We start from the raw sequence: 56,254 nt of genomic DNA, 5'->3' as shown, positions 1-56,254 counted from the left end.
GCACTGGCTGGGCGTGCAGTTCGACCCGGAGCTGCGCGGCTACTGGGGCGCGGACGACTTCGCCGGAGCGGCACGCACCGTCCTCAACCTGATCGAGACGCACCGGGACCGGGTGCACGGCATCAAACTGTCGGTGCTGTCCGCCCCGGACGAGGAGTGGCTGCGGGACCGCCTGCCCGCCGGGGTACGCCTGTTCACCGGCGACGACTACAACTACGTGCGCCTCATCCGCGGCTCCGACGGGCGGGGCAGCGACGCGCTCCTCGGCGTGTTCGACCCGCTCGCCGTCGTGGCCCGCCGCGCGTTCGAGCGGCTCGACGCCGGGGACGAGGACGGCTTCACCCGGCTGCTTGAGCCGACCGTGCCGCTCGCCCGGCACGTGTTCGGCCCGCCCACCTTCGACTACAAGACCGGGGTGGTGTTCCTCGCCTGGCTGAGCGGGCACCAGCCGGGCTTTCGCATGCTGGGCGGCATGGAGGCGGCCCGGTCCGTGCCGCACCTGGCGGAGGCGTTCCGCCTCGCCGACCGGTGCGGCGCGTTCCCCGACCCCGACCTCGCCGCGCACCGGATGCGCCTGTTCCTCCAGGTCGCGGGGGTGCCACAGTGACCGCCACCGAGCCCGCCGAGGGCCAGGTCCTGCTGGTACGGCGGGGCCCGGTCGCCGACCTGATCCTAAACCGCCCGGCCAAGCGCAACGCCCTCACCGAACCGATGCTTGAGCGGCTCGCCGACCTGCTGCGGATGCTCGCCGACGATGACGACGTCCGCGTGGTGACGCTGCACGGGGCCGGCGACCGGGCGTTCAGCGCCGGCGCGGACCTGCGGGCGTTCGGCGAGATGCGCCCCCCGCGGCTGTGGCGGCGGTGGACCCGGCTGGGGCAGGAGACGTTCGCCGCGCTCGCCCACCTGCCGCAGGTGACGGTGGCGGTGCTGAACGGCGCCGCGATCGGAGGCGGCCTGGAACTCGCCGCGCACTGCGACCTGCGGGTGGCGGGCAGCGCCGTACGGGTGGGTTTGCCGGAGGTCACGCTGGGCACGCTGCCGGGCTGGTCGGGACTCGCCCGCATCGCCGAGCTGACCGGCCCGTCCCGGGCCCGGCTGCTCGCGCTCACCGGACGGCTGATCACCGCCGAACAGGCCGCGTCGTGGGGCCTGGTCGACGTGGTCGCCGACCCGGTGACCGAGGCCGCGAACGCGCTCGTCGGGGACCTGCTGCGCGGGGGCCCGGTGGCCCAGCGGCTGCTGAAGGCCCGGCTCGCCGGGCCGTGGCGGGCCTGGTCCGACCCACAGGCGCTGCTCGACTCGCTGGGCGGCGCGGTCGCCGCCGCCGAGGGCGAGTCCGCCGAGGGGGTGGCCGCGCTGCTCGGCCGCCGCCCGGCCGCCTGGTCACCGCCGGACGCCGGCCCGGCCCTCTGACGACCGCCCATCCGCGCTGCTGAGAAGGAGACAGAACCCATGTCCATCACTCCGGCGATCTCCGGCGGCACCGTGCTCATCGCGGGCTCGTCCCGCGGCATCGGCGCGGCGGCGGCAAGACTCGCCGCCGAGGCCGGGGCAAAGGTGATCCTGCACGGCAGGTCCGAAACCCCGGCCCTCACCTCGCTCGCCGCCGACCTGGGCGCGCCGTACATCGCCTGCGACGGCACCGACGAGACGGCGGTATCACAGGCGGTGGCCCGACTCCGCACCGACGGCCACGTGATCGACCGGCTGATCTGCACGCTCGGCGCGGTGTCGCCCACCTCGGCGCTCGACGGCGACACCGGCCCCTGGCTCGACGAGTTCCGGTGGAACGTGCTCGCCCCGGCCCACTTCATCCGCGCGGTCGCCCCGGACATGCTGGCCCGGGGCTTCGGCCGCATCGTCACCGTCTCCTCGATCCGCGGCCGAGACAACCTCGCCAACGAGGAGGTGACCGCCTACGGCGCGGCGAAGGCGGCACTGGAGAACCTCACCGCCGTCTACGCCAAACGACTCGCCCCCGCGGTGACGGTGAACTGCGTCGCCCCCGGCTTCGTGCTCACCGACATGTCCGCGGTCTGGTCCGAGGACGTCCGCGCCGAGGTACGGCGCAGCCTGCTCGGCCGGGCCGCCGAGCCGGAGGAGATCGCCCGGGTCCTGCTGTTCCTGGTGAGCGACGGCGCGTCATTCATCACCGGCCAGACACTGCTCGCCGACGGCGGCCTCGACGCCCGCCTCACCTGAGCGAACGTCACCGGGCCGCCGGGGCCGTACGGTCTCATTCCCTGACGGCGGTCTTGGCGAGGAGAGCGCAGGCCTCGGTCGCCATGATGGCGCTGAGCTGGGTTGACAAGTGCACGGGGCCCTCCGGGGGACGGCGCCAGTCGTTGCCGGCGAGCAGGGAGTCCGGGCGGAGGCAGTCCGTCCACAGCCGGTCGGCGCAGCTCAGCAGGAACCGGGACAGCTCGGCGTCGTCCTTCGTGCAGCGGCTCGCCGATCTGCTCGGGTCGTCGAGTTCCCGCTCTCGCCCCTGCCGGGTTCTGACTCCCGATCGCACGGATCCGAGCAAGGCCCGGATGCCTGTCCCGAAAATTTCCCGCCCAACCCCAAACCAATTTGCTCCGCTGGTGCCTATCTACGGGTGTAAATCTTCTGCTTTCGATCCCTCCGAAAAAGGAGTCCCACCGTGGATCCGATCGACCCACCCTGGGCGCTTGGCCTGCTCGGCGGTGCCATCAGCGCGGTAACGCTGTCGGTCCGCCAAATCCTGCGTGCCCGGGCCGCCGTGGCGGCCGAACGCGAACGCCAAGCCACGATCCGGCACATCGTCGGCGAAGCCGCCCGATGCGCCCCGGCGGGCGGGCTGCTGGTCGTCTACTCCGCGCCGCTCAGCGGCGGCGGCTCCCAGGAGGCTGGCAGCGGGGAGCTGGAGACGAGCAGGTGACCGGACAACCGCAGCCCCATCTCACTTCACAGCTGATGCCAGCCGGACCGCTTCCCACCAAGGCCTACGACTTCATCCGCAGCCTGTACCCCCGCTTGCGCAACTACTTGGCCGCCACCGGTTCGCCCTACGAGGACGCCGAGGAGATCGCCAACGACGGCTCCTTGATCGTGCTTGACCGGTGGGACCGGCTGCGGGCAGACCCCCGCTACGACGGGTGTCCCCCGCGGGCGTACTTGTTCAAGGTCGCCACGCGTCTGCGGTCCAGGCGGGCCCGGACATCAAAGTTCGACTGGAGGCCGCTGGACCCCGATGACCTGGAATTCACCTCGGCTGCGCTGGCCATCCTCAGCCTCGAGGAACTCGAGGAACCGGCCGTGGACCGGCTGACCGCCGCAGCCGTGGTCCGCCAGACCTTGACGAAGATGCGGCTACCCGACCGGGAGGTGCTGTGGATACGGCTGGCAGAGGATTTCAGCACCGCCGACACCGCCACCATCCTCCGGATCCCGCCAAACACCGTCAGGACCCGGCTGCGCGTCGCCACCATGCGCTTTAAAGACCTGGTCACCGCATCGGGAGCACTCGCGGGAACACGATGGGATGTGACGCGATGAACATCGAGGAACTGTTCCGCCTCGCCGCGAAGCCGACCCCTGCCGACATCGACGCCGCCGACCACGACCTGGGCCGGGCGATGACGAGCTGGAACGCCGATCCGCGCGAAAGGCACCGCATCAGCGACCTGGCCGACCTGCTCGACGCCGAGGACGTGCTGTATGAGCAGGCGGTAGCGGCGATGGAGCGCGGCGATCTGGCCACCGCTGAAACCTTGCTGCGCCAGTGCGTCCGGCTGGGTATCCCTGCCGCCGAGGATCTCCTGGAGGATGTCGGCCAGCAGCGCGAATCTGAGGTTCACAACGAGGCCGATCAGCCCGCCGCCGCGTCGGTGCACGCGGCTCATCTTGGCGTTGACGAGCCGCACCAGGTCACGGACGGGGAGCTGCACCAGGATTCACTTCTGGTTTCGGTCGATCTCACGAAGATCGATATTAGGGTCCCGAGCGTCGATCGGGTCGCCGCCACGCAGCATCTTCTCGTGGCGCATGGTCCCAGCTCCTCTGAAGGGTGGTTGCGGTCCATGTACCCGCGTCGTTCCGGGACATCGCTATTTGCTCTACTTCAACGGAGACGTTGTGCAGATCTCGTCATGGAGACGGACGCAGGGATTGTCTTCGCTGATTGCAAGCGCTACGGCGATATCCACGACAATCCATACCAGATATTCTTCGCGGTGCCCATGATGTGTCAGGGCAAGACAGAGGCAGCTCTGCGCGTGGCCAGGTACTTCAGCTGCACCTCCCGTATGGTCGGTCCACTTGAGTGGAATCTTTTGCGGGATGTGGTCACCCATACGCGTCACTTCGCGAGCGCGCAGCGATCGGCGGCTCCTGCACGCGTGGCCGGCGATGTCCTGCTGCCCTACGACATCCCCGCCCTGGCTCCAGCCGACCGGGTCGGCGACGCCATTGAGCAGATGGCGGCGGCCCACGAGCAGGCCCTTCCGGTATACGACGATGGTGTGGTCGTCGGAATCCTCACGCTCATCGATGGGCTCGACGAAGCCCTCCACGATCGCGCCCTGGTGTCCGACATCATGCACCGGCCGGTCTACGTTTCCATAGACGACCCGATTGACCTGGTCCGTGACCGTCTCATCGCCTCCTCAACCGGCCTGCTGGTGGCCCTTAAGGAAGGCGTCGTGGCCGGCTACATCACGCCGATCACCGCCCTGGCGGGCCACGCCGAAGCCCGGCAGCCGTTCTCCCCGGTGAGCCCGCTCATTGATCCCTGTGATCTTCCTGGTGTGCCTGCGCGAGGATGACCGGAGCCCGTCTCACGGTTCGTCGGCCGCGGGACGGGCAAGGGCTCCCATCGCTTGGTGGGTCGTGGCGGGCCCCGGGTGCCGGTCGGTGAGCAGGGCGGTCATGCGGGCGAGCTGGGCGCGGTTGCGGTCCAGTTCGGCCTGGAGCCGGTCGTGTTCGGCCTGCAGCCGCAGGATCGCGCCGGCTTTGCGGGTCAGGCACTGGTGTCGGCGGATGGTGTGGCGAGCGGCGGCCAGGCGCAGATCGTCCAGGTCCGGCCGGTCCAGCCAGTACACCGGGAGCGCGGCCAGCACGGCGGCGACGTGCCGGGCGGTCCGGGCCGGGACCGGGACCGCGTGCCGGTCGCCGCGGGGGTCGATGCGCCGCATCATCACGTCCAGCGCGTGCGGGGTACAGGCACCGTCACGCGCGTGCAGGGCGTCCAGGATGCTGTAGTCGGTCAGCGCGACGGTCCGGTTGACCACCGGCCGGTCCGGCCGCTCACGGGCGGATACGGCGCCCGGCGGCAGCGGGCCGCCCTAATGGACGATCAGCCGGGTGCAGCCGACCTTGACATCGTCGACGTTGAAGGCTGGCCCCAGGGTGAAGGTCCCGGCGAGCCTGACGCCGCTCACCTGGCACGTCAGCGCGCCGGTGACCGGATCGGGGACTGCCACCACGTGCAGTTGGCCGTAGGGGCCGGCGTCGAGTGTGACCTTGTGGGCGGCGGAGCATAGGCGGTTTCGATCATCTGGGTTTCCTTTGATGCGGCAGGGCCGCCTGCCCGCGGATGCGGGGCAGGCGGCCCTGGAAGGTGGACAGCGAGCTGGTTGGCAGGGACCCGTGGCCCCTTTTTCTGGTGGGCTCAAGGGCTGCTCATGCCGCCGGATGTTCCGGACCGGGTCCTTGAGACGGAGGCGACGGTCCCAGGCGGTCGCCGCGGCGCGGGTGCAGCGCCCTGCCGTCCAAAAGCATCCGCAGACGCTGCTCGGCGTGGTCGTCGCGGGTGTGGGCCTCGATCAGGACCGCGCAGCCGGTGGGGGCCTGGTGGATGAAGACGACGACCTGCCCGGCGTTGACGTCGATGTGGGCGACCGGGCGGCCACCGGCGTCCTCGAACCGGTCCACGCTGATGACCGTCGGGCTCGCCGACAGCGGGTGCTGCTGGTGGTGGTGGGTGGACATGCGGGCCTCCCCGAAATGGTTCAGGCGTGACGCAGGGCGTCGATGGCGGCCTGGCCGATCGCCTGGGCGGCGGTGGCCGGGTCGGAGGCGTCGACCGGGCGGGCGTGGGGCAGGACGCGGGCGGCGCTATCCAGGCACAGCTGCAGCACGGTGCATCCGGCGCGGTCCAGCCGGGCCAGCAGGTCGCGTACGGCGTCGTGCTGGTCGTGGTCGTTGAGGTGGCCGTCGGAGGCGATCACCAGCAGGCGCGCCCCGTGCCCGGCAGCCAGCTCAAGCGCGCCGTCCAGGACGCGGATGGCCTCGGGTAGCACGGCGGTGCCCTGATCGGTGGTCAGCAGCGGCACCTGATCGGGGGGCTCGCAGGGCCGGGTCAGCGCGGTCAGCCGGTCACCCCAGGCGATGGTGGCCGACTGGCCGTGGATCTGCCGTACGGCGTGCGCCATCACCCATGCCAGGACGGACATGTCATGGTTTACGGATTATCAAAATAGCCCAAGCGCTCACTGTTTTGCGAAACGAAATGTCACTCTCGGCAGGAGTATGGGCTGTGGGTGCTCATGTGACATTGGCTAGAGAGGCTTAATGGCTGGGGTTACGGCGGGTGGAAGTCCAGGCTGTCCTGGTGGTGAAGCCGATGATGAGGCCTGGCCGGTACTGCATCCGTTTGAGCTGGTTCTTCACCACCGCGGTCAACTGGTCCGCGGTACGCATGGCCAGGTTGGCCAGGCTCTTCTTTATGTGCGCCCACACGCCCCCGAGCGGGTTGAGTTCCGGGGCGTAGGCGGGCAGGTGGAAGGCCGTCAGCCACGGCCGCGTCGCGATCAGTGCCTTCATCGTGGTCGAGGTATGGGTGTTTAGGTTGTCCCACACCACCACCATCGGGCCGCCGAGCCGCTGATGAGCGGCGTCGAGCAAGGCGGCGTAATCGGCCTCGCCGAACCCCTTGCGCTCGCCTTTGCGGCCCCGGTGATACCGGATCCGGTAGATCAGCCGGGACCGGCAGCCCGGCTTGGTGGCGACCCCGCTCCTTTGGACGCTGGCGCCTCACGCCCGCCGGCCTGCAGAGCTCGCCGCCACCGGTTCGCCGACATCCGCGACACCCGGAACTCCTTGGCCACCTGCGCGTCGGTGGCGCCCTCGGCGAACCTGTCGGCCGCTCGCATCCGCACCCGCTCACGGCGTAGCCGTTGCTCGGCGGTCAGTCCACCGCCGTCGGGATACCTCATGAACCGGGTCGTAGCACCAGGCCTGCTCCATGCCACCTCGCGTCCAGGTGAGGACACATAACCCTCGCCTTTAAAACTCTCTAATAGCCGACGGCCGGAAGATCACGAATTAGTGCCAGAGCCAGTTTCCCGTGGCCGCTTACAAGACGCTCCGGATGCATGATCCTCCAGTGAACAGCCGGTGCGATCAAGCCCGTGCTCGCCGGGCACGGCTGTACCATCCGGGCTGGCCGCCACAATAGGTCAGATATCAAATACATAACGAAGTAGGAGATGGTGCCCTCTCCGGGCTGTGCACTGCCATGCACCAGGATGCACACCGGTGCATATGAGTGCACCCAGGTGCAGAAGGATCTCGCTCTGCCTCTCGTGAAGGTCCGATAGGTTATGCCCGTACCTTGATTTCCCCGGTCGCTGGCCGCTCAACGGACGGCGTCAGCTGGCCGCCCGAGGGGCGCCCTGCCACGCGCTTCCGCCCGCTCGCGCGGAGGAGCCGGGCAGTCGGATCGGGGGAGAAAGGGATGGTGTGCGGCGATGGCCAAGCACCGGCGCAAGTCCGGAGGAAAGAGCGGCACGTGGCGGCGGCTCATCGGCAAGGCGGGGGGCGACGTCCTGCGCCTGCTGGTGTGGGAGCTAATCCGCTGGCTGCTCTCCGGAGGTGCCAACGGCCCTGGCGCGCTCCCGCTTCAAGCGGGTAGCGCGGCCAGGACCGCCCAACAGGGGGGAACCCCGTCAGGGGCCCGAGTCCTCCGCCAGGACGGTATCGGGCACCCGGGGTTCCTCCCATCCAATTCCGTGCCGGAAACCGGCACCCTCAAGGTATCAAAGGTGCCGGTGGGCAGTCATGATCGCGTGGGCCGGCAAGAACGACGGTTCGCCACCAGATTCGGCCCTTCCCAGGTCAGCTCAACGACCGAATCGTGGGATAGCTACGTGGCTAAGTAGGAATGCTCGTTCTTTGAGGCTGTTCCGAGCGTGGCGCAGGTGGGAACGGGCCGTGGTCGGCTTCTGCCAGGTCATCGATCTCGGGGTGCGGACCCGGGGCATGAAAGCCGGTGAAGATCTTGCTGATTGCGGTGGTCCCGTTCCTGCCGGGGGAGCAGGGCGGGACCACCGCGTGGCCAGGGCCTAGGCCGAGCGCGGGGGAGTCTCGGGAGGCCTGGCCGGTGGGGGGTGGTCTAGACGTAGGTCACGCTGGCTTGCGGACGGCGAACCAGACGCGCATCCCCTGGCCGTCGAGGTTCGGAGCGGCGCCCCAGCTGTGCGTGAGCGCCGCGACGATTCCCAGCCCGCGGCCGCTTTCGCTGTCCACATCGGCCACTTCGGGGGATGCGGCGGGTATCCAGCCGGGGCCGTGGTCGGTGATCTCGCCGCTCAGGTAGGCGCCGTTGACCGCGAGGGTCAGTTTGACGCGTGACCTCGCGTGGATCACCGCGTTGGCCATGAGTTCGCTGACGATGAGGGTGACCTCATCGGCGAGGGCGATCAGTCCCCAGTCCGCGAGCGTCTTTCGTACGATTTCGCGGGCCTCGCCCACGCATTGCGCGCGTGGAGGCTCCTGGTTCCAGCGCCAGCAGCGCGTCTCTTGGGCGTTCATGGCGCCACTGCCGGGGTGGGGGCGGGCGGGTGCGGCATGAGGCGCCGACTGTGGTCGAGGCTTTCAGTCTTGACCGTGTCGCGCGGTTGAGCCGGGGCGGGTCGTGGGTGAGCGGTCGATGCTCGCGGTCGAATGCGAAACCGCTGCCTGTTTTTGTGCATTGCATCCCCTTGCTGCTGGGGGCCGTCTGGGGCAGATGTTCACAGCTTGACCTCGACGAACTTCAAACGCAAGTGCATTGGGAATGCATTGAAATTGCGTTCGCCGGAATAGGAGGGATTTAGGCACAAAAGTGATTGGCGAACGTACCGTTCAAGAGCGGTCGCATCCTGGGCGCAGCCTGCGGCAGACTGATCCGCGAACCAAGGGAGGGGCAACAGGTGACTGCCGGGCCGAGCCCAACGATGCGCCGCCGCCAGCTCGGCATGGAGCTGCGCCGCCTGCGCGAAGCCGCCGACAAGACGATCGAAGAAGTCGCCAGGCACATCGGCCGCGCCTCGTCCACGGTCAGCCGCATCGAGACCGGCAAGGGCGGCGCCCGCCCGGCCCATGTACGCGCCATGCTCGACCTGTACGGCGTGCCGGAAGGACCCGAGCGCGAGGCCCTGCTGGCCCTGGCCAAGGACGGCCAACGCAAAGGCTGGTGGAGCGAGTTCGACGACGTCCTCAGCGTCGACTTCGATCGCTACCTCGGCTACGAGGGCGGAGCGGCCGGCCTCCGCGTGTACGAGAACCGCCTGGTCCACGGCCTGCTCCAGACCGCCGACTACGCACGAGCCGCGTTGCGAGCCGTACGCATGTACGAGAGCCCCGACGACATCGAGCGCCGCGTCGAACTACGACTCAGACGCCAGGAAATCCTCCGGCCACCCGCCTCTCTGAGGCTATGGACGATTCTGGACGAATCCGTGCTCCGCCGCGGCATCGGCGGGCCAGAGACGATGATCGCCCAGCTTGAGCACCTACTGCGGATGGGACAACAGCCCAACATCACCATCCAGGTGCTGCCTTTCACGCGGGGCCCGCATGCGGGGCTCGACGGGCCATTCGCCCTCATCGAGTTCCCCGGGACCGATCCTGATGTCGTCTATGTCGAAGGACCGGCAGGAAACATCTACCTGGAAAAACCGAAAGATCTCCGGCGGAACCTGGGTGTGTTCAACCATCTGGCATCCGAGAGCCTGACCCGCGAAGAATCGATGTCGTACATCCAGGCCATCGTCGAGGAGATCACGTGACCAGGGAAGAAGAGCACACGAAGAAGGCCATCTCGGCCTGCGCGCGTTGGCGCGTCAGTGGCCGGAGCGACGGCTCCACCACCTGCGTCGAGGCTGCTACCGATGGCGTGACCGTCGCTCTGGGGAACTCCAGCGAACGCCATCCCCACAGACCGGTGCTCCACGTTGCGGTACAGGAGTGGCTCGATTTCCTGGATCAGGTTCGGGCCGGGCACGTCGACCGTAGCATGATTCTCAGCCCAAAGATCGCGGGTCCCTTCGTCGTCCACACCACCGACAGCGGCCTAATCGAGGTGCAATGCACTGAGGAGCCTGACGGTCCACGTCTTCGATACACGCCTGAGGAATGGGATGTCTTCGTTTCAGGGGTGACCCAGAACGGCGAATTCGATATCGATTGGCTCCTCTCTGAAACGAGGGCCATGTCGACACTGGGATGAAGGCGGTCCGGGAGAGGAACGCTCACGTCTGTGAGAGACCCTTGTCGCGCTGGCTGCCGACGGGCAGCGGCTGGCCAAGGCCCGCCTGCCCGAGGGCATGGCGGGCATGACCCGGCTGCACGCCATGATCGGCGAGCAGTTCGGGGATACCGACCCTGACGAGGCCGAGGTGATCATCGGGATCGAGACCGATCGAGGCCCGTGGGTACGGGCCTTGGTCGCCGCCGCCGACACGGTGTACGCGGTCAACCCGCTGGACGCCGCCGACACCCTAGAGTTGTCGGCCAAGGTGCCCGATCCGGCGTCGGCGGCCAAGCTGACCACCACGCAGATCAGTGCGGCGCTCAAGCGGGCTCGCCGTCGCGATATCGGTGAGAGGGCAGCCCGATCGCCGTCGGTACGGCGCATCGCGCCGAGGCCGGTCGGCAGGCGGCGCGCCGGGCATCAGGCGCGCCGGGCGGCCCAGATGGTGCGCTCGGTGCGTACGACGAGATCCTCGCGGCGCAGCAGGCTGGTCGGGTTGTCCGGGTCGAGGATTTCGTCGAGCGCGGCGAGGTCCTCGGGGCTGAGTGTGCCTGCGGCGACGCCGCGAATGCGTTGCAGGGTGACATGGGCGTAGCGGGCGATCGCTTCGTCGCGATCCCCGTCCGTGTTGCCGTCCATGTCGACGGTGATGGTGCGCTGGTCCTCGACGGTGAAGCCGGCGGCTACAAGTAGCCGGCCCCAGTCGGCGCCGCGGTGCGGAACGTGCTCGGCGTACAGGGCGTCGGCCGCGGCATGGACGCGTTCTTCGAGGCCAGGCCGGTTCTCGGGGGCATGAGCGGGCAGGAAGCGGGGGAATCCGGCGAGCTCGACGACGGCGAACAGGCCGCCGGGGGCGAGAAGTTCGCGGACCTTCCGGAGGGTGCGGCCGGGGTCGGCCATGTGGTGCATCGAGGCCGAGGCCCACACCAGGTCCGGCGTGCCCAGGTCGGGCCAGCGGTCGGCGTCGAGGTCGGCCTGTACGGTCCACACCCGTTCCTCGACACCGCGTGCGCATGCCTTCTCGCGCAGCGCCTTCAGGTACCCGACCGCAGCATCGACGGCGGTGACGTGCGCGTAGGGGAAGCGTTCGAGAAGCGCGAAAGTGCCCGCGCCGGTGCCGTAGCCCAGGTCTACGATCCGCCGTGGCTCGCTCGTCAGCGGCAGCCACGCGGTGATGGACGCGATGTGCTCGGCGAGCACCTCGGCGTCCAGGTCGAGGATCTCCGCCTGGCCGTCATCGCCGTGGTCGTGCGGGTCGTCATGGTCGTGGCCGGGGTGAGTGTGCTGGTGCAGTGGAGTCACGACGGCAACGGTAAGCCCGTCATGCGCGTACCGCATGATCACTTGCGCGAGAGGCAAGAAGATGGCTTGTTATGCTGCCCGCCACGCGATAGCGCCCGCCGCGCCGTGGCCTCCGGCGCGGCCGTGGCCCGCTATTCGCCAGGGGCCTGGGCGCCTGCGCGGTCGGCTGCGGAGGCGTCGGCGTCCTTCTGGTGGCCGCGGCGGGCGTCGCGGTCGAAGATGCCGAGGATCTCGCACGGCCCGCCCTCGGCGCCGATGGCGTGCGGCATCATGGTGGGGAACTCCGCGGCCTGGTTGGTCTCGATGCGAAAGCGCCGGTGACCAAGCATGAGGACGGCGGTGCCGGACAGCACCACCAGCCATTCGTGGCCGGGGTGGGCGCGCATGCGGGCCGGATTGTCGGGCGGGGGGTCGATCAGCCGCTGACGCATCACGGCCATGCCCGGGTCGCTCTTGACGGGCCAGCGCAGGCCGTGGACGCGGTCGATCACCGGGCTGATGACGACGTCGTCGGTTGCGCTCTCGACGAGCTGGTCCAAGGTGGTGTTGAGGGCTCGGGCCAGGGTGACCAGTTGATCCAGGACGAGGCGGCGCCGGCCGTTCTCGATGCGGCTCAGCGACGACTGGCTGAGGTTGGCGCGCCTGGCCAGTTCCTCGAGCGACCAGCCCTGTGCGACGCGCAGGGCACGGATCCGTTTGCGTACGAGGCTTTCCAATTGCCCATCTTCTTGCGTCATAGGCAATATGGTATGCCTTTGGTGCAAATCGAGTTTAACGTCGCAGACAGTCGGCCCGGAAGAGGGCCCTTTGCACGACGAAAGGGCGTGACATGTCTGCGCAAACCTTCCACTACGAGAGCGATCCCCTGCCCGCCGAGACCGTGGATGTGGCGGTGATCGGCGGCGGCCCCGCGGGCCTGAACGGCGCGCTGATGCTGGCCCGCTCGCGTCGCTCGGTCGTCGTGATCGACGGCGGCGCCCCGCGCAATGCCCCCGCCACCGCCATGCACGGCTTCATCGTCCTGGACGGCACCCCGCCCGCCGAGATCCTCCAGCGCGGACGTCGGCAGGTCCGTGAGTACGGCGGCCGGGTCGTCTTCGGGGCGGCGGCCGCGGCCGAGCCCGCCGCCCCTGCGGCCGACGGCGACCTGCGGTTCGGCCTCACCCTGGCCGACGGCCGTACGCTGACCGCCCGCCGTGTGCTGGTCGCCACCGGCCTGCGCGACGTCCTGCCCGAGGTGCCGGGCCTGGCCGAGCACTGGGGCCACAGCGTGGTGCACTGCCCCTACTGCCACGGCTGGGAGGTCCGCGACGAGCCGATCGGCATCCTCGCCATCGGCCCCGCCTCCGTGCACCACGCCTGGCTGTTCCGCCAGCTCACGGATGACCTCATTTACTTCAGCCGGGGCGCCGACCTGGATCCCGAGACCCGCGCCCGCTTCGCCGCCCGCGACATCCGCGTCGTCGAGACCGACGTCAAGGAGGTCGTTAACGACGACCGGGGCGCTCTCGCCGGAGTACGCCTGACCGACGGCACCGTCGTGGAGCGGCGCGTTCTCGCGGTCGCCACACGGCTGGAAGCCCGTACCGAAGGGCTGGAGGGCCTCAAGCTTCCGACGGAGGACCTGCCCGACGGCATGGGCCGCTGCTTCGCCTCCGGCATGGCCGGCGCCACCGAGATCCCGGGCGTGTGGGTGGCCGGCAACGCCACCGACCTCATGGCCCAGGTAGGCGCCGCGGCCGCGGCCGGCGCGCTGGCCGGCGCTCACATCAACGCCGCCCTCGCCACCGCGGACGCCGACGCCGCGCTCGCCACGGTGCGGAAGGCCGCCGACTGACGGCAAGACCGCCGCTTCGGGCGCTCCGCGTCAAGGGCATCACGGGAGGCGGCACGGACGACGCCCTCGACAACCACTATCTCCAGATCCTGCCGTCACCCGTCGCGGATCCCGCTGTCGTCACGTGCACGACGCAAGGATTCCAGTACCTCCTCGCAAGGTACGAGCGGAGCCATGCTCCCGTCCGGCGTCGCCTGTCCCGGTATCATTTTCGGATGAATGTTCGAGTCGATCGGGCGGTACGCGTCGTCGCCGCCTCGCCGCCACGGGTGTACCAGGCGTTCGTCACTGCCGATGAGTACCTCGCGTGGCTGCCACCGGACGGCATGACGGGCCGGATGATCCGTTTCGACGCACGGCCCGGCGGCGGTTACCGCATGGAGCTGCGCTACCGCGATCCGCAAGGCGCGCCGGGGAAGACCACCGCCGACGCCGATGTCGTGGACGTTCGGTTCATCGAACTCCGGCCTCCGTCGAGGATCGTCCAGGAGGTCGACTTCGACTCGGACGATCCCGCGTTCGCCGGTTCGATGCGGATGACGTGGACGTTCGTGCCGGTCGAGGGCGGCACGAAGGTCGAGGTGCGCTGCGAGAACGTGCCGCCGGGCATCCGGCCGGAGGACCACGCCGCCGGGCTGACGGCGAGCCTGGCCAATCTCGCGGCCTTCGTCGAGAACCCCTGATCGCCGGCGGCCCCTCCGCCAGGTCCGGTGCCGACGTGGGTCCGGCCGTACCGTCACGATCATCAAGGGGCCGATGGCACGATCCGCTTCGCGTAGCCCCTGAAGGGTGTCGACCGCTTCGGCGTTGAGCTCGCCGACGCGGGCGCGCAGTTCGGCGCCGTGGGCCTGGGCGCGGCGGCGCAGCCAGGCGGGGACGAGGGTGAGCGCCCATCCTCAACCTGGTCGGCGTGACAATCAGGTGACGGTTCCACGGCGTGAGTGTCCTGCCGACGGGCCGGCCCCATGCCCAGCCGCCGCTGCCGCGCGGCGTTGCGCCGATCAACGGCCGTGTTCAGCACCAGCGTCGGCTAAATCCTCCCGGTTCACGTTCACAAAGCACTTGTTGACCTTGTTGAGAATATCGTCATACGATCTGACGAGATGTTGGTAATACCGGTGGCGCCGGGGGAGCGTCCGCCTGGTGATCGTGCCTGCGAGCGTACGGCCGCGATCGCAGGGCACTCCCTAAGGAGCGACACGTGGCGAACGCAGCAACCGCCGAGTTGACCCGCGTCCGGCGCAGGACCGCCGTGGCCGTGGGCATCGGCAACTTCATGGAGTGGTTCGACTTCGCGGTCTACGGATTCTTCGCGACCACTCTGGGAGCGCTGTACTTCCCCAACGACAACGCGGCGATCTCGCTGCTGTCATCGCTGGCCGCCTTCGGCGTGGCCTTCTTCATGCGGCCGGTCGGCGGCTTCGTGCTCGGCTCGATCGGCGACCGGTTCGGACGCCGCTTCGCGCTCACCCTGACCGTCGGCATGATGGGCGTGACCACCACGATCGTGGGCCTGCTGCCGACCTATGAACAGGCGGGCATCATCGCGCCCATCCTGCTGGTGCTGATGCGCTGCCTGCAGGGTTTCTCCGCGGGGGGCGAGTGGACCGGCTCCTCCGCGTTCCTGATCGAGTACGTGGACGCCGGCAGGCGCGGGCTGTTCGGCAGCATCATCTCGGCCACGGCCGCGCTCGCCACGATCGCCGGGAGCCTGATCGCGCTGGGGCTGAACTCCTGGCTGACCGAGGCGGCCTTCGACTCCTGGGGCTGGCGGGTGCCGTTTCTGCTGGCCGCGCCGCTTGGCCTGATCGGGCTGTACATCCGGCTGAAGATCGACGAGACGCCGGTGTTCCAGGAGATCAAGGAGCAGAAGGCGGTCGTGGCCAACCCGCTGCTCACGGGCAGCCGCGACAACTTCCGCGCGATCGTGCTCACCTTCTTTTTCGCCAGCGTGCAGGGGCTTGGCTTCTACTACCTGGCCACGTACGTCGTGACCTATCTGACCACCACCGTCGCGCTGCAGCGTACGCACGCGCTGGCGCTGGTCGCCGCCGGGCTGAGCTTCTACGCCCTGATGTGCCCGGTCGCGGGCGCCGTGTCGGACCGGTTCGGGCGCCGCCCGATCAACGTACTGGGCAGCCTGGGCCTGGCGGTGCTGGTCTTCCCGGCGTTCCTGCTGATGAGCACCGGCAACTCGGCCCTGGTCTTCCTCGGCATCGCGGTGTTCGCGATCTGCCAGTCCATGGTCAGCGTCACCACCGTGGTCATGCTCACCGAGCTGTTCCCGGCGCAGACGCGCGGCAGCGGCAGCGCGCTCGGGTTCAACCTGGGCCTGGCGCTGATCGGCGGGCCCGGCCCGTTCGTCGCGGCGGCCATCGCGACCGCGTCCGACGTGCGCGCGATGCCGGCGATCTACATGGTGGCCGTGGCGCTGGCCGGCTTCCTGGTGGTGCTGCGCTGGCTGCCCGAGACCCGGGGCAGGGACCTGGGCATGGACGCCGAGGCGCCGCGAATCGGCGGACGGCTGAGGGCCTGACGACGGCGTACGAGGTGGTGTGACGAAACGTGCGTCACAGCCACAGCGCGGCAGCGGACCGATCGTGGACAGGCGGCCGTGGCGCCTGTCGAACGGCATCGCGCGTCATACTGACACTCGACGTCAGTGACGTTTGCTGTCACCGACGTCGAATGCTAGGAATGGGTCGTGGCCTTCGTCAATCGGGTAACCGAGCTCGCCCAGCTTCAGGAGTGGTGGGAGACGCCGGATGCGCGCCCTGCCCTGGTCTGGGGTCGTCGGCGTGTCGGCAAGACAGCGCTGATCACGGAATTCGCCGCGCGGACCGGTGCCCGGACTCTCTTCCACATCGGAGGGACCCGAACCGCTGCGGCGGAGCTGGGCGTTTTATCGGCGAGAGCCGCCGCCGTCACCACGAGCGGGCGAAGGAACCCGGGGGAGCAGCCCTATCGCGACTGGGACGACGCCCTTGAACATCTGGTCACCCAGGCCGGAGACCAGCCACTCCTGCTCGTCCTGGACGAATTCCCGGAGCTCATGCGGTCATCGCCGGAGCTGCCGGGAGTGCTGCGGGCCTTCCTCGACCGACCGGAAGGTGTCGGGCGGCTTCGGCTGCTCGTCTGTGGCTCCGCGGTGCGCACGATGTGGGAGATGCAGGAATACCGCGCACCGCTCTACGGCCGATTCGACCTGGCCCTGCAGGTTCATCCCTTCCGGCCGCACGAGGCGGCCGAGTTGCTGCCCGATCTTTCGCCTGCGGATCGGGCGCTGGTCTACGGGATCGTCGGTGGGACCCCGCTGTATCTGAGTTGGTGGCGGCAAGACCTCTCCGTCGAGCGGAACCTGCTGCGCCTCGCCTGCAAGCCGGGTGCCCGACTGCTGACCGAGGGAGAACTCGTGCTCGCCACCGAGGCGGAGGCGGGTGACTACCCGGCCGCCGTGCTGGAGGCGATCGCCAGTGGAAAGACCCGGCACCACGAGATCGCCGACGCCATCGGCGCCGATCCAAGCCGTACTCTGCGGCAGTTGGCCAAGCTTCGGCTGATCGAACGGCTGGTCCCCGTAACCGACGCCGCGCAACGGACCCGGCGCAGGATCTACCGCATCGCCGACCCCTTTCTCGCCTTCTACCTCGGCCCGCTCATGCGCTATCGAGCCGAGATCGAGCAAGGAGCGGGCGAGGACGTGGTCCAGGCGCTGCTCGAGTCCTCGACCGGACATCTCGGAGCCGTCTACGAGGAGGCATTTCGCGACCACCTACGACGGCTCGCGAGGGCGGGCAGGCTCGGCCCTCGCGTCGTGGCCATCGGTTCGTGGTGGAAAGACGACGGTCAAGATCAGATCGATGCCGTGGTCCTGGCCGAGCCCGAACGAACCCGGATCCCCGTCCTGGTCGGTGAGGCCAAGTGGGCCAAGAGCGTGAACGCGGCCCGGCTGAAGGCACAGTTGGCGAGAAAGGCGGCCAACCTCACAAAGGACGTCGACTCGCTGACCTACGCGATCTGCTCCCGCGAGGAGATCACGCACGCCGATGCCGAGACCCTCGCCATCACCGCATCCGACATCTTCGCCCCCTGACCCCCGGGCCTGTGGGCGTGACCTCGTCGGGACCAAGCCCAGGTCCGCGCGGCGCGGCACGGTGGCCGCGCCCGCGTGCCCTGGGGATACACCGCGTCGGTGTTCCGGAACCCGGATGCCCGAAGGGCCTCGACCACCCGGTACGCCGTGAACGGTTCACGTCTCGACGGCCGTACCGCCATGCGATAGCCGAGCGCGAAGGCCTGCAGCCAGGCGTTCTGGATCGCCGGCAGGTGCCCCGAGAGGACGACGCCGAGAGTCTCGCCGCGCCGCGTCCGCGCCCCGCTGCCCGCACGGCGGCCGACGTCGCCCCACTCGCGCGCTTCCGTAAATGTTGTGGATCACGGTGTCGGAGGCGGCCTGCGCGATGAGGTGGTAGGTGTCGTCATCGAGGTGCGCCCCGGCGAGCGCGAGGTATTTCAGCGTTCGGCGGGGCCGGTCCGTCAACTCTTCGTGGAGGAGCAGCGTCGGGGCCGCGGCTCGTCTGGGAGTCGTTCATCCGCTCCGCGATCGACCTGGCGTCCGGGCGAAACCGGCGTAATCCACCCATCCAGCTATTCCGCGCATAGCGGATCTCCGGGGAAGGCGTTCATGGGTTCGGGCTCCACGGCAGGATCGTCAGCGCGACCACCACGAGGCCGGCGGCGGACCACAGCAGCGTGGTCGTCCCCGCCGACTCCAGAACCGCGGCGCCCACGAAACTGCCGAGCGCCACGGACGCGTTGAACGTCCCGACCTACTGGCCGGTGACCTGCTCGACCCGGTCCGGAGCCGACCGGGTCAGCCAGATCTGGCCGCTGACGGACAGGCCGCCATAGGTGAGGCCCCACAGCAGGACGCTCGCGGCGGCGTCCACCAGCGAGGTACGCCCTGTGAGATGAGGGCGCCCGTGTCGATGCCTGGCAGCTCCGGCATCGGCCAGTCGGTCATGTCCGGGACGGTCAGCGCCCCCGGCAGCAGAGTGGGCGACGTCTCCGCGTGCGGTGGGTGGCCTTGACGGGCACCTACGACCGGCCGGATCCGGTGAGCTGGGCGGCCATCAGCGTGGTGTAGGGGCCGGGCCGTTCGATCAGTTCCTGGTGGGTGCCGGAGTCGGCGACGCGGCCGTTGTCCAGGACGACGATGCGGTCGGCGGTGCGGATGGTGGAGAGGCGGTGGGCGATGATGAGGGTGGTGCGGTCGCGGCGCACGCTGGTCATGGCGGCGGCGACCTCCTGTTCGCTCTCGGTGTCGAGGTTGGAGACGGCCTCGTCCATGACGAGGATCGGCGCCTCCTTGAGGATGGCGCGGGCGATGGCGATGCGCTGGCGCTGGCCGCCGGACAGGCGGGTGCCCAGCTCTCCGGGGAGGGTGTCGTAGCCGTCGGGGAGGGCGGTGATGAACTCGTCGGCCTGGGCGGCGCGGGCGGCGGCGATGACCTGTTCGCGGGTGGCCTCGGGGCGGCCGAGGCGGATGTTGTCGATCAGGGGGATGTTGAAGAGGTAGACGTCCTGGGGGACCAGGGTGATGAGGCGGCGCAGGTCGTCCTGGGGGAAGTCGCGGATGTCGTGGCCGCCGATGGTGATCGATCCGGCGTTCACGTCCCACAGGCGCATGAGGAGGCCGGCGCAGGTGGACTTGCCCGCGCCGGAGTGGCCGACCAGGGCGACGGTCTCGCCGGGGGCGATGTCGAAGGTGATCTCGGTGACCGCGTCGGGCAGGGCCGTGCCGTACCGGAAACTCACTGAGGAGAAGACGACGCGGGGCTCGATGGGGCCGGGCGGGGGCTGGTCGACGCGGTCGGTCACCGGTGCGGGGGTGGTGAGGATGGTCATGATGCGGTCGCCGGCGGCGATGACGAGGCCGACGTCGCGGGCGACGTCGGTGACGGCGACGACGGGCGCGAACGTGGTCGCGGCCAGGACGACGGCGACGGGGAAGAACGCGGCGTCCAGATCGCCGGAGGTGACCAGCAGGGCGGCGGTGAGCAGGACGGACAGCAGGCCGAGCGTGGTGAGGGCGTTGGTGACGGCGTGTTCGAGGCCGGAGCGGCGGCCGTGTGCGATCTTGGCCTTGAGCAGGCGCTCGTCCTGTACGGCGAGGCGGTCGAGGCGGCGTGCCTCCGCGCCGGAGGTGATCAGTTCGCGTAGCCCTTGGAGGGTGTCGACCGCTTCGGCGTTGAGCTCGCCGACGCGGGCGCGCAGTTCGGCGCCGTGGGCCTGGGCGCGGCGGCGCAGCCAGGCGGGGACGAGGGCGAGCGCGACCAGCGCGGGCGCCAGGGCCAGGGCCAGGGCCGGGTGGAAGACGCCGAGCGCGGTGAGGGCCGCGACGGGTACGGTGGCGGCGCTGACCAGCGGGCTGAGGGTGTGGGCGAACCACAGCTCCAGTTGCTCGACGTCGGAGATGGCGGCGGCGCCGAGGTCGCCGGAGCGGCGCTGGAGCAGGTAGCCGGGGGCGAGGCGGTCGAAGGCGGCGTAGACCCGGCCGCGTACGTCGGCCAGGACGCGGAAGGCGGCCACGTGGGCGATGTAGGACTCCAGCCACGGCGTGACGGCCAGCAGGGGAAGCAGCGCGGCGAGGGCGATCAGTCCGCCGCGCAGGTCATCGGCGGAGGCGCCGGTGATGGCGTGGCTGACCACCCAGGCGCCGACGCCGGCCGAGGCCAGGACGACGAGGTGGTGGGCGATGCCGCTGAGGATCGCCGCGAGCAGCAGGCGGCGGTGGGGGCCAAGGAGCCTGGTGAGGGCGAGCATCAGACGGCTCCTTCCTGGGCGGCGACCAGGCGGGCGTAGGCGCCCTTCCGTTCGAGGAGGCCGGCATGGTCGCCCTCTTCGGCGATCTTCCCGTCGGCCATGACGATGACGCGGTCGGCGTCGCGGACCGTGGACAGGCGGTGGGCGATCATGATGGTGGTGCGGCCTCCGGTCAGCGCGTCCAGGGCCTGCTGGATGCCGGACTCGTTGGCGGCGTCGACGCTGGAGGTGGCCTCGTCCAGGATCAGGATGGGGGCGTCCTTGAGCAGGGCGCGGGCGATGGCGATGCGCTGGCGTTCGCCGCCCGACAGCTTGAGGCCGCGTTCGCCGACGATCGTGTCGAGCCCCAGGGGGAGGTCGTGGACGAAGCCGGCGCGCGCGGCCCGGATCGCGGCCTCGATCTCGGTGTCGGTGGCGTCGGGCTTGGCCAGGGTGAGGTTGTACCGGACGGTGCCGTGGAAGAGGTAGGTGTCCTGCGCGACCACGGCGATGAGCGAGCGCAGCTCCCGCAGCGGCAGTTCGGTGATGTCGGTGCCGCCGATCGTGATGTGGCCCTGTTCGGGGTCGAAGTAGCGCAGCAGGAGGGAGGCGACGGTGGTCTTGCCCGCGCCGGAGCGGCCGACCAGGGCGACGCGCTCGCCGGGGGCGATGGTCAGGGTGAAGCGGTCCAGGGCGGGCCGGTCGCGGTCCCGGTAGGTGAAGGTCACCTCGCGGAAGCACACGTCATGGCGGGTCCCGGCGCGTGGCACGGCCCCGGCGCCTTGCGACGGCGCCGGGGCGTCCAGCACCTCGAAGATCGCGGTCAGCGAGGGGACCGCGTTGTAGCTGGAGTGATAGGCCGCCTCCAGCTCCTTCAGCGGCCGGAAGCACTCGGCGGTGAGCATGAGGATCAGCAGCAGCTCGGTCACGCTCAGCTCGCCCGCGACCAGCCGCGTCGCGCCCACGCCCAGCGCCACGGCGGTCCCCAGGCCGATGACGAACGCCACCCCGCCCAGGTACGCCACGACGATGGCCATCAGCCGGATCGAGTCACGGCAGAACGCCTCGGCGAGTGCGGCCAGCTCCCGGCCGCGCCGGCCGCCGGCGTTGAACGCCTTCAGCGTGGCCATGCCCTGCAACGCGTCCAGGTTCTCGGCGTACAGGCCTTTGTAGCCGCGGAACCAGGCGGCGTTGCGGTCCCGGAGCAGCCGCTTGGACGCCAGTGGCAGCACCGGCGTCAGCACCGCGCACAGCAGCACGACCACGCCGATGATCGGGTCGAGCACGAACAGGAACGCGGTCACACCGACGGCGCCGAGCAGCGCGGCGATCGTCTGCGGCAGAAATCTGCCGACATAGGCGTCCACGGTCTCCACGCCGTCGACGAGCGAGGTCTGGGTGGAGCCGGTCCGGCCCCGCTGTGCCCAGCTCGGCCCCAGCAGGAGCAGTTTGGCGGTGAGGCGGCGCCGCAACTCGGCCTTGACGGCGCCGGAGGCGCGCAGGGCCACGTCCTCCCGGACGGCCAGCGCCAGGCTGCGTACGAGCTGCAGGGCGGCGATGCCGGCGATGAGCCAGACGATCGAGGAGACCGGGCGTCCGGCGAAGATCCGGGCGAGGGACTGGGCGACCAGCACGCCCTGGCCGACGTAGCTCGCGGTGATGGCCAGCAGCAGGATGACCAGCGCCGCCAGGCGCGGCCGGACCGCGGGCGACAGGCTCAGCAATCGGATGATCACGGATCCTCCTTGAGCTCGAAGGCGAGCCGGGTGCGATGGACGGCACGTACGCCGTACACCTGGGAGACGCGTTCGGCGGTCAGTACCTCGTCGGGGGTTCCGCCGGCCACGATGCGACCGCCGTCCATGAGGTAGAGGCGGTCGCAGTACTCGGCGGCCTGGTTGAGGTCGTGCAGCGCGGCGAGGGTGCTGACGCCGAGGTCGCGTACCAGGCGCAGGATCTCCAACTGGTGGCGGATGTCGAGGTGGTTGGTGGGTTCGTCGAGCAGGAGCAGGCGGCTCTGCTGGGCCAGGGCGCGGGCGATGAGCACCCGCTGCCTCTCCCCGCCGGACAGCGTGGCGAAGTCGCGGGCGGCCAGGTGGCCGGCGCCGACGCGTTCGAGGGACTGGGCGCAGATGAGCTCGTCGGCCGTGGTGGTGCGGTCGAGGGGGCGTTTGTGCGGGGTACGGCCCATGGCCACCATCTCGGCCACGGTGAAGGCGAGCTCGGCGGGGGTTTCCTGGGCGACCACGGCCGTGCGCCTGGCCGACTCGCGCGGCGTCAGCCGTACCAGGTCGTCGCCTTCGACGGTGATCAGGCCGGCGGCGGGGCGCAGGGCGCGATAGACGCCGCGGAGCAGGGTGGACTTGCCGCAGCCGTTGGGGCCGAGCAGGCCGACGAACTCGCCGGGGCCGACCTCCACATCGGCGTCCTGGACGATCAAGCGCCGGTCGATCCGGAGGGAGACGCCGTTGACGCGCAGGGTCATCCGCGCCTCCGCAGCAGCCACAGGAAGAACGGAACGCCGAAGACGGCGGTGACGATGCTCAGGGCCAGCTCCTGCGGGGCGGCGACGGTCCGGGCGGCGACGTCGACGAGTTGCAGGAACACCGCGCCGAGCAGGGCCGAGACCGGCAGGACCCGGCGGTGGTCGGCGCCGACGAGCAGCCGCGCGGCGTGCGGGACGATCAGGCCGACGAAGGCGATGGCGCCGGTGGTGGCGACCATGACGCCGACGAGCAGCGAGGTGAGCACGAACAGGCGTCCGCGCAGGAAGGCGACGTTGACGCCGAGGGAGATCGCGCTGTCCTCGCCGGAGCTCAGCGCGTTGAGCGGGCGGTGCTGGACCAGCAGGTAGGCCAGCCCGGCGAGCAGCACGACCGAGGGAATCGGCAGCAACTCCCAGCGGGCCCCGCCGAGGCTGCCCATCAGCCAGAACAGCACCTGCTGGGCGGCCCGGCCGCTCTGCGCCCGCTGCAGCACGTAGCTGTAGAGCGCCTGGAACAGGTACGCCAGGGCGACCCCGGCCAGCACCAGGCGGGCCGGGGTGATCCGGCCCGACCGCTGCGCCAGCACATAGATGAGCACCAGGGCGAGCAGCGCGCCGAGGAAGGCGGCCATCGACAGCGACAGCCCGCCGAGCGCCGACGACCCGAGGATGAAGACCAGCACCGCGCCCAGCGACGCGCCGGAGGAGACGCCGAGCAGGAACGGGTCCGCCAGCGGGTTGCGCACCAGCGCCTGCAGCACCGCGCCGACCACCGCCAGCCCCGACCCCACCAACAGGGCCAGCATGGCCCGGGGCAGGCGGAACTCCCAGACGATCTGGGCCTGCGCGGCCGTCCAGGCGGGCGTGACCGAGCCGGGCGCGAGACGGTCGGCGACGATGCCCCACACCTGCGCCGGGCTCACCGGGACCGCGCCGATGCTCACCGCGAGCAGCGTCGAGGCGACGGCGGCGAGCCCGAGCACGCCGGTGATCAGCCACAGCCGGCCGGAGACGCGCGTCGTGAGGTCCAGCCGTAGCGCCTTCGCCTGGCTCATCAGGCGAAGGCTTCGGGGTGCAGGAACTTGGCGATCTCGACGACCGCCAGGATGTTGCGGTAGCCGGGGTGCTGGGCCGCGGCGGGCAGGGCCAGGTAGCGCCGTTCCTTGGCGGCGGTGCTGTTTTTGGCGATGCCGAAGGCCTGCGCGGCCTTGTCGGGTGCGCTGGGCATGGGCTCGCCGCGGAGCGTGGCGTACTCGGTGACGATCAGCGCCTGCGGGTCGGTGGCGGCGATCTTCTCGGCGTTCACCTCGGTGTAGTCGGCCTTCACGTCGGCCAGGACGTTCTCGCCGCCCGCCAGCTCGATCATCTGGTTGGTCAGCCCGGCGCCGCCGTATGCGTTGACCGGGCCCTTGCCGCCGTCGGTCGCCAGGACCTTGACCTTGGGCCGGTCGGCGACCCGCTTGACCGCGTCGTCCAGCCGGGCGCGCAGGTCGGTGATCAGCTTCTCGGCCCGGCCGGGGACGCCGAAGATCGCGCCGAGGTTGCGCAGGTCGGTGAAGGTCTGCTCGATTTTGAAGGCGAGCTGCCCCTCCGGGCTGCACCAGCCGCCCAGCAGGTAGACGGGCGCTCCGGCCGCGGTCAGCTCCTCCACCGTGGCGTACCCGCCCGCCGCGTCGAAGCTGGCGGTGGAGTTGTCGAGCACGAAGTCCGCGCCCTGAGAGAGCATGATCTCCTTCTGCGGCAGCATGATCGTCGGAGAGATCTCCGGGATCTTGTCGTAGTGCTCCTTCTGACCGGGCAGGAACGCGCTTTCGGAGAAGTTGGTACGGCCGACGACGCGGTCCTGCAGCCCGAGCGCGAGCAGCGTCTCCAGGGCGGGGTGGTAGCCGGTGACCACCCGGGCCGGGGGCTTGTCGAACGTGTACGTGCGGCCGCAGTTCTCGATCGTGACCGGGAAGCCGGCCTGCTGCGCGGCGGGTTGGGTGGGGGTGGCCTGCGGGGTGGCGGACTGCGTGCCGCAGGCCGCCATGGCGAGCGCGGCCAGCAGCAGCAGGACGAACCGCCTCATGGAACACCGACTCCTTGCAGTGGGCTTTCACTTGCAAACAATTCGCAAATTAGGTCCCGCCGGATCGGGGGTCAAGACCGCTCCGCCACTTGTTGCAGGAGTACCGTTATTGCATATAAGTTGCAACTACAGCAGATGAGGGGACGGACATGGGTCGGTACTCGCTGCCTGACATGCCCTACGACTACGCGGCTCTGGAGCCGGCGATCACCGGCGAGATCCTTGAGCTGCACCACGCCAAGCACCACGCCGCCTACGTCAAGGGCGCCAACGACACCCTGGACAAGCTCGCCGAAGCGCGTGAGAAGGGCGAGTTCGGCGGCCTGGTCGGCCTGGAGAAGACCTTCGCGTTCAACCTCTCCGGCCACGTCCTGCACACGATCTTCTGGCAGAACCTCGCACCCGACGGCGGCGACCGCCCCGACGGCGAGCTCGGCGACGCCATCGCCGAGCACTTCGGCTCCTTCGAGGCCTTCCAGAAGCAGCTCACCGCCGCGACCATCACCGTGCAGGGCTCCGGCTGGGGCGTGCTGGCCTGGGAGCCGCTCGGCCGCCGGCTCGTGGTCGAGCAGGTCTACGACCACCACGGCAACGTCGGCATGAACACCACACCCCTGCTGGTCTTCGACGCCTGGGAGCACGCCTACTACCTGCAGTACCGCAACGTCCGCCCGGACTACGTCGAGAAGCTCTGGGGCCTGATCAACTGGAACGACGTCATCGCCCGCTACCACGCGGCCAAGGGCGCGTGACCCGATGACCACGGCGTCCGCCCGCCCACGGCCCTCGTCGGCCTCTTCGAGAGGTTCAGCCGGACAGGCGGACGCCGAGATCCGCCTCATCCCCTCCGCAGACCTGGCGCGCCATCTCCCGGCGATCGCCGACGTGGGCGGACGCTGCTTCACGCGCCCGCCGTGGCGCGAGCCGTACCCGATGGCCAGAAGCGTCGCCGCACGCGTGCTCGCCGACAGCGAGCGCCCCGGCTTCGTCCTCGCCCTCGCGCTGTCCGGCGATGAGGTGTACGGCTTCGCCTACGGACTGCGATGCTCGGCGCTGGCCCTGTCCGCGTCACACCCTCCGAGGAACGACTTCACCTTCAAGGAACTCGCCGTCCTCCCGGAACTGTGCGGCATGAAGCTCGGTCTCGCCCTGCACGACACCGTCCTCGCCGCCGTCCCAAACGGCCCCTACTGGTTATCGACCCACCCTGCCGCGCACGCCGCGATCGGCCTCTACCGGCACCGTGGGTGGCGGGCCGTCGCGATACAGGGGCCAAGGCGAGTGATCATGCACAAGCGCTGACCGTCGGAGCCGCACGATCGCGGTGAGGCCGAGCACGCCGAGGACGCGTCCTCACAGCGGGGGAAAAGAATCAACCAGGTAGGCGCCGCGGGCTGGGGTCACGGCATTTGCGTCGGTCGCGGTGTACTGCCGAGGTGCTCGGGCTCTGATAGCCGCTGCGCGAGAGGCTCTGAACCCATCTCAGCCGCATTCGCCTTCTGCGACGGCGCGAATGAAGGACCTCCAGGCGTGTTGGGTGAGGAGAAGGGCTGGACCTGCTGGGTTCTTGCTGTCGCGGACCGCGATGCGGTGGCCGACGGCTGCGGCCTCAACGCATGCGCCGTTTCCGCCGCTGTATGAGCTTTTCCGCCACCGTGCATCGGACAGGTCGCTGGTCGGTTTGATCGTGTGGCTCATGGTCGTGCTCCTTAGGCATGCGCCAGCTTGGTGATGACCTGGAGCGAATCGTACGGCGATAGGGCAACCGCCCGTAGGTGCTCAAAGATGCCGGTATAGCGCTTGATGTCGGCCTCGCCTTCCAGGAAGAGGTCACCGGCCATGGATTCAACGTAGATCACGTCGTGGGCTGTGGCGGCGGGGAACCTCAGGATGCCGAAACTGCCGTGCATGCCAGGGTGCGGCCCGGCGGTATAGGGGATCACCTGTACGGTCACGGTGGGCGAGTGCGCCATGGTGACGATGTGGTCTGCTTGCGCGGCCATGATTGAGCCGTCGTCATCGATGTGACGCCGGAGGGCGGCCTCGTCCATGATCGCCCATAGGCGTAGTCCGTCGGCGGTGAGCACGCGTTGGCGTGCGATGCGTACCGCGACTCGGTTGTCGACCTCTTCTTCGGTGGCCATCGGCAGAGCGCCGCGGATTACGGCGCGGGCGTAGTCCTCGGTTTGTAGCAGCCCGGGCAGGAACAGGGACTCGTAGCTGCACAGGGATTCGGCCTCGGCCTCCAGACCGATGTAGGTCGAGTAGCGCGATGGAAGAACGTCTTTGTACGCCTCCCACCAGCCGCGTTGCCGTGCCTGACGCGCGAGGATCATCAATTCCTGGGCTTCGGCTTCGTCGACCGCGTACAAGGCGAGCAGGGCGCGCACGTCGGCAGGGGGTCGCCATTCGCCATTCCGACTCGGCTCGCCCAAACGGTCAGGTCACCCTGGTCGTCACCGATTGCGGCGAGGCGATCCAGGTCGAGGTGATCGACGAAGGCTCGGCTACGAACACGCCGCAGGTTCGTACCGACCCCGGCGGCCAGGGACTGGGCGGCCGCGGACTGTGGCTGGTCGACCAGATGTCCCACTCCTGGGGGAGTCGCGAGCACACAGCAGGGCGTGTCGTGTGGTTTCGCATGACGAAAAAGCACGTCCTGCATGGACTGCCCTGAACGCACGACCCCACCGTCCCGCGCGGCACGGCGTACGCCGCCGATCTCGCCCGCCGGGATCAGGCCGGTGAGCGGTTCGCCTCGGCCGGTCCGGCCCGAGGGCGTGATCGCGGGCAGCGGCTCTCCGAGTACGGCGGCCTTGGGCTGGGGTGACCCGTCCAGCGGATGCGGGATCAGGTCGGTGACGCCGAGCCCGGCCGGTTCGGCGAGTTGCTCGGCGGGCGGAGCGCGCACCTTCGGCTAGAAGATGCCGGATCCCTTCGGTGGATCTCCCTGAGGCCGGGTAGGGGCGCGCGTGGACAGTGAGGACATCAGCGGAAAGGAACTGATATGCCGGTCCGTGAGATGATCAAGACGCACCCGGCCGAGATCAACCTCGATCGTGAGCGGCTCGCCGACGCCGTTCTGGCGCTGGTCGACTGCGCTCAGGCGTGCACCGCCTGTGCCGACGCCTGCCTGAGCGAGGAGAACGTCGCCGAGCTTCGCAAATGCGTCCGCACCAACCTCGACTGCGCCGACATCTGCGAGGCGACGGCACGCGTGCTGTCGCGGCACACCGGCTACGACGCCAACATCACTCGTGCCCAGCTCCAGGCGTGCGTCCAGGCATGCTCCTCGTGCTCCGAGGAGTGCGGTCGGCACGCCGCCATGCACGAGCACTGCCGCGTGTGCGCCGAGCGGTGCCGCACCTGCGAGCAGATGTGCCACAACCTGCTCGACGCCATCACCTGAGCGTGCGGAAGGAGCATGCGACGGGTGTGTTCGGCCGTGGGGCGCGGCAGCCGTCCGGACAGGCCCGTTCGGGATGGGGCTCGGGGTGTTACGGGGAGCGGGTGACGGGTCCGGTCAGCGGCCGACGGCGTCTGCCGCCGAGCCGTCGTCCATGCCGATCATGGTCAGGCGGCCGCCCTCGTCGAAGGGGGTGGGCAGGTCGAGCGTGCGGAGGTCGGAGCCGGAGGCGACGTCGAGGAGGTGGATCTGACCGTGGCCGCCTTGGGTGATCGCGACGAGAGGGGCGGCCGGTGATCCGGCGACGGCGCGTCGCTGCACCCCGTCCCAGGGCGTGGCGCCCTTGCGCGGGGCGCCGTCCATCGGCGGCAGCGGCATGCGTGTGAGGACCGCGGGGGCGTCCGCGTCGACCACGATCAGTTCGTCGCCGTCGGGATGGACGCGGGTGAAGACGACGCGGCCGTCGCAGAAGGCCAGGCGGAACACCAGGCCGGAGCCGAGGGGTATCCGGCCGGTGGCCGTGTCGTCGAGCCGGTGCCACCACGCGTCGTTGGTCCACAGCGGCCACTCGCCGGGCTCGGCCGGTCCGCCGCGCACCGTGCTCCACAGAATTCGGCGCGCCGGGTCGAACCGCAGGTAGTAGCCCCGACCTCCTGCGCTCCCCGGGATGTCCCAGGACAGCGGACGCTCGGCGATCAGGTCGGAGCCGCTGAGGCGGGCGCGGTGCACACCGGCGCCGGTCGCGGCGAACACCCGGCGGGTCGTGGGGTCCGCGGCGTCTCCGTGTCCGTCGTCGGGCAGGGGCAGGCGTGCGAGGGGTTCCACCGTGGGGCAGCCGGGGGGCGCGTCCAGCAGGTGGGAGAGCCGGTGCGCGTCGAGCGCTCCCGGCATGCGGTGCCGCAGCAGGACCAGCAGGTCGTCGGCGTCCGCCGGGTCGGCGCGCCCCGGGAGACCGGGGAGTACGGGGAGGTCCGGGAGACCCGGGAGACCCGGGAGGCCGGGGAGTACGGTGACGCCCGGTTCGCCGACGCGGGTCCGGACCCGTATCGAGCGGGGACGGGCGGCGTCTCCCGCGTCCGCCCGCGGGTAGAGGTCGACGACGGTGAGCAGGTCGCTCCACGGCTCCCAGGAGCGCCCGCAGCCGCTGGTCACCACCACGTACCGGCCGCCGGGATCGGCGGCCAGGTGTTCGGCCGGTACGGCGACGGGCGCGCGGGCCGCGACCGGGTCGCCGGTTCCCGCGGCGAACGGGTCGAGGACGATCAGTTCGCCGGCGAGATCGTCGACGAAGGCGAGTCTCCCACCGCTCAGGTGCAGGAATCCCGCGTGCTCGGCGAGGTGGCACCCGTCGAGACGGGTCAGCAGGCGGCCGGTACGCGGTTCGAGGACGTAGACGACGCCGGCCACGTGATCGGCGGCGACGAGGCGCAGTGGTGTCACGACGTGCTCCCGGGGGCGGATGTACACACGGAATGAAAACCATTATCATCTTCGCCTGAGTGTGAGAAGACCCCGGATCCCTCCCCGGTGCGCCTCGCGAGCGTTCCCCGACGAGAGAGAGCCCATGACCATGCCGTGCAACCCGAGCCGCCTGCTGCGGCGTACCGTCGCGCTGGCCGCCGCAGCCGCCCTGCTGACCGGCTGCGGCGGCGCCGTCCCCGACCACCCCGGCGGCGCGGCCACCGGCTCGCCGACCGGCGGCGTCGCCGGCCTGCCGCCCATTCAGCCGGTCGCCGCATCCGACAGCATCACCGACGTACGCGGCAGGAAGATCTCCGTCGATCGCATCCCGGAGCGCGTCGTCTGCCTGGTCGCCCTGTGCGACGACATGCTGACCGAGCTCGGCATGGTCCCGGCCGCCACCAACTCGGCGCTGCTCGCGCACCCCCGGTTCCTCGGTCCGGAGAAGGCGCGGAAGGTGCCGGTCATCCCGGGCGGCTTCGTCAGTCCCGAGGTGGAGGCGATCCTCTCCCACAAGCCCGACCTGGTCATCGGCCTGGAGGACACGCACGGCAAGCTCGCCCCCGCACTGCGCGGCGCCACCACATTCTGGGCGGTGCAGCCCACGACGTGGCGGGACGCCGTCGCCTACCTGCGCGACCTCGCCGCGCTCACGCACCGGGGCGAGGCGGCGGTCGCCGCCGAACGACGCCTGCGGGACAAGCTCCTGGCAGCCGAGAAGGCCAGGAGCGGCAAGACGGCGCTGATCGTGTTCGGCGGCGACGAGAACTTCGGCGTGGCCGCGCCGGGACGCGACGTGGCGGCCGGGCTGTTCCCGCTGATCTGCGACTACCCGTGGGAGGACCGCGGGATCGAAGGCACCTACAGCCTGGAGGAGATCCTGGCCAGGGACGTCGACGTGCTCTTCGTGGAGACCATCGCGTTCGGCGCGACGACCGGGAGACTGTCGGAGAAGATGGCCGGCAACCCGCTGTGGTCGCGAATCCCCGCAGTGCGGAACGGCAAGGTCATCGAGGTCGATCCGGAGGTGTGGGCGAAGGGGCGGGGCACCCGGTCCCTCGGCATCGTCCTTGACGAGGCCACGGCCGTGCTGCGATGACGCGGGCCGCCCTCGCGGCCGGGCTGCTGGCCGCCGCCGCGCTGTGCGCGCTCTGCCTCGGCACGCCGGACATCCCGCCGTCCCGGCTGCTCGGCGCGCTCACCGGCGACGCGACGGACGGGCTGGAGTCGTTGGTGGTGCGCGAGATCCGGCTGCCCCGGCTGCTGCTCGCGCTGCTCGCCGGGGGGTGCCTGGGGGCGGCCGGGCTGATCATGCAGGAGGCGCTGCGCAACCCGCTCGCGGTCCCGGAGATGCTCGGCGTGTCCTCGGGGGCTGCGCTCGGCGTCGCCGCCCCGCTGGTGCTCGCGCTGCCCCTGCCCGGCTGGTCCCACCCGCTGCTGGCGCTGGCGGGGGCCGCGATCGGCGGGGCCGCGACCCTCGCCGCCGCCGGTTTCGGCCGGAGCCCGTCGGCGGTGCTGCTGACCGGGGCCGCGGTCGCGGCGGCGTTCCAGGCCGCGCTGCTGGTCCTGATGGTCATGGCCGACCAGCTCGATCTTCAGGTGATCTTCCGCTACCTGTTGGGCAGCCTGTCCGGCCGTACCTGGCAGGCCTGGCACGGGGTCTGGCCGTGGCCGGCGGCGACCGTCCCGCTGCTGGCGCTGTGCGCCCCGATGGTGTCGGTGCTGCGGCTGGGCGATGACGACGCCGGCGCCCTCGGGGTGCGGGTACGGCACGCCCGCCTCGGGGCGCTGGCCGTCGCCGTGCTGCTCATCGCCCCGGTGGTGGCGGTGTGCGGCCCGATCGCGTGGGTGGGGTTCCTCGCCCCGCACCTGGCCCGTCGGCTGCGTCCGGACGCGGACGTGGTGGCGTGGCTGCCGTGGGCGGTGGTCTGGGGCGGTCTGGTCACCGTGTGGGCCGACCAGGCCGCGCGCCTGGCCCTCAAGCCGATGGAGACTCCGGTCGGGGCGTGGACGGCGCTGGTCGGCGTGCCGGTGGGCGTGGCGCTGCTGCGTGGTCTGCGCGCCGGGCAGGGGAGCGTCGTGCGATGACGCTCGCGAACCGGCCCCCGCCCGCGGAGGCGTGTCCCGCGTCCCCCGAGACGCGTCCGGCGCGTCGGCGACGCCGCCCGGCGTTCGTCCTCGGTGCGCTGCTGCTCGCCGTACCGCTGGTGGCCATGGCCGATCTGGCGGCGGGGCGGGCGCTGACGGGGGCGGAGCTGTGGCAGGCGCTCACCGATGCCGCGGCGGACCCGATCGCCCGGCATCTGGTCTGGCAGGTTCGGCCGCCTCGGGTGCTGGTCGCGCTCGGAGCGGGGGCGGGACTCGGCCTCGCGGGGCTGATCCTGCAGGCGGCGCTGCGCAACCCGCTGGCCGCTCCGGAGGTCACGGGGGTCACTCCGGGGGCGGTGCTCGGCGCGGTCGCGGCCACGGCCGCGGGCGTGGCCGACTGGGCGTCACCGGCCGCCGTGGTGCTCGCCGCGGTCGCCGGGGGCTGCGGCGGCGCGGGTCTGCTGTGGCTGACGGCGGGCCGGGCGGGGGCCGATCCGGCCGCTGCGGCGGTGTACGGCGTGCTGGTCTCGGCGGCGCTGGGCGGGCTGACGGCGGTGATCCTGCTGGCCGCGCCGGGTGAGCTCGGCGGCTTCGTGCAGTGGATGGTCGGCACGACGGAGGCGCGGACCTGGGAGCACTGGACGCTGCTGTGGCCGTGGACGCTGTGCTGGGGCGTGGCCGCCTGCCTGGCCGCGGGCCCGCTGATGCTGCTGCGCTGCGGGGAGCGGGTCGCCGAGGCGGCGGGTCTGGTTCCGGCGCGGGCGCGCGGGTTCGCGCTGGCCTGCGCGGTGGCCTTGACCGCGGGCGCGGTGGCCTCGGTGGGGGCGCTCGGGTTCGTCGGTCTGGTGGTGCCGCACGCGGCGCTCGCCCTGCTCGGGTCCGATCTGCGACTCGCCCTCCCCGGGGTGGCGGTCGCCGGCGCCGTCGCGGTGTGCGGAGCCGACGCGGTCGCCCAACTGGCCTCGCGGATGGTGACGGCCTGGGGCGCCGAGCAGCTCAGCGTGCCGGTCGGCGCGGTGACGACCTGCGTGGGGGCGGCGGTGCTGCTGTTCGTCGCCCGTCGGCATGTCGTCGAGCCGTGATCCGGCGTATGGGAGCAACGCCGGGGCCCGGTGCGAGTGGTTCGAGGTCGGCGGTCCGACGCCGGTGGTTGGACGCAGGTGGTTTGGCCCAGTGGTCTGGTGGCGGGGTTCGATGCGGGTGGTTTGCGGCTGGTGGTTCAGTGCCGGGGACCCGAGGCCGGTGGTTGGACGCAGGTGGTTTGGCCCAGTGGTCTGGTGGCGGGGTTCGATGCGGGTGGTTTGCGGCTGGTGGTTCAGTGCCGGGGACCCGAGGCCGGTGGTCCCACGCAGGTGGTTTGGCCCAGTGGTCTGGTGGCGGTGGTTGGACGTGGGTGGTTTGCGGCTGGTGGTTCAGTGCCGGGGACCCGAGGCCGGTGGTCCCACGCAGGTGGTTCGACGCCGGGATTCGACGCCCGGGTGACACAGACGAACGAGGAGTGCAGACCGTGTCCGAAATGATCGGCGATTCCGGCATTGCGACGATGAGCCAGGTGGCGGACATGGGATCCGCTGTGCTCGACTTCGACCGGGTGAGTTTCGGCTACCCGGGGCGACGCGTGCTCGAAGAGGTGACTCTGCGGGTCCGGACCGGCGAACTCGTCGCCCTTGTCGGGCTGAACGGCTGCGGCAAGAGCACCCTGCTGCGGCTCGCGGCGGGTGTGCTGCGTCCCGGGTCGGGCCGGGTGACGGTGGACGGTGCCGACATGGCCGCGACATCCCGCCGTGCCGCCGCCCGTAAGGTCGCTCTGCTGCATCAGTCCGCACCCGCCGTACCCGGCCTGACGGTACGCCAGATGGTGCGTCAGGGACGGTACGCGGCGCGCGGGCCGCTGGGCATGCTGCGCGTGGGCGACGACCCGCAGACGATCCGCGCGATGCGGGACGTGGGCGTCGAGCAGTGGGCGGACCGGCCGGTGGAGACGCTTTCCGGCGGCGAGCGGCAGCGGGTGCGCCTCGCGCTCGCCCTGGCCCAGGACACGCCCGTCCTGCTGCTCGACGAGCCGACCACCTACCTCGATCTGCGGCATCAGCTCGATGTGCTGCACCTCGTCGTACATCTGCGCGAGGAGCGTCGGCTGACCGTGCTGATGGTGTTGCACGATCTCGGCCTCGCCGCCCGCTTCGCCGAGCGCCTGGTGGCCCTGCGCGACGGGCGTGTGGCGGCGGACGGGCCGCCGGACCGGGTGATGTCGGCTGAGCTGCTGCGGGAGGTGTTCGGCATCGAGGGGAGGGTGGGCCGGGACCCCGAGCGCGGGTGGCCGGTCTGCTATCCCGACCGATCCCTATCTTGAAAACGATTACCGTTTTCATTACTGTTGACCTCGGCGCCCAACCGGGTGTCGGTTTCCGATCAGGTAGGAGGAACTCGTGGAACAGCAGGTCTTCACCCCGATCGTCGAGCAGGACCAGCTCCCGCACCTGTCCGCGTCCCACTCCAACGCCCTCGTCGAGAACCCCTTCGACGACGACCAGGAGTAAGTGATCTCGACGGGCCCGTCCGGTGGCGCCCCGGGCGGGCCCGTCGCCTGTCCGGCAGATGTCGCTCGTCAGGCCTGTGCAACCGCTGATGAGCCTGTGCAACCGCTGATGAGGAGGAGAAAACGTGTCGTGGACGCGACTCGCCCCCGGTGTCGAGATCGTCGCCATGCCTGGGCTCGCGCCCGTGGTCCGCGGTCCCGACGGAGAGTTTCTGCGCATCAACGCCCCTTCCCGGGCCGTCGCCGGGGTCCTGGAGCTTCTCGGTCACACCGCCCCGGCCTGGATGGGCGAGGCACACCAAGACGCGCAGGAGATCGACCGGCTGCTGGACGCCTTCGCGGCGGCCGGCTACCTGGGCGCGCCGTTCTCCTGGCCGTCGGAGCGCGCCAATGTGCTCGTGCTCGGCGACGAGCGGCTGACCGCGCCGGTCACCGAGTTCCTCGCCGCGGCGGGGGCGCGGCCCCGTCCCGCGCGGCCTCGGGACGTGACGCGGCTCGCCTGTGCGCCGGCCTCCGGAAGCCAGGCCTCCGGAAGCCAGGATGTCGCGGACGTCGCCGCGGTGGTCTGGTGCCTGGACCGCCCCGTTCCGCAGGGCCTGTGGCAGGACGCCGACCGGTTGCCGGAGCGGGGCATCGCCTGGGCACGCTGCCACCGGGAGGGCTGGCAGGCGTGGGTCGAGCCGATCGCCGCCGGCCCGGGCGGCGTACTGGCGGCGCATGTGGCCGCACGTCGTCTCGCGGCCTCCCCGGCGCATCGCGAACTCGCCGCCTATTGGGCCGGGCACACCACCGCGGGGCCGGATCCGGTCACCGGAGCCGCGGCTGCGGCGGCCGTCGCCGCCCTGGTCGCCACCGACCTGGCGGCGTGGGCCATGGGCCGGGCGGACCGGGGAGGCGGCCTGCCCGCTCACCGCCGACTGCGCCGCATCGACCTGCGGGATCTCAGCGTCACCGAACACTGCGTGCTGCCGATACCGCCCGTGGCTCCGATCGCGGATCGTCACGCATGATCGAGCGTTCCGAGGTGATCACGGCGGGGGACGGCGTACCCCTGGCCACCGACCACTGCCTGCCGGATGGGCCGGGCCCGTTTCCCTGCGTCCTGATCCGGACGCCATATGACCGGCGTGCGCACGCCGCGGAACTGCGGGCCTGGGCGCGACGTGGCTTCGCCGCCGTGGTCCAGGACGTACGCGGCCGGCACGGCTCCGGCGGGCGGTGGCGGCCGTACCGCGACGAGGCCGACGACGGCGCGGCGACCGTGCGGGCGCTGCGCCGCGAGCCGTGGTGCGACGGCGCGATCGTCGCCTGCGGGGCCTCCTACGCCGCGCACTGCGCGCTGGCCGTGGCGTTGCATCCCGACGCGACGGCCCGGCCCGATGCCGTCATCGCCGCCGTGCCCGCGCTGGGGCCGGCGGAGACCGCACGAGAGACGACCGGAGTGGAACGACTGCTGGCGCGAGCGGGATGGTGGGCCGCCCACGGCGACCGGCGCGACAGCGACCCATGCGCGTTGGACCGGGCCCTGGCCGCCGACCCCGCGCTGCTCGACCACCTTCCCGTGCTGGATCTGCCCCGCCGGCTCGGACGCCCGCTGCCCTCGTGGGAACGGCTGTGGGCCGCGCGGCGTTCGGGCGATCCCGCCGGGACCATCCGCATCGGCCCGGGGGACGACGGGCCCCGGGCCGAGTCCGGGGCGATCCCCCTGCTCGCCGTCGGCGGGAGTCGCGACGCGTTCGCCGCCGACACCCTGACGCTGTGGCGGGCCTGGGGCCGACAGGGCGCGGGGGCCGCCAGGTTGCTGCTCGGCCCCTGGGGCCACATTCTCACCGCCAACCCCGGCCCGGGAACGGACGAAGAGCATGCTCTTGCCCTGGGACCGCTGTACGCGGAGTTCGCGCGCGCCGCGCTGAGCGGAGCGCTCAGGGGGCGCCGCGGCGCGGTCGCCATCGAGGGTGCGGGCCACTGGCTGTCCGCCGACGAGTACGCCCCACCCGCCAGGGTCATTCCGATGGACGGCACGGATCTAGGTCTGCGGGTGCTTCGAGGGGAGGAGTTCGTCGCGGATCCAGAGCGTCCCATGCGTTCCGATCACCTCGGGGTACCCGTGCGCGGACGGCCCGACCGGCTGCTCGCCCTCGGCGACCCGCTGCCCACCGCGCTCGACCTGGCCGGCGACGCCGAAGCACGGATCCTGGCCACGGCGGACACGCCAAGCGCCGACTGGGCGGTCCGTCTCGTCCTCATCACACCGCGCGGGACCGCCGAACCCCTGGCCACCGGCATCGCGCGCAGCGGCGCGCCGACCGGGGCGCGCGTACCGATCAGGGTCCCGCTCGGGCCGCTGTTCCGGCGGCTGCCCGCAGGCGTCCGGCTGCGGGTCGAGATCGCGGGGCATCACTTCCCCGCCCATGCCCGCAACCCGCACACCGGGCAGGACCCGCTCCGCGCCACCGTCCTGCGGCCATCCCTGCGCACCGTCGACCCGGGCGGCAGCCATGTGGCACTGCCTGTCCTCGATTCGGCCGCCGCGCTCCGATCCATCGATCCAGCCGAGGAGATCCTCAGGTGACCGCGCACAACCCGATCCTCTCCGGTTCCGCGTACCGCCCCGTAGCCGCGCTCCGATCCGTCGATCCAGCCGAGGAGATCCTCAGGTGACCGCGCACAACCCGATCCTCTCCGGTTCCGCGTACCGTCCCGCAGCCGCGCTCCGATCCGTCGATCCAGCCGAGGAGATCCTCAGGTGACCGCGCACAACCCGATCCTCGCCCCTTCCGCGTACCGCCCCGCGGCCGCGCCCGCGTCTCCTCTCCCGGTGGACGCGCTGGTCGATCCGGTCTGCGGGCTGGTCCGGTCGCTGGCCCCGGTCGAGCATCCGCCGGGCACCCCCGCGCGTTACGTGGCGATGACCGCCGACGTCAGCGACGCCCGCCGGTTCGGGGCGTGGCCCGCCGACCGGGTCGCGCTCGGCACGACCTTCGGCGACCCGGAGGGTGCCCGGATCGCCGCCATCGCCGAGGCGGTGGAGCGTTACTGCGGCAACCGGGTGCCGCCTCCCGGCGAACCGGGTGCCCCGCTGCGCGCCACCGCGGCGGACCTCGCCGGGCGCAACCACCTCACCCCCGCGGAGCTGCCCGCCTACGCCGACTGGCAGTACGCGCGCCCCCGCTTCCCGTACCGCCCGTTCACCGAGGGCACGGAGGCGCTGTGGGCGCTCGGCGTCGAGCGGCTTCCCGGCGGCGGCGAGCGCGAGTGCCTGGCACCCGTGGCGCTGACCCATCTCAACTGGCGGCAGGGCGACCTGAAGTCCCTGCCGCGTACCCACCACCTCAACTACGCGGGCATCGCCACCGGTGCCGGGCTCGCCGACGCCGCCGAACGCGCGCTGCTGGAGATCGTCGAACGTGATGCCCTCGAACTGTGGTGGCATCTGGGAGGTCCGGCGCGAGGCATCGACCTGGGCAGCGTCCCGGGCCTGGCGGCCAACCTCGCGGGCTCGGCGTTGCGGGCCTGGGTGGTGGAGATGCCGAACGAGTTCGCCCCGGCCATGGCCGCCTTGGTGCACGACGCCGATCGCGGCCTGTACGGGGTCGGCTTCGCCTGCCGGTTCGATCCCGTCGAAGCCGTCCGGAAGGCCGTGCTGGAAGCCGTGCACACCTGGGTGTTCACCCAGGGGCTCACCGAACCCGGCGGATGGGTGTTCAAGGCCGTGGACGCCGGAATTCTCGCCAAAGGGCTGTATTTCGAGCACCGTGCGGATCGCCGTTACCTCGACGACGCCGGAGTGGACTTCGCTCACGTCCGCGATCTGGGGGCGCACGTTCAGGTCTGGCTTGACGAGCGGATGGCCCCGCTGGCGCGGCGGTTCACCCATCCGGAGCGGACCGTGTCGATCGACGAGGTGGCCCCCGGCTCCCCGGTACGGCTTCGCGAGCGGCTCGCCTCCGGCGGGCATCGCGTCGTCGTCTTCGATTTGACCACGCCCGACGTTGCCGAGACGCCCCTGCGGGTGGCCCGCGTCCTGGTCACGGGGCTGGTGCCCAACGCGCCCGCCGCCTTCGCCTACTACGGCTGCCCGCGTTTCGCGCAGGTGGCGCTCGCCCGCGGGTGGCGGGCCACCGCTCCGATCGGCCCTGACGACTTCACCCTCGCCCCGCCGCCGCACATGTGAGGTTCCACGTACATGATCATCACAGCCGATGACCGGCTCGTCGCCGAGGCGCTTGCCGAGGCGCGCTCCACCAGGCCGGTCGACGCCGACACGCTCGCGGGCCCGGTCGGGCAACGGTGGACGGGCGAATGGGTCGATCTGTCATCCGGGGGAGGAGCCCTCGATGTGGGACGCGTGCTGGCGTTCTCGCTCAAGGCTGGACCGGCCGGTACCGACGTGCTTAATGCCGGACCTACCGGTTCCGGCGGCCTTAATGCCGGACCCACCGGTTCCGGCGGCGTTCCTAAGGCCGGGCCCGACGGTTCCAACAGCCTCCCCGGCGCCTCCATGCGGTTGCGACCGGTGGCCTCCGCCGGTACCGACTCGCTTAATGCCGGACCTACCGGTTCCGGCGGCGTTCCCAAGGCTGGGCCCGACGGTTCCAACAGCCTCCCCGGCGCCTCCACGCGGTTGCGACCGGTGGCCTCCGCGGGCGCGCTGCACCCGGTCAACGCACACCTGATGGTCGGCCCGGGGTGCTCGCTGCCGCCGGGACGTTACGCGTACGACCCGCTGGAGCATCGGGCCCGCCTGCGCGGCCCCGCACCGGCCGATGCCCCGCCGGGATTGGCCGTCGTGCTCACCGTGACCGTCCAGCGCACCGCCTCCCATTACGGTCACCGGGCCTGGCCGCTGCTGCTTCTGGATACCGGGCACGCCGCAGCGGCCCTGGCCATGGCCGCGGTCGCGCACGGTTATCGAGCCCGCGTGACGCTGAACGCCGACGCGGCGGAGTTGGCGGCCGCCGCCGGACTGCCCGCGCCCGGCCGATGGCACGCCACGTGGGCGGGCACCACGCCGGAACAGCCGCTCGCCGCCGTTCACATCACGCTCCACGCCGACGCGTCCGGCCGCTTCGATCGCCGTCCGCTCACCACCTGGGCCGCCGAGCCGTTCGCCGCACCGCCGGTGGCCGGGCCCGCATCCGGCCTCGCACCAGGTCCTGCCGGGCGGCGCGCCGGCGCGGTGCTGGCCGCTCTCGCCCGGTCCGCCGACTCCGCCGTCTGGTGGCCCGCGGGTTCTCCGCCCATGTGCGAGGGGCCGTCCCTGGCGCGGGCCATCGCGCGCCGCCGCAGCGCGCCGCCGCCGCTGAACGGGCAGCCCGACGACGCCGCCCTCGCCACGGTGCTGACCTCGGCGGGGGAGTCCTCCCCCTGCGGTCCCGCCTGGTGCGCGGCCGTCGGAACCCCGCCGGGCCTGGTGGTCGCCGATCCCGCGGAGCCGCGGGTGCTCCGCCTCGTCGCCAAGGGCGAGGCGCGGCCGACGCTGGCGGTGTGGGCGGCGCGGCAGGGGTGGCTCGCCGAGGCCGGAGCGGTCCTGATCGGCGAGGGCGTCCCCGACGGGGCGTCCGCCGAGCAGGTGCGCGTGGCGCATCTGGCCGCCGGTTACGCGGTCGCGTGCGCGGAACTCACCGCGACCGCGCTCGGCCTGCGTACCCGGCCGATCGGCTCATGGCAGGCCGCCGACCTGGGAGCCGCTCTCGGCGGCCGGGCCGGGCGGCGCTGGATTCTGCACGGGCTCGCCCTGGCCGCACCGCTTCCGGTTTCCCTTCCGTCTAGGAGTGAGCGTCGATGATGCCGCATGTCGAGTTGCATGCCGGGTTGCGTGCCGAGTTGCTGGGCGTGGTCCGTACGGTTCCCGTGCCGCTTGTGGCTTCTTTTCCGTCTCGGGGTGAGCGTCGATGATGCTGCGTCCCGAGTTGCCGGGTGCGGTCCGTACGGTTCCCGTGCCGCTTGTGGCTTCTTTTCCGTCTCGGGGTGAGCGTCGATGATGCTGCGTCCCGAGCTGCCGGGTGCGGTCCGTACGGTTCCCGTGCCGCTTCCGGCTTCTTTTCCGTCCCGGAGTGACCGCCGATGATGCTGCGTCCCGAGTTGCCGGGTGCGGTCCGTACGGTTCCCGTGCCGCTTCCGGCTTCTTTTCCGTCCCGGAGTGACCGCCGATGATGCTGCATCCCGAACTGCTGCGCGCGGCCCGCACGGCCCCCGCCCCGCTGGTGCGCGCCACCGCGCTGCTCACCGCGGTCACGGCCGCGCACATCGCACAGGCCGCGCTGCTCGCCTTCGCGCTCGCCGACATCACCGGCGGGCGTGCCGACCGGTCGGCCGCGCTGCTCGCCGCGGTGGCCGCCGTGCTGGTGCTGCGCGTGTTCCTCATCCGCCTGCAGCGACCGGTCGCGGCGGACGCCGGGGCCGAGATCAGGAACGGGCTGCGTGACGAACTGCTCGTCCAGCTCGGCCGTCTCGGTCCCGCGTACGGCACCGCCGCCCGCGCCGGGGCGCTGCGCGCGACGGTCGTGGACGGCGTGGAGGGCGTCAACGCCTACCTGTCGCGATACCTGCCGCAGTTCGCCGTGGTGTGCCTGGCCACACCCGCGCTCCTGGCGTGGATCGCCGTCCTGCACATGGGGGCGGCGGCCGTCCTCACCGCGGCCGTCGTGCTGGCGCTGTTCGTTCCCCGGCTGTGGGACCGCGCGCTGGCGGAGCGGGGCAGGCGGCACTGGGACAGCTACGAGGACCTGTCCGCCGACTATCTGGAAGCGCTTCAGCAGATGCCCACCCTGCGCGCCGCCGGGGCCGTCCGCCGCAAGCGGGATGCCCTGGAGGACCGATCGCGCCGGTTGCATCGCGCGATCGTGGCCAAGCTCCGGGTCTCGCTGGTCGACACCGCCCTGACCGACCTCGCCATCCAGGCGGGCACGCTCGCCGCGGTCCTGCTGGCCTGCGTGTCGGCCGCCACCGGCGGCGCCACCGGAGCCGAGTCGTACCTGCTGCTGATGCTCGCCGCCGAATGCTTCCGCCCGCTGCGGGACCTGTCCAGGGAATGGCACGCCGGATATGTGGGGATCTCCGCCGCGGACGGCATCGCCGAGCTGCGCACCGCCCGGCCCGCCGTGCCCGACACCGGCACGCTCGCGCCCTCGTGGCCGTCGGCGCCCACCGTGTCGTTCACCGGGATTCGTTTCACCTACCCCGGCGCCGACCGCCCGGCCCTCGACGGCGTCGGCTTCGAATGCCCGGCGGGCCGTACGACCGCCCTGGTGGGGCCGTCGGGCGCGGGCAAGTCCACCCTGCTGGCGCTCCTGCAGCGGCATCACGATCCCGACGCGGGCACGGTGTCGCTCGACGGGGTGGACGTCCGCGAACTGTCCCTGGCCGCGCTGCGCCGTACCGTGGCCGTCGTCTCCCAGGACGTGTACCTGTTCGCCGGCTCCATCGCCGACAACCTGCGGCTGGCCGCACCCGAGGCCACCGACGGGCAGCTCGTCGCCGCCTGCCGCGACGCCGGGATCCATGACGAGATCGCCGCGCTGCCCGGCGGTTACGCGACCGTGCTGGGCGAGCGCGGCGCCACCCTCTCCGGCGGCCAGCGGCAACGCCTGGCCCTCGCCCGCGCCCTGCTCTGCGACGCTCCGGTCCTGATCCTGGACGAGGCCACCAGCGCGGTGGACGAGCATCGCGAGCAGGAGATCACCCGCAGCCTGCGCAGCGCCGCGTACGGCCGGACCTGCCTGGTCATCGCGCACCGCCTGGCCGCCGTCCGGGACGCGGACCGGATCGTGGTGCTGGACCGCGGCCGCGTCGACGCCGTCGGCGATCACCGGGACCTGGTGGGCGCGGGCGGCACCTACGCCGCGCTGACCGCCGCCGACCTGCGCGCTTGACCCCGTCGAGGAGATCCATGAACAGCGAGCCGACCGGCCGGCGCGTCCTGCGCGGGCTGCTCCCGGCGCTGCGGCCGCACCGCCGTATGGTCGTCCGTACGTTCGCCGCCTGCCTGATCGACCAGGCGGCGCTCGTCGCCCTGGTCACGTGGCTGGCGTACACCGTCGCACGGGCCGTCATCGACGGCGCCGCGCCCGGTCCCGCCGCCGTCGCCGGGCTCGGCGGCCTGGTGCTGGTACGGGCGGTCGCCACATGGCGGCAGATGGACCTGTCCCACGACCTGGCCTATCGGGTCCTCGCCGAGCTGCGGGTGCGCGTTTACGACGGCCTGGCCCGCAGCGCCCCGGCCCGCATCGCCGGTCGCCGCAGCGGCGACCTCGCGGCGACCGCGATGAACGACATCGAGACCCTCGAGTTCTTCTACGCGCACACCACCGTGCAAATGCTCGCCTCCGGCGTGGTCTACGCCGCCGGGACGGCCGTGCTCGCCGTGATCGACCCCTGGCTCGCGCTCGCCGTCCTGCCCGTCGCCGCCGCCCTGATCGCGCACCCGCTGCTCGGCGACCGCGGCCGTACCGTCCGCGGGGAGGCCGTCAGGACGGCCACGGCCCGGCTCTCGGCCGACGCCGTGGACACCGTGGACGGCATCCGCGAACTCCTCGCCCACAACGCCCTCGACCGCCGCCGTGGGCGGCTGGCCGCCGCCGGTCACCGGCTCGCGCTCGCCCAGCGCGCCGAGGCCCGGCACGACGGCGCCTTCCTCGCCGTGCAGGACATCCTCGTGACGGTGGCCCTGATCGCCGTGGTCGCCGCGCTCGGGGCGGCGGGCGACGGCCCGCCCGGCGCGTGGGCCGCGGCCGCGCCGGCCCTGGCCGTGTCCGTTCTCGCGCCGGTGGCCGCGGGCGCCGACGCCCTGCGCCAGGCCGGGAGCCTGCGCGCCGCCGCCGCGCGGGTGCGGGCCGCGATCGACGCCGCGCCGACCGCGCCGCCCCCGGCCCGGCCGGTCCCGCTTCCCGGCGGCCCGGTGGGCGTCCGGCTGCGCGACGTCCACTTCTCGTACGGGGACGCGCCCGTGCTGCGCGGCGTGAACCTCACCATTCCGCCGGGCCGTACCGTCGCCGTCGTCGGAGCCTCCGGAGCCGGCAAGACCACACTGGCCCACCTGCTGGCCCGCTTCTGGGACCCGGCCGACGGCACCGTACGCCTCCTCACCCCCGAAGACGCCGTCGACCTGCGCGACCTCGCCGACGAGGACCTGCGTTCCGCCGTCGCGCTCGTCGGCCAGGACGCCTCCCTGTTCCACGGCACGCTGCGGGACAACCTGCGGCTCGCCGCCCCCGACGCCGACGACGACCTGCTGCACCGCGTCATCCGGCGGTGCGGCGTCGACCGCATCGCCGCCACCCTGCCCGACGGCCTGGACAGCATCGTCGGGGAACGCGGCGCCACCCTCTCCGGCGGCCAGCGGGCCCGCGTCGCACTCGCCCGCGCCCTGCTCGCCGACCCGAGGGTGCTGATCCTCGACGAGGCCACCGCACACCTGGACACCGTCGGCGACGCCGAACTCGCCCGCCTGCTCGCGAGCCGGAACTCCACCACGATCGTCATCGCGCACCGCCCGGCCACCATCCGCCGCGCGCACCACATCGCCGTCCTGGAGGACGGCCGCATCGTCGAGGAGGGCACCTGGGACGCCCTCATCGCCACCGGCGGCGCCCTGAGCAGGCTGCTGCGCTCCGGTGCCGTGGCCGGGGCATGATGACCTCACCGGATCAAAACAGAGAGATGAGATTCGTGGGGAGCCGAGATTGACGCCGAGCCCGCCGGCACCGACCACCTTGGTGTTTCTGCGCCATGGAGAGTCGCTGGACAACGTGGCCCGGGTCTATACCAGCCGCCCGCCCGGTCTCGGCCTCAGCCCTGATGGGCGGCTTCAGGCGGCCGCGGCGGGCGGACCACCTGACCGGCTGCGGCGTCTCCGCGGTGTACGCGAGCACGGCGCGTCGCGCCGTGGAGACGGCGGAGAGTCTGGCGGACGTGCTGCGCGTCCCGGTCCACCGCACGTCGCGCCTGCTGGAGTACGACATCGGCGAACTCGAGGGACAGCCCATACCGGCCGGCGACGACCAGTGCCTCGCCGTGCTCCGGCAATGGGTGCTGGAGGAGCGGCTGGACGCGCGCTTGCCCGGCGGAGATAGCGGCCTGGAGGTGCGTCAGCGCTTCGAGGCCGCCGTGACGGACATCGCGGCGGCTCACGAGGGCGGCGCGGCCGCCATCGTCGGCCACGTCGGAACCATGACGGTGGGACTGCTCGGCCTGTGCCGCAACCTCACGGCGAACGACGTCTGGGGGCATCCGTTGCCGCATGCCCGCCCCCTCACCGTCACCTGCGACGACGGGACGTGGCGATGCTCGCCGTGGCCGCAGCGTCGGCCCGTGACCGGACCCGCCGGGCGGTAAGGCCGATGAGAGCGGCTTGTGACGCGACCTTGCCCTGCGCCACCACAGCGAAATGGTGGCCGATCCTCCCGGAAATCCACGCTCGTTCTCGTCGACGTGTTCGCGCCGAAATATCTTCAGGGTCTCGGTGACCACGGTGTCGACGGGTAGTTGGAAACGTGAAGGGAAATAGAGCACGTGCACCTGCGCCGCGGCGAGGGGTGCGCGCATCAGGTTCGCCCAGGTGAAGGACTCCGTCCCCATGGCCCGGTGCCGGGACATCCGCAGCCCGTCCTCGCCGCGGCGCAGTCTTCATTTGGCGACGGGCACCGATTCGGACATGGCGACCACCTTTCCGCGAAGCTTCCTGCCCGAAAGCATCATGTTTCGCCGGGTGATCCATGAGAAGTCTCGCGCCGTTCCGGAGAGGGGCGACGAACGCGGGCGAGTGCGTGGCCGAGGGTGGCTTACGCGCGTCGGTTTCTCGCCTAATGGGAGCTACAGGGTGGTTTGATCAGGCGGACTCGGTGCCTGGTAGCCGCTGGTGGGTGAGCACTCTCCTCGCCTGACGGCCGAACGATGCCGGGTGGCGAGCCGGAGGGCTCGCGCATGCTGAAAGGGCATAGGAAAAGCACGGTTTGCCAAGGTGGTGATATGAGTGATGGATCCTTTGAATCCGCCGAACTGTATTCCAGTCGGGATCCATGCCGTCATCGCTGGAACAGCCCATGTCGCGGGCCGTAGGATGAGCCCCACGCTGGGCATACGCCTCGTACGCGGATGGGCACCGCATGGAATTCAGTTGGCGGCTATTTCCAATGAACCACCGCAATCCCGCGGGTTCGGAACTGGATCGGATCACCGCATACTGCGGCGGAGCGATGCGCGGGGTCGTCGGAGTGGTCGCCGCGGCCGCCGGACTGCTGGCCGCCGCGCCGCCGGTGTCCTTCGCCTGGCTGGGCCCGGCGATCGCGGTGCAGCTCGCCTGGACGGCGGCGTTCGTCTGGGCGGCGCTGCGCCACCGCCGACTGGCCTCCTGGCCGATGATCTGCGACATCGCCGTCACCGTCGCGCTGTGCCTCGCGCAGGGGCACCTGGTGTCGAAGGACGCGGCCCCGGGCGGGGCGAGCTGGGTCGCCGCGCTGACCAGCATGAGCATCGTCTGCGCCAACCTCACCTGGAGGCCGCATCTCGGCGTGCCGGCCGGGGGCGTCGTGGCGGCGGCGTACCTGGTCGGCGCGCAGCTCGGCGGCGCCGCCGACGGCTTGGTGACCACGGGGATCCACCTGGTGCAGATCACCGCGACCGCCACGCTGATCACGCTGCTGCGCAAACAGTCCGGCCTGGCCGACGCCGAGCTGGCCCGGCTCCGGGACGTCCAGCAGGCCGAGATCGTACGGCGGGAACGTCGCGCCGACGAACGCGAGCAGAACCGCCGCCTGCACGACACCGCCCTGGCCACGCTCACCGTCATCGGCAACGGCGGCATCGAGGCGACCTCGCTGGTGCTGCGCGACCGGGCGGCGGCCGACCTCGCGGAACTGGAGCGCATGGCGGCCGCCGCCGAGCCGCCGTCCGGGCCGGTGGCCCTCGACGAGCGGCTGCGCGCCCTGATCGCGCGCGGCGACCCCCTGCGGATCAAGGCCGCGCTCGCGCGATGCACGGTGCCGTGGGAGGTCGGCGAGGCGTTCGCCGGCGCCGCGGCCGAGGCGCTGGCCAACGTGGCCCGGCACGCCGGGGTGGACACGGCGTCGCTGCTGATGACGGTCGCCCACGGCGAGGTCGTCGTCGAGGCGATCGACGAGGGATGCGGCTTCGACCCCGCCGGCGTACCGTCGCACAGATATGGCCTGCGCGAGTCGATCGAGGGGAGAATGCGAGGGGTGGGCGGCGACGCGGAGGTCGCCTCCGGCCCGGACGGCACCCGCGTGACGCTCAAATGGCGACGGTGACCCCCTTGACCCCAGCACCCCTGGGACACCCATGACCCCCGTGGCCCCCATGACCGAAGTGAGCAAGGCGACCCCGGATCCGGCGGCCTACGTCGCCGGGCGGTTCGAACGCGGCGGCATCGTCGCCGCGCTGGTGATCGCCGTCTCCTGGCACGTCGGGTACGACCTGACCGCCATGATCGCGAACTGGTCCGTCTACCGCTGGCCCGCCGCCGTGGCGGCCGCCTGGCTCGCCTACGTCGTCATCGGCGCGGCGGGCGCCTACGCGCTGCTTCGTACCAGGCGGACCCTCCCCGGCGTGTGGGGCTTCGCGGCCGCCGCGCCGGCCTTGGACGTGATCGTGGTCGCCGCCTGCCCTCCCGGCGAGGTGCTCGGGCCCGGCGACTGGCCCTGGGGGGCCATCGGCTGGCTCGGCGTCCTGCTGTTCTGGTGGCGCCGCGGCCCGCACGAGCTGATCGTCTTCCTGGCCCTCAACGGGGCCGTCATGCTGACCGGCATGGCGCTGAACGGGGTGCTCGACCGGATCTCGTTCGCCAGGTTCCTCATGGTGCTCGTGGGCAGCGTCACGCTGCAGCTCGGCTACAGCGTGGCGGCGCACGCCGGCGCCTCGGCGGCCAGGCGGGCGGCGGAGCTGTCGGCCGCCCGCGCGAAGGCCGACGCGGCGCGGCAGGTCGCCGAGGAGGTGCACGCCGACCGGCTCAACCGGTACGCCCAGGTGCGCAAGGCCGCCGCCGAGCTGCTCACCGCGCTGGCGGACGGGGGCGACCCCGCCGACCCGGCCCTGCGCCGCGCGTGCGCGACCGGGGCGGCGCGGCTGCGCCGGCTGATCGCCGAGACCGACGACGTGCCCGACCCGCTCGTGCACGCGCTGCGCGCCTGCGCCTACGACGCCGAGCGCCGCGGCGTCGTGGTGTCCCTGCTGCCCCGCGGCACCGTGCCGGACCTTCCCCTCGACGTCCGCCGCGCCCTCACCGAGGCCCCGCTGGAGGCGTTGAGCAGGGCCCGAAGCGAGGCGCGCGTCACGATCTTCGGGGGCGACGGCGAGGTGGCGGTCAGCGTGGTCGCCGACGCCGACGACTTCCCGGTACGCCGGATCGAGGGCGTGCGGATCACCGAGCATCGGGAAGGAGACGTGCTGTGGATCGAGAGCCGCTGGCCGGACAGGTGACGGTGGCCGTGGTGGACGATCACCCGATCGTCATCGACGGGATCCGCTCCTGGCTCGAACGTGATCCGCTGCAGCGGGTGGCGCTGGTGGCCGGCGGCGCGACCATCGAATCCGTCCTGCGGGGGCCGGGCGCGACGGCGGACGTCCTGCTGCTCGACCTCGAACTGAACGAGGTGATGGTGATCGACCGCATCGCCGAGCTGTGCGCCGAGGGCCGGCGCGTCGTCGTCTACTCCGCGCACGAGGACCCGGACACGATCCTGGCCGTGCTGGACGCCGGAGCCTCCACCTTCATCGCCAAGAGCGAGAACGAACGGTACTGCGTGGACACGATCGTGGCCGCCGCGACCGACCGGCCGTCCGTCCCGCCCATCATGGCGGGGGCGTACCTGTCCGACACCCGCCCGCAGCGCCCGCGGCTCTCCGAGCGCGAGCGGGAGGCGCTGCTGCTGTGGTTCCAGTGCATGTCGAAGGAGTCGGTGGCGCGGCGCATGGGGATCACCGAGGCGACGGTCCGCCAGTACATTGACCGGGTTCGGGTGAAATATGCAAAAATGGGCCGCCCGGCGCCGAGCAAGGAGGCGCTGCTGGCCCGCGCCATCGAAGACGGCCTGATCCAGGCGCACGAAGTCCGCGAATATCGTTCATTCGCCGCCGATCCCGAATCGGCCTCCTGATCGCCACCCGCTCCTATTCCCGTTCGGCTGATAGCCGAACGGAGGACATGCGGTGAACCACCCCGACCGGACAGGCTGAAGCACGGATCTCCCGGGTCGCCGGCGCGCTGCCGACGAAATCGGGCGTTCGCATTTATCGCGGGACGGAAGGGGTGGGCAGGTGTCCGTGGCAGGTGTTCGCCTTCGCACGTCGGTGAATGTGAAGGCTCGTTCGTACACATACCTGGCAAATGAGATAAACCGGGTTTTCTACGAGGCGATCCAGGCCGTCGGCCTGGATCCGAGCGAGTACGCGCAAAACCAGCAGACGGTCGAGGCCGGCCTGCGCACCTGGCTGACGCTCCGCCAGCTTGAGGCGGCCTACCTCGAGATCTTCGACCCCGCCAGCGGCCGGGTGGCGAGCCGGATCGACCTCGGCATCGCGTACTCCGAGACCGGCAAGGAGACCTACCACACGGCCATCGACGAGGTCAGGGCCGCGATCAGCGGGGCGGGGAGGCTCACCGGGTGCCGGTACCGCGTGGTGGTGTCCACCTCCGCGGGCGCGGCTCCGGTGAAGGGGTGGGCGCCGACCGAGCTCCAGAGCGTGGACCACCTCAAACGACGCGACCTCAAGAACGTCATCGAGACGCCGGCCGCCTCCTCCGACATGTCCGTCTGGTATTGACCGCCCGGTCCCGCGCGGCGGCGCGGCCGTCGCCGGACGAAATCGGAACCCCCGGAGCAGGTAATGATCGTCAAGTACAGCATCTCGGAATCCTCCTACACCGTCGAACTCCCCGACTCCGACGATCTCGCCGTTCTCTGCGCGCAGGCGGAGGACCGAATCAGGGAGAATCATCCGGAGCTCGCGCGGCGGGAATTCCTGACCGAGCGCATCGCGGACGGACTGCTCAACGGCCTCGCCGCGGACGCGACCGAAATCGATTTGGGAGACCTGGCGGCGGCCTCCGCCCGCCCGGGGATCTGACCCGTATCGCCGTGAGAAAGACGTGACAGATGCCCCCTGTTGAGCGTCACAAATTCTTCGACGTCCATCGCTTCCCCGGCGCCGCCGGCGAATTCACCGACGGCTGGCGGGCGGTGATCGTCCCGGAGCACATCAAGACGACGCTGCTCCGCTACGCCAGCACGCTGCGGCGCCTGGAGAAGGTGCCGCCCACCGCCCTGGCCCTGCGCCGCGCCGTGCTCCTGTACGGGCCTCCCGGCTGCGGGAAGACGAGCCTCGCCCGAGGGCTGCCCGCGGTGTGGGGTGAGGCGGAGCGGGAGACGACCGGCTTCGTCCACATCAACACCCACGCGCTGTTCAGCGGCATCCGGGGCGAGGGGCAGAAGAACGTGCTGGCGGCCTTCGACCGGATCGCCGAGCTGGCCTCGTCCGGCCTGCCGCTGTTCGTGCTGGTCGACGAGGTGGAGACGCTGGCGTCCAACCGCGCCGACATCAACATGGAGGCCAACCCGCTGGACGCGCTCTACCAGGTGACCGCGTTCCTGGAGTCCCTGGACCGCTGCGCGCGGGAGAGCCCGAACGTCATCCTCGTGTTCACCACCAACATTCCCCGGCTGATCGACCGCGCCGTGCGGGAGCGGGCCGACTTCGTGCTGGAGATCCCGCTGCCGAGCCGCGAGCACCGGTCCCTGATCCTCGCCGACGCGGTACGGAAGATGGCGATCGCCTTCGACGTCAGCGACCTGCTCGCCGAGGCGGAGGACGGCGGCTCCGAGGAGTGGTCGCGGGTGCTCGACGCCACCGAGGGGCTGTCCGGGCGGGCGCTGCGCCACCTGCTGGTGATCGCGGCGACGCTGGCCGGCGGCGGGAGCGTGGTGCGGTCCGCCCATCTCCGCGAGGCGGTCGAGCAGGTGGCCCTCGCCGAGGCCGAACTGGAGCGCAGCGGAGGAATGTACGTCGAAAGCTACCAGGAGAGCTACCGGGAGAAGGGAACGGCGAAGTGAAGGTGACCCGATCGGTGACGGCCGGTCCGATGCGCTCGGTGGAGCAGACGTGTGCCCGTCTCGCCCAATTCACCGAGGAGGCCCTCCTCGCCTACGGCCACCCGGCCGCCCGCCTGGCCCGCGGGAGGTTCACGGCCGTCCTCCCGCTGCTGCGTTTCCTGCTCACCACGCGCGCGCTCGCGGATCCGGCGCTGACGCTGTCCACGGCGGACCTGCGGGTGGACATCCGCGTCGACCACGACCCCGGCGCCGAGGAGGACCTGTCCGTGCCGGTGACCGGGCTGCTGGACGGCCCCCGACCGGAGTCCCCCGTGGAGATCACGATGTACGGGGCGCGAGCGGTCACCGGCGAGCTGCGCGCGACGGCGGCCGCGGCGTCGGGCGACGGCTTCGTGTTCTCGTTCGTCGCGCCGGGGGAGCGGCCGGCTCCGACCCTTCCGTTGCCGACGATCGACGGGCCGCCGCGCATCGTCGGCGAGAGCATGGAAGAGCAGGTGAGAAAGGAGTTCGAGGACGCCCTAGCCGGACTGGGCAGGTTCAATCTCGCGATCTTCGGCAAGGTGGGCGTGGGCAAGTCCACCCTGGTCAACGCGGTCTTCGGCGAGGATCTCGCCGAGACGGGCGTGGGCGTCCCCGTGACCAGGCGGCTGACGCCGTACAGCAGGCCGGACGGCATCCTGCGCGTCTACGACTCGCGCGGATTCGAGATGGGCGAGTCGCGCAAGCAGCTCCTCGACGAGGTGGCCAAGCAGGTCGCCACGACGCGCGCGGGCGACGTGGACGACTACATCCACGCCGTCTGGTACGCGATCCGCGCCATGGACCGGCGGCTGGAGGAGGGCCAGGAGGAGGTCATCCGCCATCTGGCGGGCCTGGGGCTTCCGGTGATGCTGGTGCTGACCCAGACGCCCCTGGTGAACGGCCGCCCCGACCTGAAGACGCAGGAGTTCGCAAGAAGCATCCAGGACCGCCACCTGCCGCTCTCGCCCGCCGGGCGGGTCTTCTTCACCAACGCGCAGGCCGACGAGTTCTTCCCGTTGGTGCACGGCCTGGACGAACTGCTGGCCGCGACCGTCGACATCGTCCCGGAGGCCGCCCGGTCGGCCCTCGTCGCCGCCCAGCGGATCGATCTGTCCCGGAAAAGGGAGAAGGCCCTGCGGATAGTCAACGGCTCGGCGGCCGCGGCGGCCGGGATCGGCGCCAGCCCCATCCCGTTCTCCGACGCCCTGCTCCTCGTGCCCAACGAGATTCAGATGATCGCGCGGGTCTCCGCGGCGTACGGCCTGGGCGCGCAGTTCAGCACGGTCAGCGGCGTGCTCGCGACGTTCCTCCAGGGAGTCGTCACCGAGGTGGGCGTCTCCATCGCGGGCAGCCTGCTCAAGCTCATCCCGGGCGCGGGAACGGTCATCGGCGGCGCCATCAACGCGGCGACCGCGAGCTCGCTGACCTGGGCGCTGGGGCGTTCCTGGATGATGGTGTGCGAGAAGGCCGTCCAGAACGGCGACCACATCGAGGAACTGCTCCGCTCGCCCCAGACGATGAAAATGCTGGAGCAAGGGTTCCGGGAATTCTGGGAAAGGCGCCACCAGCGCGACGGCCTCTGAGCCCGCACGGGCCGCCGGGGGAGCCCGCCCGCCGCCACGGCGAGCCCGCCGGGCTCGATCGGAACCCCTGTCCCGACCCGGCCCTGTGCCAGAGCGGGGCGCATGTGGCCGCCTCGCCACGCGCACAGGGCCGAGGGGAAACGCATAGCCGCCGCCTATCGTTTTATTACCGGAACACATGCTTGCCGGTCGAGTCGCCCCGTGTTTGATTGAAGCGTGGTTCGTGTGTTTATCCTCGCGAAGGTACGACTGTACCGGGAGGGCCTCGCGCAATCGCTGGCCGACAGGGCATCAATTTCGGTCGTGGGCAGCGCGGCCGAACTCGACGAGGCGCTCAATAAGGTCGAAGGACTGCGTCCGGACATCCTGCTCCTTGATTTGGGCGTGGCCGACGGCCCTCCCGCCGCCCGCCGGATACGCGGTGCGGCGCCGGGAATGAAGGTCGTCGCGCTGGCCGTTTCGGAGGACGCCCAGGACATCATCAGATGGGCTGAATCCGGCATGTCTGGATATGTAACCATCGACGGGACGATTTCGGATCTTGTCGCGACCGTGGAACGTGCCGCCCGCGGCGAGGTCGTGTGCCCCCCGCACGTCACCGCGTGCTTGATGCGGCGCCTCGCCGACCTGTCCGTCGGCGAGGCGCCGCAACCGGTCCGCAGCGGGGTGCTGACCAGCCGGGAGCACGAGATCGCCGACCTCATCCGGCAGGGGTTGTCGAACAAGGAGATCGCCAGGTCGCTGCACATCGCCCTGCCCACGGTCAAGAACCACGTGCACAACATCCTGCGGAAGCTCAATGTGGAGCGGCGAGCCGACATGGCCGCCAAGCTGGCGGCACATCTGTAGATCCGCTGGATCCAGGTAATCGATCCAGGTAATGGATCCGGCTATCCCGCCGGAGAACCGGTCCCGGATCCACCCGCCGGATCCGATTGCGGATCCAGGAAACGGGCCGTGGCCGGATGAGTCGCTTATGAATCTTCCGATCCATTGTCGGGCCGTCCCCGCCGGGAAAAAATTCGGTACGAGATGCCGAAGGAAAAGGGCGGGATTCTGTGACCCCCACGCGCGTACTGCTGGCCGGAATGCCGACAATACTGCGCGAGATAGTGCGGCGGATCATGGAGAACGAGCAGGACATTATGATCATCGCCGAGGTTCCGGACGTACGCCCGGTAATGCCGGAAATGGCCAAGGCAGGGCCGGACGTCGTCATTCTCGGCGCCGAGCAGATGCCCGAGAGCGAGGTCGTCGAACTTCTCCGGGAACGCTGCCGGACCCGCATCCTGGAAATCAGCTCCGACGGCAGCCAGACGATCCTGTTCGAGATGCTGCCGTACCGCGTCCCGCTGGGCGAGCTGGGTCCCGAGTCGCTGCTGGCCGTGATACGCGGTGCCGCCGCCGGTGGGGAGACCGGCTGACATGGCGGGGTACGCGGGCATCGCGGCCACGAGCCAGGCCATCCTCGGGCTGCTGGAGTCGGCGGCGGCCGGGGAACCCGGCTTCGCGTCGGCCGCCTTCTCGGTCTACACCTCCAGCGACCTGCAACGTCCGCAGGCCGACCGGCTCGGCGTGTCGCTGTACCTGTACCACATCACGGTCAACACGAGCCGGCGCAACGCCCTCGGGCGGACCGACGAGCAGGGCCGGCGTCTGCCGCCGCCGGTGCCCCTGGACCTGCACTACCTGCTGACGGCCTGGGCGAAGGACGCCTCCACCCAGCAGCGCCTGCTCGGCTGGAGCGTCCGGGTGCTGCAGGACACCGCCACGCTGCCCGCCGGCGTGCTCAACGCGCACGCGCCCGAGCCGGTCTTCCGGCCGTCCGAGACCGTGGAGCTCATCTGGGAGAACCTCACCAGGCAGGACGTCTTCGACATCTGGGAGGTGGCAAGGGCCAACCAGCAGCCTTCCGCCGCGTATGTCGCCCGCGTCGTGGAGATCGAGTCGACGGTGCGCCCGGCCGAGCCGCCGCCGGTTCAGACACGCGATCTTCGGTTCGGGGTGGTTCCGGCGTGACCGCGCTCGAAACGATCGTCCGCCGCGCGCGCTTCGGCGTTCGGTTCTGGGATCCGGTGACCGCGGGTCCCGCCGACGCCCGGTTCCTGGTCCGGCTCCGGCCGTCGACCGGAGGGCGCGTCGTCACCGCGTCGCCGACCCGTGCCGGGACGTACGCGCTGCACACATTGCCCGAGGAGGACGGCCCGGCTCGTCGCCATCGGGTCGAGGTCAGCGACCCGGACGGCCACTATCTCCCGTTCTCTTTCGAGGCGACGCTTCCCTTCACCGGGCTGTTCACCCTTCCCTGCGGCGGGCTCGGCTCACCGCCGAGTCCGCCCGACCTTCCCGGCCCGCCGAATGTGCCGGTCTTCGCCGCCCCGACCCGCCCCGTCCCCGCCGGAGCGGCCGTCGTGCGCGCCCACCTGCGGTCGACCACGGGCGAACCCGCCTCCTGGGCCACGCTCGAAGTACGCCCGCCCGGCGGGCCGACGGCACTGGGCGTGGCGGACGCCGACGGGCAGGTCTGCGTGCTGTTCGCGTACCCTGAGCCGCCGATCCCCGCTCCCTCCCCGGCCGGCCCCGGCCTCGTCCCGCTCTCCGGCCAGACCTGGCGACTCGACCTGCTGGCACGTTACGGCCGGGAGCCCGGCAGCCCGGCCGGCCCGGTGGCCGCGCCCTCCGCGTCGCCGGACATCTGCGACGTACTCGACCAGTTGCCCGCCCGCCTGCTCGCCGACGAGTCCACCACCCTCTCCTCGGCCTCGCTGCGCTACGGGAGAGAGCTCACCTTGACGACCGCGGGCCGCTCGGTACTGCTGCTGGCACCGCACCCTGGGAGGCTCCATGCCTGAGTACTTGGCCCCCGGCGTCTACGTCGAGGAGGTGTCGTTCCGAAGCAAGTCCATCGAGGGCGTCGGCACCACGACCACCGGCTTCGTCGGCCCCACCCGGTACGGGCCGGTGACCGGCGATCTCGAGGTGATCACCAGCCTGCTCGACTTCGAGCGGATCTACGGGGACCGGCAACCGCTCGTCTTCACCTCCGAGAGCGGCGACGCCTCGAAGCCGATGGACAACTACATGTGGCACGCGGTCCGTGCGTTCTTCGAGAACGGCGGCTCACGGCTGTACGTCAAGCGGGTCTTCCGGGCGCCGCAGGGGAAGGACGGCCGGGCCGCCTTCTCACTGGGCGCCGACCGCATGGCCGTCGCCGTCAAGGCCAGGTTCCCCGGCGCGGCCGGCGAACGCCGTGTCCGGTTCACGCTGCGGCGCGGGCCGAACCTGCTCGTGACGGCTGATGGCGCGGCTCAGGTGCGCGGACTGCTCGACCACGACGTGGTCGCCATCTCCCACCCCCGGTCCGAGCCTGACGTACCGCCCGAGCCTGACGTTCCGCCCGAGCCTGACGTTCCGCCGGAGCCCGACGTTCCGCCCGCCCCTGACGGTTCGCCGCAGCCCGCCAGCCCGCCCTCGCCAGGTGAGACGAAGTACCACCTGGCCAAACGGGGAGACGACGGGTGGGAGTTCGTGGACGGCGACGGAAGAACGCTGAGCCTTTCCTCGCTTGGCGCGGTGCACCGCGTCCGGCTGATCACGGTGACCGTGACCGACCTGCCCCCGGATCCGGACGCCCTGCCGGTCGTCTGGCCGGACCTTCCCCTCGATCCCCGGCACGCCCGGGCGGGCGCGCCCGACTCGGTCTTCGACCGCTTCGCCGAGCGCCCGGCCAATCGGGCGGATGCGCTGCGACTGCCCATCGTCCTGGCACGGGAGAGCGAGGTCGCCAACGGTCTGCACCTGCTGAACCTGCTGTTCGGCGCGAAAGCCGGCCTCGAGGCCGCCTTGGGCGCGGACGGCACGGACGACGCGCGGTCCGTCGAGGTCGCGCTGACCGGCGGGAGCGACGGCATGCGGCCCACGGCCGGCGACTACGAGGGCCGCGTCGACGCGAGCGACGACAAGTTCGGCCTGGTGGCCTTCGAGGACATCGAGGACATCTCCATCGTGGCGGCACCCGGGTCCAGCTTCGGCTACACCACGACGTACGGGCGGGACGCGGCCACCATCGCCCAGAGCCTGATCGCCCACTGCGACCGGATGCGGTACCGCATCGCC

59 protein-coding genes (2 of these 59 only partly in view) are annotated in these 56,254 nt (G+C 71.3%); 40 read left to right on the top strand and 19 right to left on the bottom strand.

From position 1 onward, the window contains the following. The 3 genes in view from AB0K60_RS13605 to AB0K60_RS13595 are tightly spaced (at most 39 nt apart) and all read left to right on the top strand, a layout consistent with a single transcriptional unit that may run on beyond the window. Positions 1-607 carry the 3' portion of a DUF993 family protein gene (locus tag AB0K60_RS13605; protein ID WP_364052934.1) on the top strand. Its footprint begins 587 nt before the window's first position, so the window shows 607 of its 1,194 coding nt (coding positions 588-1,194); the start codon falls outside the window, past its left edge; the stop codon is at positions 605-607. Beyond that, a complete protein-coding gene (locus tag AB0K60_RS13600) occupies positions 604-1,416 on the top strand; it encodes an enoyl-CoA hydratase/isomerase family protein (protein WP_364052931.1) in 813 nt (270 codons plus the stop codon). The genes AB0K60_RS13605 and AB0K60_RS13600 overlap by 4 nt, the downstream gene beginning before the upstream one ends. A gap of 39 nt (positions 1,417-1,455) precedes the next feature. Beyond that, a complete protein-coding gene (locus AB0K60_RS13595) occupies positions 1,456-2,205 on the top strand; it encodes an SDR family oxidoreductase (protein WP_364052928.1) in 750 nt (249 codons plus the stop codon). 34 nt (positions 2,206-2,239) lie between these two features. Here AB0K60_RS13595 and AB0K60_RS13590 read toward each other — a convergent pair whose 3' ends face one another. Further along, on the bottom strand, positions 2,240-2,518 hold the full coding sequence (locus AB0K60_RS13590) for a hypothetical protein (protein ID WP_364052925.1): 279 nt from the start codon (positions 2,516-2,518) through the stop codon (positions 2,240-2,242). A 129-nt stretch (positions 2,519-2,647) separates the two neighbouring features. Here AB0K60_RS13590 and AB0K60_RS13585 point away from each other — a divergent pair, with 129 nt between their 5' ends. The 3 genes from AB0K60_RS13585 to AB0K60_RS13575 are packed head-to-tail and all read left to right on the top strand — an operon-like array spanning position 2,648 to position 4,790. Next, entirely contained in the window at positions 2,648-2,905 is a 258-nt protein-coding gene (locus tag AB0K60_RS13585) for a hypothetical protein (protein WP_364052922.1), read from the top strand. Further along, positions 2,902-3,522, top strand: coding sequence for a sigma-70 family RNA polymerase sigma factor (locus AB0K60_RS13580; RefSeq protein WP_364052919.1), 621 nt, complete (start codon positions 2,902-2,904; stop codon positions 3,520-3,522). The genes AB0K60_RS13585 and AB0K60_RS13580 overlap by 4 nt, the downstream gene beginning before the upstream one ends. Next, positions 3,519-4,790, top strand: coding sequence for a CBS domain-containing protein (locus AB0K60_RS13575; protein ID WP_364052916.1), 1,272 nt, complete (start codon positions 3,519-3,521; stop codon positions 4,788-4,790). The genes AB0K60_RS13580 and AB0K60_RS13575 overlap by 4 nt, the downstream gene beginning before the upstream one ends. A 12-nt stretch (positions 4,791-4,802) precedes the next feature. Here the strand turns inward: AB0K60_RS13575 and AB0K60_RS13570 are convergent, their stop codons facing one another. The 7 genes from AB0K60_RS13570 to AB0K60_RS13540 form a co-directional block, all read right to left on the bottom strand. Further along, entirely contained in the window at positions 4,803-5,255 is a 453-nt protein-coding gene (locus tag AB0K60_RS13570; RefSeq protein WP_364052913.1) for a hypothetical protein, read from the bottom strand. Between the two features lie 54 nt (positions 5,256-5,309). Continuing rightward, entirely contained in the window at positions 5,310-5,447 is a 138-nt protein-coding gene (locus AB0K60_RS13565; protein ID WP_364052910.1) for a hypothetical protein, read from the bottom strand. Between the two features lie 199 nt (positions 5,448-5,646). Further along, positions 5,647-5,955 carry a hypothetical protein gene (locus AB0K60_RS13560; protein ID WP_364052907.1) on the bottom strand — a complete coding sequence of 103 codons (309 nt, stop codon included), beginning with the start codon at positions 5,953-5,955 and terminating at the stop codon, positions 5,647-5,649. 20 nt (positions 5,956-5,975) lie between these two features. Beyond that, positions 5,976-6,419 (bottom strand): hypothetical protein, encoded by a 444-nt coding sequence (locus AB0K60_RS13555; protein ID WP_364052904.1) that lies wholly within the window; start codon positions 6,417-6,419, stop codon positions 5,976-5,978. A gap of 115 nt (positions 6,420-6,534) precedes the next feature. Continuing rightward, positions 6,535-6,933 carry a transposase gene (locus tag AB0K60_RS13550; RefSeq protein WP_364053484.1) on the bottom strand — a complete coding sequence of 133 codons (399 nt, stop codon included), beginning with the start codon at positions 6,931-6,933 and terminating at the stop codon, positions 6,535-6,537. An 8-nt stretch (positions 6,934-6,941) separates the two neighbouring features. After that, positions 6,942-7,181 carry a helix-turn-helix domain-containing protein gene (locus AB0K60_RS13545; protein WP_364052901.1) on the bottom strand — a complete coding sequence of 80 codons (240 nt, stop codon included), beginning with the start codon at positions 7,179-7,181 and terminating at the stop codon, positions 6,942-6,944. A 1,189-nt stretch (positions 7,182-8,370) separates the two neighbouring features. Then, positions 8,371-8,778, bottom strand: coding sequence for an ATP-binding protein (locus AB0K60_RS13540; protein WP_364052898.1), 408 nt, complete (start codon positions 8,776-8,778; stop codon positions 8,371-8,373). Positions 8,779-9,074: 296 nt separating this feature from the next. On the opposite strand from AB0K60_RS13540, the gene AB0K60_RS13535 reads away from it, so the two are divergent. Then, on the top strand, positions 9,075-10,016 hold the full coding sequence (locus tag AB0K60_RS13535; protein ID WP_364052895.1) for a helix-turn-helix transcriptional regulator: 942 nt from the start codon (positions 9,075-9,077) through the stop codon (positions 10,014-10,016). Further along, positions 10,013-10,456 (top strand): DUF397 domain-containing protein, encoded by a 444-nt coding sequence (locus AB0K60_RS13530; RefSeq protein WP_364052892.1) that lies wholly within the window; start codon positions 10,013-10,015, stop codon positions 10,454-10,456. Before AB0K60_RS13535 ends, AB0K60_RS13530 begins: the two co-directional genes overlap by 4 nt. A gap of 444 nt (positions 10,457-10,900) precedes the next feature. Here the strand turns inward: AB0K60_RS13530 and AB0K60_RS13525 are convergent, their stop codons facing one another. Together AB0K60_RS13525 and AB0K60_RS13520 are read right to left on the bottom strand one after the other, a co-directional pair. Continuing rightward, the gene (locus AB0K60_RS13525) at positions 10,901-11,773 is read right to left on the bottom strand and encodes a methyltransferase (protein WP_364053481.1); all 873 of its coding nucleotides are present in this window, start codon (positions 11,771-11,773) and stop codon (positions 10,901-10,903) included. A 140-nt stretch (positions 11,774-11,913) separates the two neighbouring features. Next, a complete protein-coding gene (locus AB0K60_RS13520; RefSeq protein ID WP_364052889.1) occupies positions 11,914-12,519 on the bottom strand; it encodes an XRE family transcriptional regulator in 606 nt (201 codons plus the stop codon). Positions 12,520-12,611: 92 nt separating this feature from the next. On the opposite strand from AB0K60_RS13520, the gene AB0K60_RS13515 reads away from it, so the two are divergent. The 4 genes from AB0K60_RS13515 to AB0K60_RS13500 all read left to right on the top strand — a co-directional run bounded on the left by AB0K60_RS13515 (position 12,612) and on the right by AB0K60_RS13500 (position 17,712). Next, positions 12,612-13,619 carry an NAD(P)/FAD-dependent oxidoreductase gene (locus AB0K60_RS13515; RefSeq protein ID WP_364052886.1) on the top strand — a complete coding sequence of 336 codons (1,008 nt, stop codon included), beginning with the start codon at positions 12,612-12,614 and terminating at the stop codon, positions 13,617-13,619. A 215-nt stretch (positions 13,620-13,834) separates the two neighbouring features. Beyond that, on the top strand, positions 13,835-14,302 hold the full coding sequence (locus AB0K60_RS13510) for an SRPBCC domain-containing protein (protein ID WP_364052883.1): 468 nt from the start codon (positions 13,835-13,837) through the stop codon (positions 14,300-14,302). A gap of 518 nt (positions 14,303-14,820) precedes the next feature. Further along, complete coding sequence (locus AB0K60_RS13505) at positions 14,821-16,155, top strand: MFS transporter (protein WP_364052880.1); 1,335 nt, start codon at positions 14,821-14,823, stop codon at positions 16,153-16,155. A 168-nt stretch (positions 16,156-16,323) separates the two neighbouring features. Next, positions 16,324-17,712, top strand: coding sequence for an ATP-binding protein (locus AB0K60_RS13500; RefSeq protein WP_364052877.1), 1,389 nt, complete (start codon positions 16,324-16,326; stop codon positions 17,710-17,712). Positions 17,713-18,301: 589 nt separating this feature from the next. Here AB0K60_RS13500 and AB0K60_RS13495 read toward each other — a convergent pair. The 6 genes from AB0K60_RS13495 to AB0K60_RS13470 all read right to left on the bottom strand — a co-directional run bounded on the left by AB0K60_RS13495 (position 18,302) and on the right by AB0K60_RS13470 (position 24,976). Next, positions 18,302-18,427 (bottom strand): hypothetical protein, encoded by a 126-nt coding sequence (locus AB0K60_RS13495; RefSeq protein ID WP_364052874.1) that lies wholly within the window; start codon positions 18,425-18,427, stop codon positions 18,302-18,304. 289 nt (positions 18,428-18,716) lie between these two features. Further along, positions 18,717-20,444: an ABC transporter ATP-binding protein gene (locus AB0K60_RS13490; protein WP_364052871.1), complete on the bottom strand. Its 1,728-nt coding sequence runs from the start codon at positions 20,442-20,444 to the stop codon at positions 18,717-18,719. Further along, positions 20,444-22,159, bottom strand: a complete 1,716-nt coding sequence (locus tag AB0K60_RS13485; protein ID WP_364052868.1) for an ABC transporter ATP-binding protein — start codon at positions 22,157-22,159, stop codon at positions 20,444-20,446. The genes AB0K60_RS13490 and AB0K60_RS13485 overlap by 1 nt, the downstream gene beginning before the upstream one ends. Further along, positions 22,156-22,908, bottom strand: a complete 753-nt coding sequence (locus AB0K60_RS13480) for an ABC transporter ATP-binding protein (RefSeq protein WP_364052865.1) — start codon at positions 22,906-22,908, stop codon at positions 22,156-22,158. Before AB0K60_RS13480 ends, AB0K60_RS13485 begins: the two co-directional genes overlap by 4 nt. After that, positions 22,905-23,963, bottom strand: coding sequence for an iron ABC transporter permease (locus AB0K60_RS13475; protein ID WP_364052862.1), 1,059 nt, complete (start codon positions 23,961-23,963; stop codon positions 22,905-22,907). Before AB0K60_RS13475 ends, AB0K60_RS13480 begins: the two co-directional genes overlap by 4 nt. Next, positions 23,963-24,976 carry an ABC transporter substrate-binding protein gene (locus AB0K60_RS13470; RefSeq protein ID WP_364052859.1) on the bottom strand — a complete coding sequence of 338 codons (1,014 nt, stop codon included), beginning with the start codon at positions 24,974-24,976 and terminating at the stop codon, positions 23,963-23,965. The genes AB0K60_RS13475 and AB0K60_RS13470 overlap by 1 nt, the downstream gene beginning before the upstream one ends. 149 nt (positions 24,977-25,125) lie before the next feature. Between AB0K60_RS13470 and AB0K60_RS13465 the strand changes: the two genes are divergently transcribed. Together AB0K60_RS13465 and AB0K60_RS13460 are read left to right on the top strand one after the other, a co-directional pair. Continuing rightward, positions 25,126-25,728 carry a superoxide dismutase gene (locus tag AB0K60_RS13465; RefSeq protein WP_364052856.1) on the top strand — a complete coding sequence of 201 codons (603 nt, stop codon included), beginning with the start codon at positions 25,126-25,128 and terminating at the stop codon, positions 25,726-25,728. Between the two features lie 4 nt (positions 25,729-25,732). Then, complete coding sequence (locus AB0K60_RS13460) at positions 25,733-26,278, top strand: GNAT family N-acetyltransferase (RefSeq protein WP_364052853.1); 546 nt, start codon at positions 25,733-25,735, stop codon at positions 26,276-26,278. 180 nt (positions 26,279-26,458) lie between these two features. Here the strand turns inward: AB0K60_RS13460 and AB0K60_RS13455 are convergent, their stop codons facing one another. Together AB0K60_RS13455 and AB0K60_RS13450 are read right to left on the bottom strand one after the other, a co-directional pair. Further along, a complete protein-coding gene (locus AB0K60_RS13455; RefSeq protein WP_364052850.1) occupies positions 26,459-26,674 on the bottom strand; it encodes a DUF397 domain-containing protein in 216 nt (71 codons plus the stop codon). A gap of 11 nt (positions 26,675-26,685) precedes the next feature. After that, positions 26,686-27,366: a DUF5753 domain-containing protein gene (locus AB0K60_RS13450; protein WP_364052847.1), complete on the bottom strand. Its 681-nt coding sequence runs from the start codon at positions 27,364-27,366 to the stop codon at positions 26,686-26,688. Between AB0K60_RS13450 and AB0K60_RS13445 the strand changes: the two genes are divergently transcribed. Together AB0K60_RS13445 and AB0K60_RS13440 are read left to right on the top strand one after the other, a co-directional pair. Beyond that, entirely contained in the window at positions 27,249-27,653 is a 405-nt protein-coding gene (locus tag AB0K60_RS13445; protein WP_364052844.1) for an ATP-binding protein, read from the top strand. The genes AB0K60_RS13450 and AB0K60_RS13445 overlap by 118 nt on opposite strands. A 330-nt stretch (positions 27,654-27,983) precedes the next feature. Then, positions 27,984-28,385 (top strand): four-helix bundle copper-binding protein, encoded by a 402-nt coding sequence (locus AB0K60_RS13440; RefSeq protein ID WP_364052841.1) that lies wholly within the window; start codon positions 27,984-27,986, stop codon positions 28,383-28,385. Positions 28,386-28,499: 114 nt separating this feature from the next. Here the strand turns inward: AB0K60_RS13440 and AB0K60_RS13435 are convergent, their stop codons facing one another. Further along, the gene (locus tag AB0K60_RS13435; RefSeq protein WP_364052838.1) at positions 28,500-29,822 is read right to left on the bottom strand and encodes a hypothetical protein; all 1,323 of its coding nucleotides are present in this window, start codon (positions 29,820-29,822) and stop codon (positions 28,500-28,502) included. Between the two features lie 124 nt (positions 29,823-29,946). Here AB0K60_RS13435 and AB0K60_RS13430 point away from each other — a divergent pair, with 124 nt between their 5' ends. The 24 genes from AB0K60_RS13430 to AB0K60_RS13315 form a co-directional block, all read left to right on the top strand. Further along, entirely contained in the window at positions 29,947-30,942 is a 996-nt protein-coding gene (locus tag AB0K60_RS13430) for an ABC transporter substrate-binding protein (protein WP_364052835.1), read from the top strand. After that, the gene (locus AB0K60_RS13425) at positions 30,939-31,931 is read left to right on the top strand and encodes an iron ABC transporter permease (protein WP_364052832.1); all 993 of its coding nucleotides are present in this window, start codon (positions 30,939-30,941) and stop codon (positions 31,929-31,931) included. The genes AB0K60_RS13430 and AB0K60_RS13425 overlap by 4 nt, the downstream gene beginning before the upstream one ends. Next, positions 31,928-33,013, top strand: coding sequence for an iron ABC transporter permease (locus tag AB0K60_RS13420; RefSeq protein WP_364052829.1), 1,086 nt, complete (start codon positions 31,928-31,930; stop codon positions 33,011-33,013). Before AB0K60_RS13425 ends, AB0K60_RS13420 begins: the two co-directional genes overlap by 4 nt. Before the next feature lie 434 nt (positions 33,014-33,447). After that, positions 33,448-34,284 carry an ABC transporter ATP-binding protein gene (locus tag AB0K60_RS13415; RefSeq protein ID WP_364053478.1) on the top strand — a complete coding sequence of 279 codons (837 nt, stop codon included), beginning with the start codon at positions 33,448-33,450 and terminating at the stop codon, positions 34,282-34,284. 76 nt (positions 34,285-34,360) lie between these two features. Continuing rightward, entirely contained in the window at positions 34,361-34,471 is a 111-nt protein-coding gene (gene amiA, locus AB0K60_RS13410; protein ID WP_364052826.1) for a streptamidine family RiPP, read from the top strand. Positions 34,472-34,595: 124 nt separating this feature from the next. Further along, positions 34,596-35,480, top strand: a complete 885-nt coding sequence (locus tag AB0K60_RS13405) for a hypothetical protein (RefSeq protein WP_364052823.1) — start codon at positions 34,596-34,598, stop codon at positions 35,478-35,480. Next, positions 35,477-37,042: a CocE/NonD family hydrolase gene (locus AB0K60_RS13400; protein ID WP_364052820.1), complete on the top strand. Its 1,566-nt coding sequence runs from the start codon at positions 35,477-35,479 to the stop codon at positions 37,040-37,042. The genes AB0K60_RS13405 and AB0K60_RS13400 overlap by 4 nt, the downstream gene beginning before the upstream one ends. 174 nt (positions 37,043-37,216) lie before the next feature. Then, the gene (locus tag AB0K60_RS13395; protein WP_364052817.1) at positions 37,217-38,644 is read left to right on the top strand and encodes a YcaO-like family protein; all 1,428 of its coding nucleotides are present in this window, start codon (positions 37,217-37,219) and stop codon (positions 38,642-38,644) included. Positions 38,645-39,103: 459 nt separating this feature from the next. Further along, entirely contained in the window at positions 39,104-40,258 is a 1,155-nt protein-coding gene (locus AB0K60_RS13390; RefSeq protein WP_364052814.1) for a hypothetical protein, read from the top strand. A gap of 364 nt (positions 40,259-40,622) precedes the next feature. Next, a complete protein-coding gene (locus AB0K60_RS13385) occupies positions 40,623-42,344 on the top strand; it encodes an ATP-binding cassette domain-containing protein (protein WP_364052811.1) in 1,722 nt (573 codons plus the stop codon). Between the two features lie 17 nt (positions 42,345-42,361). Continuing rightward, on the top strand, positions 42,362-44,104 hold the full coding sequence (locus AB0K60_RS13380; protein ID WP_364052808.1) for an ABC transporter ATP-binding protein: 1,743 nt from the start codon (positions 42,362-42,364) through the stop codon (positions 44,102-44,104). Positions 44,105-44,268: 164 nt separating this feature from the next. Further along, positions 44,269-44,805 carry a histidine phosphatase family protein gene (locus AB0K60_RS13375; protein WP_364052805.1) on the top strand — a complete coding sequence of 179 codons (537 nt, stop codon included), beginning with the start codon at positions 44,269-44,271 and terminating at the stop codon, positions 44,803-44,805. Between the two features lie 860 nt (positions 44,806-45,665). After that, positions 45,666-46,736, top strand: a complete 1,071-nt coding sequence (locus AB0K60_RS13370; protein ID WP_364052802.1) for a hypothetical protein — start codon at positions 45,666-45,668, stop codon at positions 46,734-46,736. 49 nt (positions 46,737-46,785) lie between these two features. Next, positions 46,786-47,904 (top strand): hypothetical protein, encoded by a 1,119-nt coding sequence (locus AB0K60_RS13365; protein ID WP_364052799.1) that lies wholly within the window; start codon positions 46,786-46,788, stop codon positions 47,902-47,904. Further along, the gene (locus AB0K60_RS13360) at positions 47,874-48,581 is read left to right on the top strand and encodes a response regulator transcription factor (RefSeq protein ID WP_364052796.1); all 708 of its coding nucleotides are present in this window, start codon (positions 47,874-47,876) and stop codon (positions 48,579-48,581) included. Before AB0K60_RS13365 ends, AB0K60_RS13360 begins: the two co-directional genes overlap by 31 nt. Before the next feature lie 199 nt (positions 48,582-48,780). Continuing rightward, entirely contained in the window at positions 48,781-49,248 is a 468-nt protein-coding gene (locus AB0K60_RS13355) for a hypothetical protein (protein ID WP_364052793.1), read from the top strand. Positions 49,249-49,311: 63 nt separating this feature from the next. Then, positions 49,312-49,551, top strand: coding sequence for a hypothetical protein (locus tag AB0K60_RS13350; protein WP_364052790.1), 240 nt, complete (start codon positions 49,312-49,314; stop codon positions 49,549-49,551). 29 nt (positions 49,552-49,580) lie between these two features. After that, positions 49,581-50,534, top strand: coding sequence for an AAA family ATPase (locus tag AB0K60_RS13345; RefSeq protein ID WP_364052787.1), 954 nt, complete (start codon positions 49,581-49,583; stop codon positions 50,532-50,534). Next, positions 50,531-52,138: a DUF697 domain-containing protein gene (locus AB0K60_RS13340; RefSeq protein ID WP_364052784.1), complete on the top strand. Its 1,608-nt coding sequence runs from the start codon at positions 50,531-50,533 to the stop codon at positions 52,136-52,138. Before AB0K60_RS13345 ends, AB0K60_RS13340 begins: the two co-directional genes overlap by 4 nt. 216 nt (positions 52,139-52,354) lie before the next feature. Then, on the top strand, positions 52,355-52,987 hold the full coding sequence (locus tag AB0K60_RS13335; protein ID WP_364052781.1) for a response regulator transcription factor: 633 nt from the start codon (positions 52,355-52,357) through the stop codon (positions 52,985-52,987). Between the two features lie 209 nt (positions 52,988-53,196). Beyond that, positions 53,197-53,562, top strand: coding sequence for a hypothetical protein (locus AB0K60_RS13330; RefSeq protein WP_364052778.1), 366 nt, complete (start codon positions 53,197-53,199; stop codon positions 53,560-53,562). 1 nt (position 53,563) lies between these two features. Further along, positions 53,564-54,157 carry a DUF4255 domain-containing protein gene (locus tag AB0K60_RS13325; RefSeq protein ID WP_364052775.1) on the top strand — a complete coding sequence of 198 codons (594 nt, stop codon included), beginning with the start codon at positions 53,564-53,566 and terminating at the stop codon, positions 54,155-54,157. Further along, a complete protein-coding gene (locus AB0K60_RS13320) occupies positions 54,154-54,990 on the top strand; it encodes a hypothetical protein (protein ID WP_364052772.1) in 837 nt (278 codons plus the stop codon). The genes AB0K60_RS13325 and AB0K60_RS13320 overlap by 4 nt, the downstream gene beginning before the upstream one ends. Continuing rightward, on the top strand, positions 54,983-56,254 hold the 5' portion of the coding sequence (locus tag AB0K60_RS13315; protein ID WP_364052769.1) for a phage tail sheath subtilisin-like domain-containing protein. Its footprint extends 693 nt past the window's final position; only the first 1,272 of its 1,965 coding nucleotides appear in the window; the start codon lies at positions 54,983-54,985; the stop codon falls past the right edge of the window. Before AB0K60_RS13320 ends, AB0K60_RS13315 begins: the two co-directional genes overlap by 8 nt.

Origin of the sequence: Thermopolyspora sp. NPDC052614 (genome assembly GCF_040678635.1) — a bacterium.
Lineage (GTDB): Bacteria > Actinomycetota > Actinomycetes > Streptosporangiales > Streptosporangiaceae > Thermopolyspora.
Note: the sequence above shows the minus strand (reverse complement) of the source record. Positions and strands in the feature narration are given on the sequence as shown.

Excerpts from the sequence above, each read along its gene's own strand:
- AB0K60_RS13595 (WP_364052928.1), top strand. The coding sequence starts at position 1,456 with ATGTCCATCACTCCGGCGATCTCCGGCGGCACCGTGCTCATCGCGGGC.
- AB0K60_RS13575 (WP_364052916.1), top strand. The coding sequence starts at position 3,519 with ATGAACATCGAGGAACTGTTCCGCCTCGCCGCGAAGCCGACCCCTGCC.
- AB0K60_RS13560 (WP_364052907.1), bottom strand. The coding sequence starts at position 5,955 with ATGTCCACCCACCACCACCAGCAGCACCCGCTGTCGGCGAGCCCGACG.
- AB0K60_RS13555 (WP_364052904.1), bottom strand. The coding sequence starts at position 6,419 with ATGTCCGTCCTGGCATGGGTGATGGCGCACGCCGTACGGCAGATCCAC.
- AB0K60_RS13545 (WP_364052901.1), bottom strand. The coding sequence starts at position 7,181 with ATGAGGTATCCCGACGGCGGTGGACTGACCGCCGAGCAACGGCTACGC.
- AB0K60_RS13540 (WP_364052898.1), bottom strand. The coding sequence starts at position 8,778 with ATGAACGCCCAAGAGACGCGCTGCTGGCGCTGGAACCAGGAGCCTCCA.
- AB0K60_RS13520 (WP_364052889.1), bottom strand. The coding sequence starts at position 12,519 with ATGACGCAAGAAGATGGGCAATTGGAAAGCCTCGTACGCAAACGGATC.
- AB0K60_RS13515 (WP_364052886.1), top strand. The coding sequence starts at position 12,612 with ATGTCTGCGCAAACCTTCCACTACGAGAGCGATCCCCTGCCCGCCGAG.
- AB0K60_RS13510 (WP_364052883.1), top strand. The coding sequence starts at position 13,835 with ATGAATGTTCGAGTCGATCGGGCGGTACGCGTCGTCGCCGCCTCGCCG.
- AB0K60_RS13490 (WP_364052871.1), bottom strand. The coding sequence starts at position 20,444 with ATGCTCGCCCTCACCAGGCTCCTTGGCCCCCACCGCCGCCTGCTGCTC.
- AB0K60_RS13480 (WP_364052865.1), bottom strand. The coding sequence starts at position 22,908 with ATGACCCTGCGCGTCAACGGCGTCTCCCTCCGGATCGACCGGCGCTTG.
- AB0K60_RS13475 (WP_364052862.1), bottom strand. The coding sequence starts at position 23,963 with ATGAGCCAGGCGAAGGCGCTACGGCTGGACCTCACGACGCGCGTCTCC.
- AB0K60_RS13470 (WP_364052859.1), bottom strand. The coding sequence starts at position 24,976 with ATGAGGCGGTTCGTCCTGCTGCTGCTGGCCGCGCTCGCCATGGCGGCC.
- AB0K60_RS13465 (WP_364052856.1), top strand. The coding sequence starts at position 25,126 with ATGGGTCGGTACTCGCTGCCTGACATGCCCTACGACTACGCGGCTCTG.
- AB0K60_RS13460 (WP_364052853.1), top strand. The coding sequence starts at position 25,733 with ATGACCACGGCGTCCGCCCGCCCACGGCCCTCGTCGGCCTCTTCGAGA.
- AB0K60_RS13455 (WP_364052850.1), bottom strand. The coding sequence starts at position 26,674 with ATGAGCCACACGATCAAACCGACCAGCGACCTGTCCGATGCACGGTGG.
- AB0K60_RS13445 (WP_364052844.1), top strand. The coding sequence starts at position 27,249 with ATGGAAGAACGTCTTTGTACGCCTCCCACCAGCCGCGTTGCCGTGCCT.
- AB0K60_RS13440 (WP_364052841.1), top strand. The coding sequence starts at position 27,984 with ATGCCGGTCCGTGAGATGATCAAGACGCACCCGGCCGAGATCAACCTC.
- AB0K60_RS13430 (WP_364052835.1), top strand. The coding sequence starts at position 29,947 with ATGACCATGCCGTGCAACCCGAGCCGCCTGCTGCGGCGTACCGTCGCG.
- AB0K60_RS13425 (WP_364052832.1), top strand. The coding sequence starts at position 30,939 with ATGACGCGGGCCGCCCTCGCGGCCGGGCTGCTGGCCGCCGCCGCGCTG.
- AB0K60_RS13420 (WP_364052829.1), top strand. The coding sequence starts at position 31,928 with ATGACGCTCGCGAACCGGCCCCCGCCCGCGGAGGCGTGTCCCGCGTCC.
- AB0K60_RS13415 (WP_364053478.1), top strand. The coding sequence starts at position 33,448 with ATGATCGGCGATTCCGGCATTGCGACGATGAGCCAGGTGGCGGACATG.
- AB0K60_RS13400 (WP_364052820.1), top strand. The coding sequence starts at position 35,477 with ATGATCGAGCGTTCCGAGGTGATCACGGCGGGGGACGGCGTACCCCTG.
- AB0K60_RS13385 (WP_364052811.1), top strand. The coding sequence starts at position 40,623 with ATGATGCTGCATCCCGAACTGCTGCGCGCGGCCCGCACGGCCCCCGCC.
- AB0K60_RS13380 (WP_364052808.1), top strand. The coding sequence starts at position 42,362 with ATGAACAGCGAGCCGACCGGCCGGCGCGTCCTGCGCGGGCTGCTCCCG.
- AB0K60_RS13375 (WP_364052805.1), top strand. The coding sequence starts at position 44,269 with ATGGGCGGCTTCAGGCGGCCGCGGCGGGCGGACCACCTGACCGGCTGC.
- AB0K60_RS13370 (WP_364052802.1), top strand. The coding sequence starts at position 45,666 with ATGCGCGGGGTCGTCGGAGTGGTCGCCGCGGCCGCCGGACTGCTGGCC.
- AB0K60_RS13365 (WP_364052799.1), top strand. The coding sequence starts at position 46,786 with ATGACCGAAGTGAGCAAGGCGACCCCGGATCCGGCGGCCTACGTCGCC.
- AB0K60_RS13350 (WP_364052790.1), top strand. The coding sequence starts at position 49,312 with ATGATCGTCAAGTACAGCATCTCGGAATCCTCCTACACCGTCGAACTC.
- AB0K60_RS13345 (WP_364052787.1), top strand. The coding sequence starts at position 49,581 with ATGCCCCCTGTTGAGCGTCACAAATTCTTCGACGTCCATCGCTTCCCC.
- AB0K60_RS13325 (WP_364052775.1), top strand. The coding sequence starts at position 53,564 with ATGGCGGGGTACGCGGGCATCGCGGCCACGAGCCAGGCCATCCTCGGG.